The sequence below is a fragment of the Rhizobium leguminosarum genome (genome assembly GCF_004123835.1).
In the GTDB taxonomy this organism is placed as follows: domain Bacteria; phylum Pseudomonadota; class Alphaproteobacteria; order Rhizobiales; family Rhizobiaceae; genus Rhizobium; species Rhizobium leguminosarum_M.
Genome location: NZ_MZMU01000001.1, coordinates 114,128 through 170,640 on the forward strand (window position 1 = coordinate 114,128; position 56,513 = coordinate 170,640).

53 protein-coding genes and 1 riboswitch (2 of these 54 running past the window's edge) are annotated in these 56,513 nt (G+C 62.1%); of the genes, 18 read left to right on the forward strand and 35 right to left on the reverse strand.

Translation table 11 applies throughout. The annotated features are described in order from the left end of the window. From B5P46_RS00550 to hutC, 3 genes are all read right to left on the reverse strand, one after another. On the reverse strand, positions 1-114 hold the 5' portion of the coding sequence (locus B5P46_RS00550) for an LLM class flavin-dependent oxidoreductase (RefSeq protein ID WP_129416977.1). Its footprint begins 1,242 nt before the window's first position; only the first 114 of its 1,356 coding nucleotides appear in the window; the start codon lies at positions 112-114; its stop codon lies off the left edge, out of view. Between the two features lie 114 nt (positions 115-228). Further along, a complete protein-coding gene (locus B5P46_RS00555) occupies positions 229-1,167 on the reverse strand; it encodes a LysR family transcriptional regulator (protein ID WP_129416978.1) in 939 nt (312 codons plus the stop codon). A gap of 29 nt (positions 1,168-1,196) precedes the next feature. Next, positions 1,197-1,904 (reverse strand): histidine utilization repressor, encoded by a 708-nt coding sequence (hutC, locus tag B5P46_RS00560; protein ID WP_129416979.1) that lies wholly within the window; start codon positions 1,902-1,904, stop codon positions 1,197-1,199. A gap of 225 nt (positions 1,905-2,129) precedes the next feature. Here hutC and B5P46_RS00565 point away from each other — a divergent pair, with 225 nt between their 5' ends. The 4 genes from B5P46_RS00565 to B5P46_RS00580 all read left to right on the forward strand — a co-directional run bounded on the left by B5P46_RS00565 (position 2,130) and on the right by B5P46_RS00580 (position 5,150). Then, entirely contained in the window at positions 2,130-2,957 is an 828-nt protein-coding gene (locus B5P46_RS00565) for a transporter substrate-binding domain-containing protein (RefSeq protein WP_129416980.1), read from the forward strand. A 98-nt stretch (positions 2,958-3,055) separates the two neighbouring features. Beyond that, a complete protein-coding gene (locus tag B5P46_RS00570) occupies positions 3,056-3,697 on the forward strand; it encodes an amino acid ABC transporter permease (RefSeq protein ID WP_129416981.1) in 642 nt (213 codons plus the stop codon). Further along, positions 3,694-4,362 carry an amino acid ABC transporter permease gene (locus B5P46_RS00575; protein WP_018496279.1) on the forward strand — a complete coding sequence of 223 codons (669 nt, stop codon included), beginning with the start codon at positions 3,694-3,696 and terminating at the stop codon, positions 4,360-4,362. The genes B5P46_RS00570 and B5P46_RS00575 overlap by 4 nt, the downstream gene beginning before the upstream one ends. Continuing rightward, a complete protein-coding gene (locus tag B5P46_RS00580; RefSeq protein ID WP_018486125.1) occupies positions 4,359-5,150 on the forward strand; it encodes an amino acid ABC transporter ATP-binding protein in 792 nt (263 codons plus the stop codon). The genes B5P46_RS00575 and B5P46_RS00580 overlap by 4 nt, the downstream gene beginning before the upstream one ends. Before the next feature lie 51 nt (positions 5,151-5,201). On the opposite strand, the gene B5P46_RS00585 is transcribed toward B5P46_RS00580, so the two are convergent. From B5P46_RS00585 to B5P46_RS00620, 8 genes are read right to left on the reverse strand one after another with little or no spacing between them, the layout of a single operon-like run. Further along, positions 5,202-5,555 carry a cupin domain-containing protein gene (locus tag B5P46_RS00585; RefSeq protein WP_129416982.1) on the reverse strand — a complete coding sequence of 118 codons (354 nt, stop codon included), beginning with the start codon at positions 5,553-5,555 and terminating at the stop codon, positions 5,202-5,204. Beyond that, entirely contained in the window at positions 5,548-6,216 is a 669-nt protein-coding gene (locus tag B5P46_RS00590; RefSeq protein WP_129416983.1) for a cysteine hydrolase family protein, read from the reverse strand. The genes B5P46_RS00585 and B5P46_RS00590 overlap by 8 nt, the downstream gene beginning before the upstream one ends. Further along, on the reverse strand, positions 6,216-7,766 hold the full coding sequence (locus tag B5P46_RS00595) for an ABC transporter ATP-binding protein (protein ID WP_129416984.1): 1,551 nt from the start codon (positions 7,764-7,766) through the stop codon (positions 6,216-6,218). The genes B5P46_RS00590 and B5P46_RS00595 overlap by 1 nt, the downstream gene beginning before the upstream one ends. Then, a complete protein-coding gene (biuH, locus tag B5P46_RS00600; protein ID WP_129417127.1) occupies positions 7,763-8,464 on the reverse strand; it encodes a biuret amidohydrolase in 702 nt (233 codons plus the stop codon). The genes B5P46_RS00595 and biuH overlap by 4 nt, the downstream gene beginning before the upstream one ends. A gap of 11 nt (positions 8,465-8,475) precedes the next feature. After that, a complete protein-coding gene (locus B5P46_RS00605; protein ID WP_129416985.1) occupies positions 8,476-9,492 on the reverse strand; it encodes a formamidase in 1,017 nt (338 codons plus the stop codon). 12 nt (positions 9,493-9,504) lie between these two features. Then, positions 9,505-10,431: an ABC transporter permease gene (locus B5P46_RS00610; protein ID WP_129416986.1), complete on the reverse strand. Its 927-nt coding sequence runs from the start codon at positions 10,429-10,431 to the stop codon at positions 9,505-9,507. Further along, positions 10,431-11,558: an ABC transporter permease gene (locus B5P46_RS00615; protein WP_129416987.1), complete on the reverse strand. Its 1,128-nt coding sequence runs from the start codon at positions 11,556-11,558 to the stop codon at positions 10,431-10,433. Before B5P46_RS00615 ends, B5P46_RS00610 begins: the two co-directional genes overlap by 1 nt. Before the next feature lie 20 nt (positions 11,559-11,578). Continuing rightward, a complete protein-coding gene (locus tag B5P46_RS00620) occupies positions 11,579-12,706 on the reverse strand; it encodes a BMP family ABC transporter substrate-binding protein (RefSeq protein WP_128460210.1) in 1,128 nt (375 codons plus the stop codon). A 339-nt stretch (positions 12,707-13,045) separates the two neighbouring features. Between B5P46_RS00620 and B5P46_RS00630 the strand changes: the two genes are divergently transcribed. Further along, positions 13,046-13,720, forward strand: a complete 675-nt coding sequence (locus B5P46_RS00630; protein ID WP_129416988.1) for a GntR family transcriptional regulator — start codon at positions 13,046-13,048, stop codon at positions 13,718-13,720. Between the two features lie 221 nt (positions 13,721-13,941). On the opposite strand, the gene atzF is transcribed toward B5P46_RS00630, so the two are convergent. The 8 genes from atzF to B5P46_RS00670 form a co-directional block, all read right to left on the reverse strand. Then, a complete protein-coding gene (gene atzF / locus B5P46_RS00635; protein ID WP_129416989.1) occupies positions 13,942-15,750 on the reverse strand; it encodes an allophanate hydrolase in 1,809 nt (602 codons plus the stop codon). Between the two features lies 1 nt (position 15,751). Further along, on the reverse strand, positions 15,752-19,291 hold the full coding sequence (gene uca / locus B5P46_RS00640) for an urea carboxylase (protein ID WP_129416990.1): 3,540 nt from the start codon (positions 19,289-19,291) through the stop codon (positions 15,752-15,754). A gap of 3 nt (positions 19,292-19,294) precedes the next feature. After that, positions 19,295-19,945 (reverse strand): urea amidolyase associated protein UAAP2, encoded by a 651-nt coding sequence (locus tag B5P46_RS00645; RefSeq protein ID WP_129416991.1) that lies wholly within the window; start codon positions 19,943-19,945, stop codon positions 19,295-19,297. Between the two features lie 12 nt (positions 19,946-19,957). Continuing rightward, entirely contained in the window at positions 19,958-20,779 is an 822-nt protein-coding gene (locus tag B5P46_RS00650) for an urea amidolyase associated protein UAAP1 (RefSeq protein ID WP_129416992.1), read from the reverse strand. Continuing rightward, entirely contained in the window at positions 20,776-21,606 is an 831-nt protein-coding gene (locus B5P46_RS00655; protein ID WP_129416993.1) for an ABC transporter ATP-binding protein, read from the reverse strand. The genes B5P46_RS00650 and B5P46_RS00655 overlap by 4 nt, the downstream gene beginning before the upstream one ends. Next, positions 21,603-22,421, reverse strand: coding sequence for an ABC transporter permease (locus tag B5P46_RS00660; protein WP_129416994.1), 819 nt, complete (start codon positions 22,419-22,421; stop codon positions 21,603-21,605). Before B5P46_RS00660 ends, B5P46_RS00655 begins: the two co-directional genes overlap by 4 nt. Before the next feature lie 65 nt (positions 22,422-22,486). Further along, positions 22,487-23,560: a putative urea ABC transporter substrate-binding protein gene (locus B5P46_RS00665; protein ID WP_129416995.1), complete on the reverse strand. Its 1,074-nt coding sequence runs from the start codon at positions 23,558-23,560 to the stop codon at positions 22,487-22,489. Positions 23,561-23,634: 74 nt separating this feature from the next. Next, positions 23,635-23,743: riboswitch (guanidine-I (ykkC/yxkD leader) on the reverse strand. 204 nt (positions 23,744-23,947) lie between these two features. Further along, positions 23,948-24,865 (reverse strand): helix-turn-helix domain-containing protein, encoded by a 918-nt coding sequence (locus tag B5P46_RS00670; RefSeq protein WP_129416996.1) that lies wholly within the window; start codon positions 24,863-24,865, stop codon positions 23,948-23,950. Between the two features lie 86 nt (positions 24,866-24,951). On the opposite strand from B5P46_RS00670, the gene B5P46_RS00675 reads away from it, so the two are divergent. The 5 genes from B5P46_RS00675 to B5P46_RS00695 all read left to right on the forward strand — a co-directional run bounded on the left by B5P46_RS00675 (position 24,952) and on the right by B5P46_RS00695 (position 31,147). Further along, positions 24,952-26,226, forward strand: a complete 1,275-nt coding sequence (locus B5P46_RS00675) for an extracellular solute-binding protein (protein WP_129416997.1) — start codon at positions 24,952-24,954, stop codon at positions 26,224-26,226. Positions 26,227-26,315: 89 nt separating this feature from the next. Further along, positions 26,316-27,176 carry a carbohydrate ABC transporter permease gene (locus tag B5P46_RS00680; RefSeq protein WP_129416998.1) on the forward strand — a complete coding sequence of 287 codons (861 nt, stop codon included), beginning with the start codon at positions 26,316-26,318 and terminating at the stop codon, positions 27,174-27,176. Continuing rightward, on the forward strand, positions 27,173-28,009 hold the full coding sequence (locus B5P46_RS00685) for a carbohydrate ABC transporter permease (RefSeq protein ID WP_129416999.1): 837 nt from the start codon (positions 27,173-27,175) through the stop codon (positions 28,007-28,009). The genes B5P46_RS00680 and B5P46_RS00685 overlap by 4 nt, the downstream gene beginning before the upstream one ends. Before the next feature lie 12 nt (positions 28,010-28,021). Beyond that, positions 28,022-29,104, forward strand: a complete 1,083-nt coding sequence (locus tag B5P46_RS00690) for an ABC transporter ATP-binding protein (protein ID WP_129417000.1) — start codon at positions 28,022-28,024, stop codon at positions 29,102-29,104. 39 nt (positions 29,105-29,143) lie between these two features. Continuing rightward, positions 29,144-31,147 (forward strand): aldo/keto reductase, encoded by a 2,004-nt coding sequence (locus B5P46_RS00695; protein WP_129417001.1) that lies wholly within the window; start codon positions 29,144-29,146, stop codon positions 31,145-31,147. A gap of 44 nt (positions 31,148-31,191) precedes the next feature. On the opposite strand, the gene cydX is transcribed toward B5P46_RS00695, so the two are convergent. The 7 genes from cydX to B5P46_RS00730 form a co-directional block, all read right to left on the reverse strand. Beyond that, positions 31,192-31,314, reverse strand: a complete 123-nt coding sequence (gene cydX, locus B5P46_RS00700) for a cytochrome bd-I oxidase subunit CydX (protein ID WP_129417002.1) — start codon at positions 31,312-31,314, stop codon at positions 31,192-31,194. A 13-nt stretch (positions 31,315-31,327) separates the two neighbouring features. Then, entirely contained in the window at positions 31,328-32,482 is a 1,155-nt protein-coding gene (cydB, locus tag B5P46_RS00705; protein ID WP_129417003.1) for a cytochrome d ubiquinol oxidase subunit II, read from the reverse strand. 6 nt (positions 32,483-32,488) lie between these two features. Beyond that, positions 32,489-34,069 (reverse strand): cytochrome ubiquinol oxidase subunit I, encoded by a 1,581-nt coding sequence (locus B5P46_RS00710; RefSeq protein ID WP_129417004.1) that lies wholly within the window; start codon positions 34,067-34,069, stop codon positions 32,489-32,491. Between the two features lie 186 nt (positions 34,070-34,255). Continuing rightward, positions 34,256-35,947 carry an amino acid ABC transporter ATP-binding/permease protein gene (locus B5P46_RS00715; RefSeq protein ID WP_129417005.1) on the reverse strand — a complete coding sequence of 564 codons (1,692 nt, stop codon included), beginning with the start codon at positions 35,945-35,947 and terminating at the stop codon, positions 34,256-34,258. Then, positions 35,944-37,689, reverse strand: a complete 1,746-nt coding sequence (gene cydD / locus B5P46_RS00720) for a thiol reductant ABC exporter subunit CydD (RefSeq protein ID WP_129417006.1) — start codon at positions 37,687-37,689, stop codon at positions 35,944-35,946. Before cydD ends, B5P46_RS00715 begins: the two co-directional genes overlap by 4 nt. Before the next feature lie 4 nt (positions 37,690-37,693). Beyond that, positions 37,694-38,272 (reverse strand): GbsR/MarR family transcriptional regulator, encoded by a 579-nt coding sequence (locus B5P46_RS00725; RefSeq protein WP_129417007.1) that lies wholly within the window; start codon positions 38,270-38,272, stop codon positions 37,694-37,696. A gap of 296 nt (positions 38,273-38,568) precedes the next feature. Then, positions 38,569-39,168 carry a HupE/UreJ family protein gene (locus tag B5P46_RS00730; RefSeq protein WP_129417008.1) on the reverse strand — a complete coding sequence of 200 codons (600 nt, stop codon included), beginning with the start codon at positions 39,166-39,168 and terminating at the stop codon, positions 38,569-38,571. A gap of 276 nt (positions 39,169-39,444) precedes the next feature. On the opposite strand from B5P46_RS00730, the gene B5P46_RS00735 reads away from it, so the two are divergent. Then, positions 39,445-40,476, forward strand: coding sequence for a hydroxyacid dehydrogenase (locus B5P46_RS00735; protein WP_129417009.1), 1,032 nt, complete (start codon positions 39,445-39,447; stop codon positions 40,474-40,476). A 121-nt stretch (positions 40,477-40,597) separates the two neighbouring features. Here B5P46_RS00735 and B5P46_RS00740 read toward each other — a convergent pair whose 3' ends face one another. After that, positions 40,598-41,620, reverse strand: coding sequence for a Tim44 domain-containing protein (locus tag B5P46_RS00740; protein WP_129417010.1), 1,023 nt, complete (start codon positions 41,618-41,620; stop codon positions 40,598-40,600). An 84-nt stretch (positions 41,621-41,704) separates the two neighbouring features. Then, positions 41,705-42,163 (reverse strand): YbaK/EbsC family protein, encoded by a 459-nt coding sequence (locus B5P46_RS00745; protein WP_129417011.1) that lies wholly within the window; start codon positions 42,161-42,163, stop codon positions 41,705-41,707. Between the two features lie 247 nt (positions 42,164-42,410). On the opposite strand from B5P46_RS00745, the gene B5P46_RS00750 reads away from it, so the two are divergent. The 7 genes from B5P46_RS00750 to B5P46_RS00780 all read left to right on the forward strand — a co-directional run bounded on the left by B5P46_RS00750 (position 42,411) and on the right by B5P46_RS00780 (position 49,599). Then, a complete protein-coding gene (locus tag B5P46_RS00750; protein ID WP_129417012.1) occupies positions 42,411-43,757 on the forward strand; it encodes an extracellular solute-binding protein in 1,347 nt (448 codons plus the stop codon). A 64-nt stretch (positions 43,758-43,821) separates the two neighbouring features. After that, the gene (locus B5P46_RS00755; protein WP_129417013.1) at positions 43,822-45,123 is read left to right on the forward strand and encodes a carbohydrate ABC transporter permease; all 1,302 of its coding nucleotides are present in this window, start codon (positions 43,822-43,824) and stop codon (positions 45,121-45,123) included. A 2-nt stretch (positions 45,124-45,125) separates the two neighbouring features. Beyond that, a complete protein-coding gene (locus B5P46_RS00760) occupies positions 45,126-45,968 on the forward strand; it encodes a carbohydrate ABC transporter permease (RefSeq protein ID WP_129417014.1) in 843 nt (280 codons plus the stop codon). Then, entirely contained in the window at positions 45,968-47,026 is a 1,059-nt protein-coding gene (locus tag B5P46_RS00765; protein ID WP_129417015.1) for an ABC transporter ATP-binding protein, read from the forward strand. Before B5P46_RS00760 ends, B5P46_RS00765 begins: the two co-directional genes overlap by 1 nt. Next, complete coding sequence (locus tag B5P46_RS00770) at positions 47,023-47,802, forward strand: glycerophosphodiester phosphodiesterase (protein WP_129417016.1); 780 nt, start codon at positions 47,023-47,025, stop codon at positions 47,800-47,802. Before B5P46_RS00765 ends, B5P46_RS00770 begins: the two co-directional genes overlap by 4 nt. Next, complete coding sequence (locus B5P46_RS00775) at positions 47,786-48,790, forward strand: LacI family DNA-binding transcriptional regulator (protein WP_129417017.1); 1,005 nt, start codon at positions 47,786-47,788, stop codon at positions 48,788-48,790. Before B5P46_RS00770 ends, B5P46_RS00775 begins: the two co-directional genes overlap by 17 nt. Continuing rightward, positions 48,790-49,599 carry an inositol monophosphatase family protein gene (locus B5P46_RS00780; RefSeq protein WP_129417018.1) on the forward strand — a complete coding sequence of 270 codons (810 nt, stop codon included), beginning with the start codon at positions 48,790-48,792 and terminating at the stop codon, positions 49,597-49,599. The genes B5P46_RS00775 and B5P46_RS00780 overlap by 1 nt, the downstream gene beginning before the upstream one ends. A gap of 48 nt (positions 49,600-49,647) precedes the next feature. Here B5P46_RS00780 and B5P46_RS00785 read toward each other — a convergent pair whose 3' ends face one another. The 7 genes from B5P46_RS00785 to B5P46_RS00815 all read right to left on the reverse strand — a co-directional run. After that, a complete protein-coding gene (locus tag B5P46_RS00785; RefSeq protein ID WP_129417128.1) occupies positions 49,648-51,306 on the reverse strand; it encodes a GGDEF domain-containing protein in 1,659 nt (552 codons plus the stop codon). 157 nt (positions 51,307-51,463) lie between these two features. Continuing rightward, positions 51,464-52,327, reverse strand: a complete 864-nt coding sequence (locus B5P46_RS00790) for a glycerophosphodiester phosphodiesterase (protein ID WP_206735294.1) — start codon at positions 52,325-52,327, stop codon at positions 51,464-51,466. A 202-nt stretch (positions 52,328-52,529) separates the two neighbouring features. After that, on the reverse strand, positions 52,530-53,252 hold the full coding sequence (locus B5P46_RS00795; RefSeq protein WP_129417020.1) for an ABC transporter ATP-binding protein: 723 nt from the start codon (positions 53,250-53,252) through the stop codon (positions 52,530-52,532). Beyond that, positions 53,249-53,998 carry an ABC transporter ATP-binding protein gene (locus tag B5P46_RS00800; RefSeq protein ID WP_129417021.1) on the reverse strand — a complete coding sequence of 250 codons (750 nt, stop codon included), beginning with the start codon at positions 53,996-53,998 and terminating at the stop codon, positions 53,249-53,251. The genes B5P46_RS00795 and B5P46_RS00800 overlap by 4 nt, the downstream gene beginning before the upstream one ends. Then, a complete protein-coding gene (locus tag B5P46_RS00805) occupies positions 53,995-55,041 on the reverse strand; it encodes a branched-chain amino acid ABC transporter permease (protein ID WP_129417022.1) in 1,047 nt (348 codons plus the stop codon). Before B5P46_RS00805 ends, B5P46_RS00800 begins: the two co-directional genes overlap by 4 nt. After that, positions 55,038-55,898, reverse strand: a complete 861-nt coding sequence (locus B5P46_RS00810) for a branched-chain amino acid ABC transporter permease (RefSeq protein ID WP_129417023.1) — start codon at positions 55,896-55,898, stop codon at positions 55,038-55,040. Before B5P46_RS00810 ends, B5P46_RS00805 begins: the two co-directional genes overlap by 4 nt. Positions 55,899-55,961: 63 nt before the next feature. Continuing rightward, positions 55,962-56,513: the end of an ABC transporter substrate-binding protein gene (locus B5P46_RS00815; protein ID WP_129417024.1), read on the reverse strand. Its footprint extends 627 nt past the window's final position; only the last 552 of its 1,179 coding nucleotides appear in the window; its start codon lies off the right edge, out of view; the stop codon is at positions 55,962-55,964.

The following is a 56,513-nucleotide window of genomic DNA, read 5'->3' on the forward strand; positions in this document are numbered from 1 at the left end:
ATGAGCGAAGTCGTTGGCGCCGCTGACGTCGCTTGCCGGATGCAGCCAGGAGGCAGGATGAAAGCCGAACGTATAGACGAAAGTCCCGAGTTTCATCTTGTCGGTTCGCGCCATCGAGCTCTCCTGCCATGTCGGCCACGCCGCCAACGGTGGGAGGGCGACTGCGCAAATTATCGCCAGGCGCAAATTTTCATCAATATCGCTCAGCTGGGTTCCGTTTTAGTTTTTCTAAAGTATCGGCTTAGGCGCGGACGCCAGAGCCTGCTGACGGGAAACAGCAATGAGCCAATCGCGGAATTCGCGCCCGTGGGGCTTCTGTAAGGCCGCCCGATCCCAGGCGAGAAAATAGCTTTCGCGCAGTGCAATGCGCAGGTCGACGGGAATGACGAGCGTTTGCGCCTCGAGCTCATCTGATATCATCGACATCTGCGCGAGAACGACGCCGCGTTTGTTAACGGCCGCGTCAATAGCGCTGCTCGACAGGGTGAAGGAAAGGCCTGGCGTTGACGCGTCGAAGGAGGCACCGGCCTTGGCGGCAAACTCCGCCCAGCTGGGGTAGGGGGTGAAGTGCCGTTCCCACTCGACATGGAGGAGGGGCTGTTTGAAGAGATCGCGAGCCGCATGCGCGCGATCCTGCATCAGCGCCGGCGAACAGGCCGGCACCACCCAATCGCGAAACAGTTCGGTATAATGTTCGTGCTGCAGCACGTCCGACCCGTAGCTCACGCGGAAATCGATATCGTCGAAGCCGATGCGGGGCTCTCTGTCGCGTCCGATGATCCTCACCTGCACGTCGGGATGAAGCGCTTGCCAGTCGAAGATGCGCCTGCCGATCCATTTGTTGACGACAGAGGAAAGCGCACTGAGAACCAATGCTGTCTCATTGCGCGCCTTTTCCAGCAGTTGCCCGGCGAGCGCGAATTGCTCAAATCCCTTCGATATCTCCTGGTGGTAGAGCCGGCCCCAGGCAGTCAGCTCGACGGTTCGTCCGCTGCGTTCCAGAAGCGAAACGCCAAGGAAGCTTTCGATTTTGTGAATCTGCTGGCTGATGGCTCCCGGCGAGACGTTGAGCTCCAGTGCCGCGGCCGTCACGCCGCCGCAGCGCCCCACCGCCTCGAAGGCCTGCAAGCCCTTCAGCGGGATCGTCTTGAAGCGCTCATCGGTCACTTACGGAGCCTCTCGTGATTTTCGCCAGCTCAAATTGCCGTCGGGTGAAACGTCCCTGCAAACTGGAACCGGTCGCCTGGATGGGTAATTTCGACATATGTCACCGTGCGCCCGTTCTGCCAGGTCTGGCGGATCAGGCTCAGGCAGGCCTCGCCCCTCTCAATCTGCAGGATTCGGGCCGTCACGGTATCGGCCGAGACTGCACGAATGACATGTTTGGCCTTGGACCAGGGCACCTGCTCGAGCAGCCATTTGCCGGGCGGGATCGAGGCGAAGCTCTCTTCTCTCGCCCGTGGCACGGCATCGAGCATGATGATCCGCCGCTCGATGGCATTCGGTCTGCCATCGACGATATGCAGGCATTGAAGCCTAAGGACTTCTGCATCGGCAGGCTCCGACAGCTGCTGCGCCTCCGTCTCACCAAGGCGCTCGACCTTGCGGGCGAGAATCTCGAAGCGGTGCTCATGGCCGGCCAGTTCCGCTTCGGTGCTGATATCCTGAATATCCATCACCGTTCGGTCGATCTGGGGCGATGCGACGAACGAACCGGTCTTGCGCCGCCTGACGATCATGCCGCGCTCGGCCAGCGCCGACAGCGCCTTGCTGACGGTCATCCGCGAGCACCGATATTCCGCCGCGAGTTCGTGTTCGACGGGAATGCGGTCGCCGGGCCGCCAATCGCCGCTGAGGATCTTCGTCTCGACATCCGTGAAAATACGCTGATAAATCGACACCAAGCCCGCACCTCATCCGGCGTCAACGAAGATAAATCCGGAACGGTCCGCCAGCAGCATCCTGCCGCCCGGCACAAATTTTGCGTTCCTTGTCTTTTACATTGACACTCTAGGCCCGCCTATATCTATTTGTATAGTCAAAAGCGGAGCATAGAAATCCGCGCAGAGGAAATCGAAGTCGGGAACCAAAACTCCTCCGCCGGGGGAATAAAAACTGGAGAGATGATCATGAAGGCAAATTCACTGCTGAAGGGTCTGGTCGGCGCTGCGTTCCTGTTCGGAGCAGCCGTTTCCGCCCATGCCGCCGACACGCTGGCAGCCGTCAAGGCAGCCGGCACCCTCAAGGTTGGCACCGAGACGGCTTTCGCACCGTTTGACTATATCGATGCCGGCGAGCACACGGGCTTGAACGTCGACCTCTTTGCCGAGATCGGCAAGGAACTCGGCGTCAAGATCGAGTGGGTAGCCCTTCCCTGGGATGGCGTCTTCCCGGCGCTTGAGGCCGGCAAGTTCGACGTCGTCGCAGGGCCTGCAACGATCACCAAGAAGCGCTTGGAGCGCTATCGCTTCACGCCGCCGATTGCAGAAGCGACGATTGCGATCCTGAAAAAGGCCGGCGACACGACGATCAGCAAGCCGGAGGATATTGCGGGCAAGACGATCGGCGTCGGCAAGGCAACCGCCCAGCTCGACCAGCTGAAGGAATTCTCCGGCACGCTGCCGACCAAAGTCGACGTGCGCGAATATCCGGCCTTTACCGAATCCTACGCCGATCTCGCAGCCGGCCGTATTGCCGGCGTTGCCAACTCGCTGCCCAATATCGCCTTCGTCGCCAGCCAGCGAAAAGGCACGTTCGAAGTCGTCCTGCCGCCATTCGGGAAGAAGTCCTATTTCGGCTTCATCGGCCTCAAGGATGCCGATCACGCCCCGCTGATGGATGCGATCGATGCCGCGATGCTCAAGATCAAGGCAGATGGACGCATGGCTGAGCTGCAGAAGAAGTGGTTCGGGGCATCTTTTGATACGCCTGATGCTGTCAAGGACCCGGCATTCTGATTAGCTGCCGGTGAAACGAACGCGCCCCGCCATCGGTCGGGGCGCAATCTGCCGTGGCATCCGAGTTCACGGCCGCAGCGCCCAGGCAAACACCGCCCATGTCCATCAAGCTTTTCGAACTGCTTCTGCAAGCCTCGATCTACACGGTGACGATCAGCGTGGTTTCCATCCTGATCGGCTTTGCGATCGCGATCGTCATTTCAGCCATGCTGCTCTCACGGCAACGGCTTTTCATGCTGCCGGCGCAGATTTTCATCAGTTTCTTTCGTGGTGCACCGCTGCTGGTCCAGCTGTTGCTGATCTATAATCTGCTGCCGGTGATCGGCATCAACGTGCCGAGCATCGTTGCGGCCGTCGTTGGCCTGTCCTTGTGTACTGCAGCCTATCAGGCTGAAAATCTGCGCGGTGGTTTTGCCAGCGTTCCCGTGGGCCTGGTCGAATCTGCCGAAATGGTCGGCATGACTCCCATTCAGATCTTCCGCCGTATCAGGGCACCGATCGCTCTCCGCCTGACTTTCCCGGCGCTCGTCAATGAAGCGATCCTTATTCTGAAGGCGTCTTCGCTCGTCTCCGTCGTCGGAATCGTCGAGCTGACACGCATGGCTCAGGACCTTGCCGGCAGCACCTTCCTGCCGCTCGAGATTTTTGCTTCCGCGGGTCTGATCTATCTCATCATCAATTGGATCGTTGCCCTTGCGGGAGGCCTGATCGAACGCTCCCTGCCAGGAGTGCCGCGATGACCTTTGATACCAATGTGATTTTCAGCAACTTGCCGGAGATCCTCAACGGTGCATGGGTCACCATCCTCATCTGGATCGTCACCACTCTTGCCGCTGCCGTACTGGGTTTCCTTGTCGCTGTCGCGCGACGTTTTGGCGGCGTGCTGCTGGACAGGGCGTTCGGCATTGTCATCGCCGTGCTGCGCGGCACGCCCTTCCTGATTCAGATATTCCTAGTCTACTATGGTGGCCCCTTCGTCGGATTGTCGCTCGATCCGATCCCGGCCGGCATCGTCGGCCTTTCCATCTACGGCGCAGCTTATTTCAGTGAGATCTTCCGCTCGGGCTTTGCCGCAGTCCCGAAGGGACATATCGAGGCCGGCCTGTGCGTTGGCCTGACACAAGGGCAGATCATCCGGCGCATATTGCTGCCGGAGATGACCATGCTGGTGTTGCCACCTTCGGTCAACATGACGATCATCCTCATGAAGGAGACGGCCGTTCTGTCCATCATCACCGTGCCGGAGTTGACGGCGACACTCAGCGCCATCGGCTCGCAGCAATATGCTTTCGTCGAGGCGCTCTTCGTTCTTGCTTTATTTTATTGGGTGCTGGTCGAAATCACCGGCTGGCTTGGCCATCTCGCCGAAACGAAACTCACCAGATTCAGGTTTTTCAACATATGAGCGTTCCTGCGATCGCAGTCAAAAATCTCGTCAAGACCTTCGGCGGCTCCACCGTGCTGCACGGCATCGACCTCGAAATCGAGCAGGGACAGGTTTCCTGCGTCATCGGCCCGTCAGGATCCGGCAAGAGTACGCTGCTGCGCTGTATGGCCTTCCTGGAAGAATCGACCAAGGGGACGATTACCGTCAATGGCGAGGTGCTTGGCTTTGCGGAAAACGCAAAGGGCGTCCGGGAGCGGGTACCAGCTGCAGTGAACCGGCAAATTCGATCGCAGATCGGCATGGTTTTTCAGCAGTTCAATCTCTGGCCGCATATGACGGCGCTCGGCAATGTCAGCGAGGCGCTGAAGACGGTTCACAAGATGAGCCGCAAGGATGCCGAGGAGCGGGCAATGGCCCAGCTCGTCAAGGTCGGCCTGGAGGGCAGGGCAGGGCACTATCCGTCGCAGCTCTCGGGAGGGCAGCAACAGCGCGTCGCTATCGCTCGCGCGCTCGCCCTCAACCCGAAGATCATGCTGTTTGACGAGCCAACCTCGTCACTCGATCCTGAGTTGACCGGCGAAGTGCTGAACGTCATGCGCGATCTCGCCGCCGAGGGCATGACGATGGTCGTCGTCTCCCACGAGATCGGATTTGCCGCAACGGTCGGCCAGCAGATCGTCTTTCTCGATCACGGCAAGGTGCTGTTCACCGGCCCGCCGCAAGACGTCTTCAAACGACCGAGAAACCCCCGCCTCGAACAATTCCTGGATACCTATATCGATCGCGGAGCCTCGATGCTGCTGTGACGTTCATGTCCTTCCCGATCGTCGGACAGAGCTCCACGGCCGGTGTCGGGTTCAGGCAATTTCCTCTTCGAGTATTTTCACGGGCCGGTCCCACTGGATGAGCACGACACAGCCGGTATCGCTCCAGACCGAGTGTTCGCTGCCCGGCGCGTTGACGATATAACTGCCGCTGATGTAATCGCCCGTCTCGTCGGATTGAACGCCATCGAGCACCAGGATGGTTTCGAGCCCCTCATGGCGATGGCGGGGGACGGAGGCGCCGGGCTCATATTTCAACAGCGCCACGCCCGGCTGATCGCCCTCGAAGGGGCGGATCCAGTGAATGGTGAGAGCATCACGGAAAGGGCCGAATTCCAGCTCCTTCCAGCCGCCTGACGTCAGGCGTTCGCGGGTCGTTTCAGGCATGGGCGATGCTTTCCAGAATGTCGTCGACATGGGCGGTCCAGCCGACGATCGCGCCCTGGGCACGGATCATGGCGATGGCTGCGGCTTTGAATTCGGGGAAGTAGCTTTCCGTCGCCTCCTCGGCGAGAAGGCATTCATAGCCGCGGTCGTTTGCTTCGCGCATCGTCGTCTGCACGCAGACTTCGGTGGTGACACCGGCAAAGACGAGCTGCTTGATGCCCCTCTGCTGTAGCACGGTGCCGAGTTCGGTGGCGTAGAAGGCGCCCTTGCCGGGTTTTTCGATAACGACTTCGCCCTTCACAGGAGCGAGTTCCGGAAGAATTGCCGTGCCGGGTTCGCCCGAGATCAGGATGCGGCCCATCGGGCCTTCGTCGCCGATCCTGAGCGACGGATTGCCGCGGTCGCGTTTGGCCGGCGGCAGGTCGGAGAGATCAGGCCGGTGGCACTCCATCGTATGGATCACAGGCAGGCCGGCATTGCGGAAGCCCTGGATCAGGCGTTTGACATCGGGCACGATCCTGGTGATGCGGCTGACATCATTGCCGAGGCTGGCGCCGAAGCCGCCGGGCTCGGCGAAATCGCGCTGCATGTCGATGACGATGAGGGCGAGCTCAGCGTGCTTCACCGGAAAGGCGAAAGGCTCTGCCTTGATCTCCATCATCAGTGATGTCCCGCCATGTGGGCGCCGATCACGCCGATATCGGCCGAACGCGCCGGTGTCTCGTAAACCAGCTTGCCTTCCGAAATGACCATGATGCGGTCGGACATCTCGAGCAGTTCGTCGAGGTCTTCGGAAAGCAGCAGCACGGCGGCTCCCGAATTGCGTGCCTTCATGATCCGGGCACGGATTTCGGCAACGGCCGAAAAATCCAGTCCGAAACAAGGGTTAGAGACGATCAGCAGATCGACCTCACCCGTCAGTTCGCGGGCGAGCACCGCCCGCTGCACGTTGCCGCCCGAAAGTGCTGCGATCGGCGAGGAGGAAGAGGCCGTCTTGACCTTGAAGTCGGAGATCAGCGCCGAGGCACGCTTCTTCATGCTGCCCTTGTTCAGCCAGATCGCGTCCTTGCCGTCCAGCTTCAAGTCGAAGGTGCGGAACGCAAGGTTCTCGCTCACGGTCATCTTGGGCGCACAGGCATTCTGCAACGGCTCTTCGGGGATGAAACGCACCCTGTTCTTGCGGGTCTCCTCACGGGTGGCGCCGTAAGTCTCGCCGTTGACCATGACCTGGCCGCTATCGGTCGGGCGCTGGCCGGCCAGAATTTCCGTCAGCTCCTTCTGGCCGTTGCCGGATATGCCGGCAATGCCGACAATCTCCCCGGAGCGGACCGTCAGCGCGTCGATCTCGATCGTCTTCAGTCCGGAGCGATCCGGAGCTTTCACCTGGGTGACAGTGAGCACGGATTTGGCCGCTTCCGCCACCGGCAGACGGCTGTCGAGCTCGGCGAGCTTGACGTCGCCGATCATCATCCCCGCCATCTCGGCAGTGGAAAGCTCGCCGACCTTGCCGGTGCCGACCAGCTTGCCGCGCCGCAGGATCGAGACGGCATCGGCGAACTTCGTCACCTCGTGGAACTTGTGGGAAATCATCAGCACGGTGAGCTCGCCGCGCTCGGTCATCCCGCGGACGATGCCGAGCATCTCATCGGCTTCGGCCGGCGTCAGCACCGAGGTCGGCTCGTCGAGCACGAGGAAGGAGCGGCCGAGATAGAGCTGCTTGACGATTTCGAGCTTCTGTTTTTCGCCGGCCGCAAGCTCGCTCACCGGTCTGTCGAGCGGGATCTTGAACGGCATGCGTTCCATGAAACCCGCCAGATCCTTGCGTTCCCTGGCCCAATTGATCACCGCGGGTACTTCGGTACGGCTGATGACCAGGTTTTCCGCACCGGTCAGGGACGGAACCAGTGTGAAATGCTGGTAGACCATGCCGAGCCCATAGGCCGCGGCATCCTTGGGTGAGGCCACCGCCACCTCGCGGCCGTCGACCGACAACGAGCCTGAGGTGGCGTGATAGAAGCCCATGATGCATTTGACGAGCGTCGACTTGCCGGCGCCGTTTTCACCGAGAACCGCGTGAAAAGAGCCAGCTGGAACGGCGATCGAAACGTTGTCGAGCGCGGTGAACGAGCCGAAACGCATGGTCATGCCGAGCGTATCGATGCCGACCGCCTTGCCGGCCTGGGGGAGGGGCGTGTCGCGAACGGTGCTCATGGCAGCTGGCTCACAAAGGTTTCGGAATTGGAGACGGAGCCAAAGACGCCGCCCTGCATCTTCACCATCTTGATGGCGGCGAGGTGGTTTCCGTAGTCGGTCGCACCACAGCAGTCTTCCAGAAGCAGGCATTCGTAGCCGCGGTCGTTCGCCTCGCGCATCGTCGTCGAGACGCAGACATCGGTGGTGATTCCTGTGAGGATAATGTTCTCGATGCGCTTCTGGTTGAGGATAAGTTCGAGGTCGGTGGCGCAGAACGAACCCTTGCCGGGCTTGTCGATGATCGTCTCGCCTTCGATCGGGTAAAGTTCGGGAATGATGTCCCAGCCGGGTTCGCCACGCGTCAGGATGCGGCCGCAGGGGCCGGCATCGCCGATGCCGGCGCCGATCCGCTGCGAGCGCCAGCGTTTGTTGGCCGGCAGATCGGCGAGGTCGGGGCGATGGCCCTCGCGGGTGTGAATGATGTGGTAACCCTTGGCCCGCATGGCGGCCAGCACATGCTTGATGGGTTCGATCGGCGCCTGCACCAGCGAAAGGTCGTAGCCCATATGGTCGACATAGCCGCCCTTGCCGCAGAAATCCGTCTGCATGTCGATGATGATGAGGGCGGTATTGTCGGGCCTCAGAGCGCCGTTATAGGGCCACGGATACGGATCGGCGTCGATAAAATGCCCTTCGGTGTCGACCATCGCGTCCATCATTCTCTCTCCTATTCCGCGGCAGGTTTGAGGGGTTCGCCGTAACGGCGCATCGGCTTGTCAAATCCGCAGGACGTGCCGTCCCTGACCTTTATCTCGTCTTCCCATGGCAGGCGGTATTTGCCGGCAACAAGGTCGTGCATGTAGGTGTAGGGCGCATCCTGGGCGCCGCCGGCGACGGCGACATAGCCGCGATGGCCGAACTGGTAGATATTGTTCTCCACCCCCCAGCCGAGCCGGGCCTCGCGCACCAGATCAGGACGCACCTCTGCGGTGATGATCTCGTTAACGCGGCCGGATGTGCCGTGGGCGATGATCGTGCCGTCGAAATTGCAGATCATGCCTTCACCAATGGAGTCGAACGTTCCGTCCGAGCCGCACATGCAGACATTCGCGGTGACCATCAGATTGCAGAAGGCATTGGCCTGGTTGGTAAAACGCCAGGCATCGCGGATCGGCGCCGTGTAGCCGGCTGTGCGGATCATGACTTCGGCGCCCTTATAGGCGCATTCGCGCGCCATCTCCGGGAACATGCCGTCATGGCAGATGATCAGCGCGAGCTTGGCGCCCCGCGGGCCCTCGATGACGGGGATGCCAAGGTCGCCGGGCTCCCAGGGCTCGACGGGGATCCAGGGATGCATCTTGCGATAATAGAGCTTCAACTCGCCCTGATCGTCGATGACGATGCCGGAATTGTAGGGCATGCCGCCAGGGTTCAGCTCCATGATCGAGAAGCAGCCCCAGATCCGGTTGTCCTTGCAGGCCTGCCTGAAGGCCGCGACCTCCGGCCCGTCGAGCGTGCACATGATCTCCGGATTGATGTCCATGGAAAGGCCATGCAGCGCGTATTCGGGAAAGACGACGAGGTCCATGCCCGGCTGATTGCGCCGCGCCTTACCCACCAGATCGACGATCACCTGCGTCTGCTTTGCCAAGTCCGCTTTGGTGACGGTCACCGGCAGCTGGAGCTGAACGAGGCCGATGCCGACGCCGTGTTCGGATTTGTTGAGCCCACCAAGTCCGTTCATCGGAAAGCTCCGTTATTTCGTGAGCGACAGCGCCCCCGGCGCACCGGCGAGCGAGCGGGTGGGCGAGGACGTGGCGATCAGGATGACGAGGGTGAGCACGTAAGGCGCGGCGTAAAAGAGGTAGTAGCCCTGTGTGACGCCGACCGATTGCAGCGCCGGGCCGAGCGCGCCGGCACCGCCGAAAAGCAGGGCAGCGAGAAAGCAGCCAATCGGGTTCCAGCGGGCGAAGATGACGAGAGCCACCGCCATCAGGCCCTGACCCGACGAGATGCCTTCGTTCCATGAGCCCGGATAATAGAGCGAGAGATAGGCGCCGCCGATCGCCGCCAGCGAGCCGCCGGCGGCCGTCGCGAGCAGGCGAACCCGGTCCGGGTGGATGCCCATGGCCCGGGCCGCGTCGGTGCTGTCGCCGACAACGCGCAGGATCAGGCCGATGCGGGTGTTTTTGAAGGCCCAGAACAGAAAGAGGGCAAGTGCCGCGCCGATGAAGAACAGCACGTTGATGTTGAGCGCCGCCTGGATCTGCGGAGTGCTCGACCAGCCGCCGAGCGGGATCGAGGGCAGTTTCGGCGCCACCGGCTGGATGAAGGATTTGCCGAGGAAAAACGCCATGCCGAGACCGAACTGCATCATGGCAATGCCGATGGCGATGTCGTTGACCTTGGGGAATTTGCAGATCCAGCCGTGGATGAGGCCGAAGATAGCGCCCGCCATCATGGCAGCCAGCACACCGAGGGTCGGCGAGCCGGTCATGACGGCCACCGCATAGGCCGTCATGGCGCCGAAGACCAGCGTGCCTTCGAGGCCGAGATTGATGCGGCCGGAGCGTTCGGTGATCGTCTCGCCGAGGCTGACGAAGATGAATGGGGTGGAAACGCGAATGGCGCCCGCGAAGATCGCCAGCGGCACGCCCCACATGCCGATGCCTGTCTCCTCCATCAGAGGCTCCTTTTCCAGAGGTCGGGATTGAAGATCTTGAAGCGGCCGTAGAAGGTTTCGCAGAAGAGAATGACGATGAAGAGCGTCCCCTGCAGCACCAGAACCGTCGCATCCGGCAGACCCATGCGCCGCTGGATGAGACCGCCCGAGGCGTCGATGCCACCGAGCAGGATCGCCACCGGAATGATCGCCAGCGGATTGTGCCTGGCGAGGAAGGCGACGAGGATACCGGTATAACCGTAGCCGGCGGCAAGCGAGGCATTGGCGCTTCCCTGCACCGCCGCCACTTCGATCATGCCCGCCAGGCCGGCAAAGCTGCCGGCAAGCGCGGTAAATCCGGCGATCAGCTTGCCGACCGGCAGTCCCTGGATCTGGGCGGCGCGCACGTTGCCGCCGGCGATGCGGGCGGCAAAACCGTAGCTCGTCGCCTCGATGACGATCCAGGATACCATGCAGGCGAGGATGCCGATGACCAGGCCCCAATGCACGTCCATGCCGGGAATATTGCCGAGCATATATTCCGCCGGCAGCGGCTTGGTCGACGGCTTGTTGAGGCTTGCCGGATCGCGCAGCAGCCCTTCGACGAACTGGTTCATCAGGGCAATGGCGATATAGGAGAGCAGCAGCGACGAGATGGTTTCGTTGACGCCGCGATAGTGGCGCAGAAAACCGGCAAGGCCGATCCAGATGCCGCCGACCACCATGGCGGCGATCGCCATCAGAATGAGGGTGAGGAAGACAGGCGCGGTGCCGGCGAGCGGCAGAGCCATGGCTGCGGCGGCAACGCCGCCCAGCACGACCGCTCCTTCCCCGCCGATGATGACGAGGCCGAGACGGGCGGGCAGGGCGACGCAGAGTGCCGTCAGGAGAAGGGGTGCGGCACGACTTAAGCTGTTCTGCACCGAAAACCAGCTGCCGAAGCCGCCGGTGTACATCAGTTGGAAGAGGGTGGCCGGCGACTTGCCGACCGCCAGGATGAAGAGGGAGAAGAGCGCAAGACCGATCAGGATGGCCGCGAGGCCGATGACAACAGGCTCGGCTCGCCGCGCGATCCATTCGAGGACGGGGCGCAGCGAAGCCGGTTTTTCCACGATGGCTATTGCGGGATCATTGGCCTCGATGGTCATGGCGCTTCTCCCTTCGTGGTTTACGCTGTGGACCCGACCACGCCCTCGACCAGATAATTCATGCTTTCAAGCTCGATCGCGTCTTCGGCGTAGCTCTTGTCGGCAGCCACGACAGTGTCGCCCTTATTGTCCTTCAACGGACCCTTGAAGACCGAGAAGCCGCCCTTCATCATCTCCGCCTGCGTGGTTTCGAAGGCCTTGCGGCCCTCGGCGGACACGGCGGGGCCGAGCGCGCTCATCTTCACAAAGCCGTCCTTCAGGCCGCCGCGCACGAAGTTGCCGAGCTTTTCGCCGGCCTGCGCCTTCTTGACAAAGTCGCTGTAGACGTTGCCCCAGGCCCATTCGGCGCCGGTGAGGTACTTTTCGGGAGCAAGCGGGCTCTGGTTGGCGTGATAGCCGCAGACGAAGGCGCCGCGGCCGGCGGCCGTCTCGACGACCACTTTGGGGCTGTCGACGTGGCAGGTGATGACGTCGGCGCCCTGGTCGACCAGCGCATTGGTGGCTTCGGCCTCCTTGACGGCGAGCGACCATTCGCCGGTGAAGATCACCTGGCAGGTGATACCAGGATCGACCGTGCGCGCGCCAAGCAGGAAGGCATTGATATTCTGCAGAACCTGCGGGATCGGCTTGGCGGCGACGAAGCCGATCTTCTTGCTCTTCGTCGCATGGCCGGCGGCAATGCCGTTCAGATACTGGCCCTGGAAGATATAGCCGAAATAGGAGCCTGTGTTGGCCGGGTTCTTGCCTTCCTGCCAGAGGCCGCCGCAGTGGCGGAACTGGATGTCGGGATGTTTGGCGGCCACGGCCAGCATGTGTGGGTCGAAGTAGCCGAAGGAGGTCGGAAAGAGCAGGGTCGCGCCGTCCAGGTTGATCATGGATTCCATCGTCTTCTGGACGTCGACGGTTTCCGGCACATTCTCTTCTTCGACCAGCGTCACGCCCGGTAGCGCCTTGATAACGGCCGCACCTTCCGCATGCGCCTGATTATAGCCGTAGTCGTCCTTGGGGCCGACATAGATGAAGCCGACGGTCAGTGCGGTTTGGGCTGCGGCGGAGGAGCCGATCAGGCCGGGCATGGCGCCGGCGAGCGCACCGGCAGCGGAAGCCTGGAGGAAATTGCGGCGGTTCATGGAAAGGAGTTTGGTCATCGGAATGCTCCTTGCGGCGTTGGGCCGGTTGCGAACGGGTACAGCAAAGTGCATGCAATGTGCGTGCCAGAAATCAATCTTTTGTTTTTTATGATTTATTTGTGTCGTAAAGGCTTGCGCGCTGCAAAGTGCATGCAGATTGTTCGAATTATTGCGCAAAAAGTAATCAACAGGTATTTCTTGTTCATTGTGACTGCGTAGGCACTACTACGCGGCGCTGCTCAAACTCTCTTATTCACCCGAAAGCGAAAGTTTAACAATACCTTCACTGCTCGATTTGACTTATCGAGTTTCGAACGTCATCTGTATGCAGAGTGTTGATGTGAGCAGATTCCTATTGTGAAGCAGACTAGGCGCAGAGAAGTGATCCGTACCGGAACCACCGTCGAACAGATGGTGCGAGCGATTGCCGACATGATCGTCACGGGTGAAATCCTGCCCGGCGCGAAGTTGGACGAGGTGTCGCTCGCGGTTCGTTTCGACGTTTCGCGCACGCCGGTACGAGAGGCCTTGCGTGAACTGGGCGCCATGGGATTGGTCGTGCGTGAGCCAAACCGCAGTGCCCTCGTTACCAATGTCAGTGAGGCCTATCTGCATTCGATGTTCGAGGCGATGGCGGAGCTTGAAGCAATCTGCGCCAGGCTCTCGGCCGAGCGCATGGCGGTCGATGAGCGGCGCGCGCTGGAGTTGGAGCACCTGGCATCGGTAAGGCTCGTGCATGCCGGCGCCGAAGAGGAATACTCGGCTCATAACACCGAATTCCATACCCGGCTTTATCGCGGCGCGCATAACGATCATGTCTTCGAGATGGTGACGCAGACGCGGGCGCGGCTCGCGCCTTTTCGGCGGGCGCAGTTCCGTCTGCCCGGGCGTCTGGCAAAATCCTATGAGGAGCACGGCCGGATCGTGACCGCGATCATGCGCGCGGATGCCGCGGCTGCGGGGCAGGCGGCATATTCTCATGTGGAAATTGTCAGCGATGCCAGCGCGGTATTTGCAACGGCCGGGGAGTAACGAGGACACGGCGCCAAAAATCAGGCGCCGCTGGGCCCGGCTACAAGGACAAAAAAGTGCGCACCGCCCCGGTACGGCCTCGTCACGTGATCCTGCAGCGAAGGGCTGGACCGATGATCAATCACCTTCTTGCGCGACCGAACCGTCGCGCGTCGCTTCGTGCTTCAAGGCCCGCAAGTATCGCCAGGAGGATCTTTTTGAGATGATACTTCATGCTCATTTCATTTCGGGATCCTTTGATCCGTGACGTAGGCGCGCCAGCCTCCCAATTCAGTGATTTCACGTGCGCCTTCGATTGCATGAGCCTCGCAGAGAAAACCTGCAATCTGGGAACCGTCATCGAGCGTTACCTTGCCTATGCCGAGCGGCGCCGGGATGTTCTGGACAAAGCGCCCGAAAGCTTCCGCGGTGACTTTCCAAACCTCAACTTCGAGGCCTTTGCCGTCAAAGCCGGGTTCGCGGATTAGGCCTGGCTTCGGCGGGACGGTATCGGGTAGGACGAAAAGGCGGTAATCCGGTGCAGTACGGCAGGATTTGATGCGCCTGCCGCCCGGTCGGGTCAGTTCGTGGTTGAGAGGCATGCCGGTCAGATGCGCTCCAACGACGACGATCGGCACCAAGCCGTCATCGCCAGGCACAACAGGGCTTGCTTCGGGGATCGCAGCCTGCCGGTCGATGCCCATGCCGGAGCTTGCTGCGCGGTGCAGCGCATCGGCAAGCGGCGCCAGCGCATCGTCGGTGAAGGCAGGTGCAATGACGGTCACGCCGCCCGGCAGCCCACCTTTTCCGAAGCCGGCCGGAACGGCGATCGCCGCGCAATCGAGAAGGTTGACGAAATTGGTGTAACGGCCGAGGCGGCCGTTGAGCACGACGGGATTGGCCAGCATATCGGCGACCGTGTAGGTAGTCGGCGCCGTTGGCAGCAGAAGCACGTCGGCCGTTGCCCATTCGGCCTCGGTCTTGCGGCGCAATTCTTCCAGCCGATATCGGCCGTTGAAGGCCTCGACTGCGGTCTTGCCCTTGGCGCCCTCGATAATTCCGCGCACCGTCGGGTCGAAATCGGCTGCGTTCGTGGCAAGGAAGGTCTCGACCGCCGCCAGGCGTTCGGCGACCCACGGCCCGTCATAGAGGAGGGTGGCGGCCTGGCGGAATGGCGCGTAGTCGAACGGCACGATGGTCGCGCCGAGCCCTCTGGCCCGCTCGATCGCCTGGTCGTACAGCGCCTCCACCTCCTTGTCGCCGAAGAATTCCCGCTCGGCGTCGGTGAGGACGCCGATGCGCAAGCTCGACACAGGCAGGTTCGCCGGCGTGGCGCGACGGGAGAAGGGATCGGCGGCATCGAAGCCTTCGGCGCTCTTGCGGATCGCAATACCGTCAGAGACGGTCGCGGCAAAAATCGTGATGCAATCGACGCTCTTGCAGGCCGGAACCACGCCGGTATTCGGCAAGAGACCCGGCGTCGGCTTGATGCCGACCAGATTGTTGAAGGCGGCCGGCACCCGGCCGGAGCCCGCCGTATCGGTGCCGAGTGCGAAGGCCGCGAGACCTGAAGCCACCGTGACCGCCGATCCGGAGCTCGATCCGCCGGAGATATAGGCTGCATCGAAGACCGAACGCGGCGCGCCATAGGGCGAGCGCGTGCCGTTGAGGCCGGTCGCGAACTGGTCGAGATTGGTCTTGCCGATGATGATGGCGCCGGCTGCCTTCAGCCGGGCAACGACGGTGGAGTCGGCTTCCGGCCGATACTCATAAGCCGGGCAGGCAGCGGTCGTCGGCAGGCCGGCGGCATCGATATTGTCTTTCACGGCGAAGGGAACGCCCCAGAGCGGCAGGCTGTTTGCCTCAGGCGCGCGTGCCATCAGCGCTTTGGCGGCAGCGCGCAGCTCCTCATCCGGCACCGGGGTGATGAAGATTGCCGGATCTTTCGAGGCGGCGCGGCGGGCGATCACCTCTTCGATAGCATCTAGCGGCGTCAGGCCGGATTGATAGGCGGCGCGAAGGCTTGAGAGATCGAGGATAGTCGGCAGCATGTCAGCATTCCTCCAGAACGACGATGATATCGCCGGCTTTGACGTTTCTTCCCGGCCCGGCGCGCAGGTCGCGGACGCGGCCTGCCGCATGGGCGGTGACGTTGATTTCCATTTTCATCGATTCGATGATGGCGAGTGTATCGCCGGCCGCAACCGGGGCGCCCGGCTCGACCAGCAATTTCCAGATATTGCCGGGTACGGCGCTGGCAACACCGAAGCACCCGTCGGGAATATCCCCATCAAGACTTTCGCCCGTGCCTTCGTCGGTGACAAAACTGTCGAGCCCGGCGTCCTTCCAGCGCTGGCGCTCAGTATCGAAGGCCGCCTGCTGCGTTGCCTTGAAGCGGCCGATCGACGCCGCATTCGCCTGCAACTCCTTCTCGTAGGCGGCATAGGAGAATTCCGTCTCCTCTATCCGGATGGGATAGCCGCCATGCGGGAAGGCGGCGCGCGCCTCCGTCAGCTCCTGATTGCTGACCGGAAAGAAACGGATCTGGTCGAAGAAGTTGAGCAACCAGGGTTTTCCCTTGGCAAAGGCCGGGGTCTCCCGCCATGTGTTCCACACCTGGATGGTGCGGCCGAAGAGCTGGTAGCCGCCCGGTCCTTCCATGCCGTAGATGCACATATAGGCGCCACCGATGCCGACGGCGTTCTCCGGCGTCCAGGTGCGGGCGGGATTATATTTCGTCGTCACCAGGCGATGTCGCGGATCGGTCGGGGTCGCAACCGGCGCGCCAAGATAGACGTCACCGAGACCGAGCACCAGGTAGCTCGCATCAAAGACGATATCGCGGACGGCCTGTTCGTCGGGAAGGCCGTTGATGCGGCGGATGAACTCGATATTCGACGGGCACCAAGGCGCGTTCGGGCGCACGAGTTCCTGATATTTGCGCATCGCAAGCTCCGCATCCGGATCGTTCCAGGAGAGCGGCAGATGCACGATGCGGCTCGGCACCGTAACCTCCTGGGCTGCCGGAAGCGTCGCCTCGATCTCGGAGAGCAGCCCCAGCAGGCGCCGGCGCGTCAGCTGCGTGCCGTCGTAATGGATCTGCAGCGAGCGGATACCGGGGGTGAGGTCGACGAGGCCGGGGAGGCGGGCCTCGACGACCGCCTGCATCAGCAGGTGCACCCGCAGCCGAAGGGCGATATCGAGCGTCATCGGCCCATATTCGACGAGCAGATTGTCGTCGCCCTGGCGGCGATAAATGACAGAAACCGGGCCATCCTCGCTGATGCCAAGGATCGGCGAACCTGTTTCTTCCGTGACCCGCCGCACGGCTGGGCCGGCGATCGGATCTCCCGGCCGCACGACTGCATGAAAACGGATGCGGTCACCGGGCTTGAACTGGCCCATCTTCCACTGCTCGTCGCGGGCGATCACCGCCGGGCAGACGAAGCCGCCGAGGCTCGGGCCGTCGGGGCCGAGAATGATCGGCATGTCGCCGGTGAAATCGATCGCGCCGATGGCATAGGCATTGTCATGCAGGTTGGAGGGGTGCAGCCCCGCCTCGCCGCCATCGCGGCGCGCCCAAGCCGGGGCAGGGCCGATGAGGCGAACGCCGGTGCGGGCGCTGTTGAAATGCACCTCGTAGGCCGTCGAAAACAGTGTCTCGATATCGCTGTCCTGAAAGAAATCGGGCGCCCCGTGCGGGCCATAGACGACGCCGACATCCCATTCGCGCGTCAAGGCGGCCGCCTCCGTCGCGGGTCTCACCGGCTCGGCCGGTACTTGGCGGGCAAAATGCAGCACATGCCCAGTCTTCAGGGTGCCGGTGGCGTTGCCGCCGAATTGGCCAAGGCCGAAGGTCGCGCGCGAGCCGAGCACAACGGGTGCGGCAAAACCGCCGGCGGCGGCGAGATAGGCGCGTTGTCCCGGTCCTTCGATCGAACCGATCGACAGAACCTGACCCGCCCGGATTGTCACCGGGGCGTCATGCGGCAATTTTACGCCGTCGCATGTCATTGGCATCCGCGCGCCGGCAAGCGCGATCGTCTGGTCGGCATAAAACCGCAATGTCGGACCGGAAACGGTCAACTCCAGCGCAGCCGTCACATCGTCATTGCCGACCAGCCGGTTGGCATGGCGGAAGGAGCGCTCGTCCATCGGCCCGCTCGGCGGCACGCCGACATGCCACAGGCCGAGCCGCCCCGGCAGTTCCTGAATGCTCGATTGCGCCCCGGGCGCAAGCACCTCGACGACGTCGGGAACGAAGGCGAAGTCGCGCAACGCCGTCGTCGCCACCTTGGCGCTTGCAAGCAATTCGGAGGCGGCGATCACCCTGAGATAATCGAGATTGGTTTCGATGCCCGATATCGATGTTTCGGCGAGTGCTGCCTTCAGCTTCTCAATCGCCGCCGGCCGATCTTCCGCCGCCACGATCAGCTTGGCGAGCATCGGGTCGTAGAAGGGCGTGACCTCGGTTCCCGTCTCGATCCAGCCGTCGACGCGGGCATTATCAGGGAAGACGACCTCGGTCAGCAGGCCGGCACTCGGGCGGAAATCGGCATGCGGCATCTCGGCATAAACACGCATCTCGATCGCCGCACCCTTCGGCGTCAGGCCCCTGGCGCCCGAGAGCACGTCCTCGCCGGCCGCCTGCCGGATCATCCACTCGACGAGGTCGATGCCGAAAACGGCTTCCGTGACTGGATGCTCGACCTGCAGGCGGGTATTGACCTCGAGGAAATAAAATTCCTCGCGCTGGGGATCATAGATGAATTCGACGGTGCCGGCCGATTCATAGGAGACCGAGCGTCCCAAATCAACTGCCGCCTTGTGCAGTCGCGCCCGCGTTTCCGCGGAAAGGCCAGGGGCAGGGGTCTCTTCGACGACCTTCTGGTTTCGCCGCTGCAGCGAGCAGTCGCGTTCGCCGAGCGCAATCACGCCGCCCTTGCCGTCGCCGAAGATCTGTACCTCGACATGGCGCGCTTCGGCAACGAAACGCTCGATGTAGACGCGCGCATCGCCGAAGCTGGCGCGCGCGGTCCGCTGCACGCTTTCGAAGGAAGCCTTGAGGCCGGCGGCATCGGCGCAGAGTTGCATGCCGATACCGCCGCCGCCGGCCGTGCTCTTCAGCATGACGGGATAACCGACGGTCTCGGCGGCCGAAAGCGCCTCGTCGACGCTTTGCAGGAGATCGGTGCCGGGCAGCAGCGGCACGCCGCTCGCTCTCGCCAATTCGCGCGCCGTGTGCTTCAGGCCGAAGGCCGAGAGATGCTCCGGCCGTGGGCCGATGAAGGCGATGCCTTCGGCGGCGAGCCGCTCGGCAAAGCCGATATTCTCCGAGAGGAAGCCATAGCCCGGGTGAACGGCCTGTGCTCCCGTCGCCTTGCAGGCGGCGATGACGGCATCGACGTTGAGATAGCTTTCAGCGGCGGGCGCCGGGCCGAGGTGCACGGCCTCGTCGGCCGTCAGCGCCGGCTTCGAGAACCGATCGGCATCGGAATAGACGGCAACCGAGGCGATGCCCATTCTTTTCAATGTCCGAATGACTCGGACGGCGATTTCGCCGCGATTGGCGATAAGGACCTTGGTGAACATCGATCAGTCCTCGCCGTCCCAGATCAGCACCCGGATCGGTGTCGGATCGAAACCGTTGCAGGGATTGTTGATCTGCGGGCAATTGGAGATGACGCAAAGCACGTCCATCTCCGCCACCAGCTCGACATAGTCACCAGGCGCGGAAATGCCGTCGACGATCGTCATCTCGCCATTCGGCTTGATCGGCACGTTCATGAAGAAATTGATGTTCGGCACGATGTCGCGCTTGCTCATGCCGTGTTTTGTCACCTCGATCACGAAATTGTCGCGGCAGGCATGCAGGTATTTCGTGCCGTGACCGAAACGCACCGTGTTGCTTTCGCAGGAGCAGGCGCCGGCGGATGTATCGTGCCGGCCGCAGCTGTCGGCCGTCATGACCAGCATGACGTTGCCTTCGTTCGAGATGATCTTCGTGCCAGTGCCGATATAGGCGCCACCCTGCGCCCGCATCGTATCCTGGTTGGAATACCGCTCGTTAAAATCATCGGCGCGATAAAACAGCGTATCGATCGCCTGCTGGCCATAGCTGTCTTCGATGCGGATGGTCTGGCCCTTGCGCACGATGCCGGACCACGGCGCTTCGGCCGGGATGAAATGATCCTGCGCGGCGTTTTCGACGCTGCGCGAAGCTGAAGTCTTGATGAAATCGGTCATTGTCATCCTCCCTCAGGCCAGCATCGAGGCGTTGTTCTCAAAGCCGCGAAGGGCTTCGGCGGTTGCCGTGCGCGAGAGGTCGTCGGCGGCAGCCGCGGCTGCCCGAAAGCGCGTGACGATCACCGGCTTCGGCGCATAGACAGGGTCGGGGTCGAGTGGATGCGGGCAATTGGAGAAGCCGACGATCATGTCCATCTCGGCGCGCAGCTCGGCATAATCGCCGCTATTGGAAAGCTTGCCGCGCCAGTGAAAGCCGCCGTCATCATCGACGCGGACGGGGGAAAAGAGATTGAGAATCCCAGGAATATCGCGTCGTTCGAAACCAAGCTTACCGGCGACGAGCACGAGATTGTCGCGGGTGTTGCGGGTCTTGACGCCAGGATATTTTGCGGCGTTGGAGGCTGCCGTCGAGCCGCCCATCAGGCAGTCATGGGCGCCGGAACTGTCCTCGATCAACGAAAACATCACCCGACCCATATCCGAGAAGATGACGCGGCCCCTGCCGAGGGCCGTCGTCCACTGCACCTTGACCGTATCGACGAGATTGAGCCGTTCGCTGGTGTCAGTGGCGTTCCAGGCGACGAGCGCCACGGTCGATCCGCCTTCGCCCTGGTCGATGCGGAGCACCTCGCCGCGCTTCAGCGCGGTCGACCAGTACCAGCTGCCGGGAATGGTCTCCTGATGGATGATCGCAGCCGCATCGATTGCGGGAGCGGGCAGGGGGCTTGGCGCCGGCAAGGCCTTCGGCGCAAATTCAAGCCCCTTCTTCTGATGTTCCTCATAACGCTGCCGGTTGGCTGATATCTCTTCGGGTGAACGTCTGACATGCATCATGGCTTTTCTCCTGACGGACTGGAAGCCGGGTCGTCCCGGCGAAGGCCCAGAGAAATGACCGGGCCGTCCCGGTCGGGGCTGAAGATGGTGGGCGCGCCGGCAAGCCTAGGGGGCCAGATCGAAATATCCTTGGTGATCGTCGCGCCGTAGCGCTCCTTCTCCTCCGGGCGGTCGCGCCGGCGCTCGAAGGCGACGACGCGCGTCGCCAGCGTGAAGGCCTCGCGCATGTCGTGCGTCACCATGACGACGGTCATCTGCGTTTCGTGCCAGAGCCGCTTCATCAAAGTATGGATCTCGGCGCGGATGCCAGGATCGAGCGCCCCGAAGGGCTCGTCGAGCAGCAGCACCTTCGGCTTCATGATCAGCGCCTGCGCCAGCGCCAGGCGCTGCTGCATACCGCCGGAAAGCTGCGCCGGATATTTGTCCTCAGCCCCGGAAAGGCCGACTTCGGCAATCAGCCGCCGCGCCTCGTCGACCGCGTTGCGCCGGGCGGCGCCGAAGAGCTTGGCCTTATAGCGGGAAGCGGATAATTCCCGCCCGAGCAGCACATTGCCGAGCACGGTCAGGTGCGGGAAGACGGAATAGCGCTGGAAGACGACGCCGCGATCCGGCCCCGGCTCCTGCGGCAGCGCTTGCCCGTCGAGCAGGATCGTGCCTCGCGTCGGCCGCTCCTGGCCAAGCAGCATGCGCAGGAACGTCGACTTGCCGCAGCCGGACGGACCGACAAGGGCGACAAAGGCGCGTGAGGCGACGGTCAGCGACACGTCCTCAAGCACGATCTGGTCGCCATACTCTTTCCAGACCTTTTCGATCACCAGTTCGCTCATGCCTGCTTCTCCAGCTCCGACCAGGGGAAGACGGCGATGCGGATGCGATCGAGGATATAATTCATGATCACGGCGAGCAGCGTGATCCAGACGACATAGGGAAAGATGACGTCCATCGAGAGATAGCGGCGGACGAGGAAAATGCGGTAGCCGAGGCCGGAATCCGACGAGATCGCTTCGGCGGCGATCAGGAACAGCCAGGCCGGACCGAGCTGAAGCCGGAGGCAGGTGATCAGTCGCGGCAGGATCTGCGGCAGCACGACGCGAAGGCCGATCTGCCAGGAGGAGCCGCCGAGCGTTTCAGCCTTGACGATCTGCTCGCGCGGTAGTTCCAGCGCCTTCAGCGCAAGGTCGCGGATCATCGTCGGCGCAACGCCGATGACGATGAGCGCGATCTTCGAGGCTTCGCCAAGCCCCATGACGATGAAGAGGATCGGCAGCAGCGCCAGCGGCGGCACCATTGAGATAACGGCGACGAAAGGGGAGAGCAGGGCTCTCAGATAAGGCAACATGCCGATCAGCATGCCGATGACGAGCGCGGTGATCGTGGAGATGCCGAGGCCGGCAAACAGGCGGACCAGGCTCGCTCCGGTATCGGACCAGAGCAGGTATTGCCCGGTGCGCGGATCGGCGATGAAGGCCAAGCGATCGATCGCATCGGCAAAGCCGGCAAGACCGGGCAGCAGCTTGTCGTTGGCGTTTTCCGCCAGCCGTGCTGCCGAGCCGAATGTGTAGGCAACGATCAGCAGCACGAAGGGCAGCAGCGTCAAGGCAAGCTGCGCCCCCCGGCTCGGCCTCGTGTTGATCCAGCGCATGAGGAAAGCTCCGCTGATGGAGATTGGGCGGCGCGGTCAAAACCGCACCGCTGCTTGGACATCGCTTAGAGCGAACCGTCGGCGGCCGCCTTCATGTAGGTCTCGGTGAAGCGCAGCTTGACGTTGCCACTATCGCCGAGGATCTTGCCATCCGGCATTTCGATGCCGATAACGTCGGCCGACGGCGCGCCATTGCCGAGCAGACCCTTTTCGAACAGGAAGTTGCGGACGAGATCCATTGTCTTTGGCAGGCTGCCCGACGCGGTAAAATCAACGGCATCGGCCGGCTTGGCAAACAGCTTGGTTGCGGCAAGCTGGGATTCGAAACCCTTGAGATCGGTGCCCGATGCCTGGCCCATCGCCTCGCGCGCGGCCTTGCCTTCGGCGCTGTCGGCAATCAGGAGTGCCGCGGTCTCATACCAGATGCCGGCGAGTGCCTTGCCGAAATTCGGATTGTCCTTCAGCACGCCAGTGTTGGCGACCATCAGGTCGATGATCTCGCCCGGCACTTGCGAGCTGTCGAAGACCTTCTTGGCCGTGGGGTCCTCGAGGATGGTCGAGACCAGCGGGTTCCAGGTGACGACTGCGGTCACGTCAGCCGTCTTGTAGGCTGCGACCATGTCCGCATCGGAGGTGTTGACCACCTTCACGTCGCGCTCGGTCATCTTGATGCTTTCGAGCGCGCGGGCCAGCAGATAGTGCGAGACGGAAAATTCGACGAGATTGACGTTCTGTCCCTTGATGTCGGCAAGGCTCGCCTTGTCCTTGAGAATGACGGCATCATTGCCGTTCGAGAAGTCGCCGACGATGACGGCTGTCGTATCGACGCCGCCGGCAGCCGGGATCGACAGGCCGTCCATATTGGTCAGCGTCACGGCATCGAAGGCGCCGGCGGTATACTGGTTCATCGATTCGACATAGTCGTTGAACTGGGTCACCTCGATCTTGATGCCGTATTTGTCGGCCCATTTCTTGACGATGCCGTGATCGGCAGCGTAACCCCAGGGCATCCAGCCGACATAGATCGACCAGGCGACCTTGAAATCGGTCTTCTGTTCGGCCTTGGCGATGGAGCCGAGCCCGAGCGCCAGGGACGCCGTCAGGGCGGTCATCGATAGAATCTTCGAAAAAGTCTGCATTGAAATTCCCCTTTTGCTTTTCTTCAAAAGGGATCGGCAATGACCATCGTGCCGCCAATCCCTTGGCTTACGAGGTCTCCCGGGCTTTTGTCCCGCCGTGCACCCGGCGGGATGTCTCCCCTACCGGTGGCAGCTCTCGGACCAGCCACGCCTTGCGACGCCGGAACCCTAGCCACCAACTCTGCAATTATCGAAGCAAAGTGTGTGCCAAATTATAAATCATTGATTTCGTTGAGAGGGCGATGGCATCAATTCTCTTGAGGATGTATAGTGCATGCACTTGCCCAGAAAATGTGCGCATTCTGCCGCCACCTTAGGCGCTGGTTCTTTTTTTTTGCCCCGTTTAAAAACAAGCAGCAGGCAGAGGACGCAGACGCCGAATTGCGGCTAGTTCCGGAAGGTGCCGGAAGGGATCGTCGTTACCAGCCTGATATCGCGGCGGAAATTCGACGGCGACATGCCAGCGATGTGGCGGAAGGATTTGTTGAAGGCGCTGATCGAGCCGAAGCCGCTGTCCATCGCCACCTGCAGCACGTTGGCGCCTTCGCTCATCAGCATCGCCTGGGCGCGCGACAGCCGTAGCAGCGTCACATATTTGCTGAGCGTCATGCCAGTCGATCGCTTGAACAGGTTCATCGCATATTTCGGGTGCAGGTCGGCTGCGCGGGCGATATCGACCGAATCGATGTCGTGCAGGAAATTGGCGGCGATGAAATCGCACATGCGCGCGACGCTGCGCGAGGAATGCGGATGCGGGTGATCCCCTTCGAGATTGACGATCGCCTGCGACGTCATCGAATAGGGTTCGAGCGCGATCCGCTCGATGCGCAGCAGCAGCTCGTCGACGGCGTGCTGGGCCTTGGCGGGATCGCCGGAATTGGCATAGCGGAACCAGCGGGTAAAGTTCTCGTTGTCGGCGGCATCCGTTGCCGAGGTCACCAGCGTCTCACCCTTCATCAGCCGGCTGGAAACACCGATCGGCAGGCGCAACCGGAAGAAATAGACGAGTGGCAGATGGGCGCCGGCATAGAGCGAATCGTCTGAGGATTCGTCCATCTGGTGCGGCTGACCACCCCAGAAGAGGCACATTTCGCCGGCGTTCAGCCGGAATTCGTGATCGCTCATCCGGTAATGCACAGTGCCGCGCATCACATAGTTGACCTCGACCTGCGCGTGCCAGTGCGGCATGGCCATGACGGGCGGATGGGCATGAAACATCTGCAGCGCCGTTGGCAATCCCTCGATGCTGCTCGCGCCGGGCTGATAGATTGCACGTGTGCCGACCTTACTTTCCGCCAAATTCATATTCCCTTTTTAGGAGACACCCGCTCCCTTGCAGATAGTCTAACCGCGTTCGTGAAAGATCGGCAATTGAAAAGGGAGGATTTTCAATGCGCTTCAAACTTCTCGCTGCGACCGCAGCTGTCGCAGTGCTTGCTTCCGGCTCCGCATTCGCGCAGTCGGCCAATCTCACCATCTGGAGCTGGAATGTCGCCGCGTCGGCATTGAAATCCACGCTTCCAGGCTTCAACAAACAGTTTCCCGATATCAAGATCACCGTCGAGGACCTCGGCAACGCCCAGGTCTTCGATAAGACGCTCGCGGCCTGCGCCGCCGGCGGCGACGGCTTGCCCGACATCGTCAGCATCGAGAATTTCGAAGCTGAAATCTTCTGGAGCCGTTTTCCCGATTGCTTCGCCAATCTGAAGGAGCTCGGTTATACGCCTGAGATCCAGGCGAAATTCCCCGAATTCAAGCGCACCGAGCTTGAAGTCGGCGACGTCGCCTATGCCATGCCATGGGATTCCGGTCCTGTCGCCGTCTTCTACCGCCGCGATCTCTACGAAAAGGCCGGCGTCGATCCGAGCACCATCAGCACCTGGGATGATTTTATTGCCGCCGGCAAGAAGATTTCCGCCGCCAACCCCGGCGTCGTCATGGCGCAGGCGGACTTCAATGGCGATAGCGAATGGTTTCGCATGATCGCCAACGAACAGGGCTGCGGCTATTACTCGAGCGACGGCCAGTCCATCACCATCAACCAGCCGGCCTGCGTCTCCTCGCTGCAAAAGGTGAAGGAAATGAAGGATGCCGGCACGCTGACGGCAGCCAATTGGGACGAAAAGATCCAGGCCAATACCGCCGGAAAGGCCGCGAGCCAACTGTATGGCGGCTGGTACGAGGGCACCGTTCGCTCGACCTCGCCCGATCTTAAGGGCAAGTGGGGCGTCTACAAGATGCCGAGCCTGACGGCCGATGGCCCGCATGCCGCCAATCTCGGCGGTTCGTCGCTCGCTATTTCGGCGACCTCCGCGAATAAGGAAGCAGCCTGGAAATTCGTCAACTACGCCCTCGGCACGAACGAGGGCCAGGTTACGATGCTGAAGGAATTCGGTCTGGTGCCATCGTTGCTCTCGGCCGTACAAGATCCCTTTGTCAACGAAGCGCAGCCCTATTGGGGCGGTCAGAAGGTCTGGGCCGATATCCTCGCGACGCTGCCGAAGATCGTGCCGAGCCGCGGCACCGCCTTCCAGAGCGATGCCGAAGCCATCTTCAAGGCGACGCAGACGAAGTTCTTCTCCGGCGGCTATCCCGATGCGAAGGCGGCTCTCGACGATGCCGCCAACCAGATCGCTTCGGCGACCGGCCTTCCGATCGCGCAGTGAATGACGATGCCGGGCGCGCTTGACGCGCCCGGCTCTCCGTCCGCCGCAAGGCGGTTGGTCATTCGTTGGTTTTGTGAGGAGGAGGCTCGATGCCATTCAGAACCCGGAGCGCCTATGCGTTCCTCGCCCCATATCTGCTGGTCTTTGCCACCTTCTGGGTCTGGCCGATCATCAATTCGTTCCTGATTTCCTTTCAGAACACCCGCATCAACCCGTGGAAATATAGTTTCCAGGCCAATTGGGGCCGGCTCTTCTACGACCCGGCCTTTTACAATGCCCTCTACAACACGCTGATCATCCTGGTGATCCAGGTGCCCGTCATGATCGCGCTTGCGACCGTTATGGCCGTAATGCTCAATTCGCCGCTGCTGAAAGCGCGCCCGCTCTTCCGCTTCGCCTTCTTTGCCCCTGTCGTCGTCGGTGAAGTCGCCTATGCCGCGGTGTTTCGGCTGATGTTCAGCCTCGATTTCGGCATCATCAACAAGCTGATCTCGGCCGTCGGTCTCAGCCCGGTCTCCTGGTTCGACAATGCGAATGCCGCTATGGCGCTGATCATCCTCGCCGTCACATGGCGCTGGGCCGGCTACAACGCCATCATCATCCTCGCCGGCCTGCAGTCGATTCCCGATGATGTCTACGAGGCAGCGACCCTCGACCGGGTGAGCAAGGTCCAGCAATTCTTTCATATCACCCTGCCGCTCCTGAAACCGATCATCCTCTTCTGCGTGGTTCTTTCGGTGATCGGCACCATGCAGCTCTTCACCGAGCCTTTCCTGATCACCAATCGCGGCGGTCCCGGCGGCGGCACCGAGACGCTCGGCCTGCTGCTTTATCGCCAGGGCTTCACCTCGCTGAATTTCGGCTATGCCTCGGCGATCGCCTATACGATGGCTGCCCTTGCCGTGGCGATCTCGCTTCTCAATCTCTGGGTCGGGAGGGATCCGAAATGAAATCCAAATCGCAATCCCTTCTGCTGCGCCAGATCGCGTTGCATGCCGCACTGGCGCCGCTTGCGATAATCTGGCTGTTTCCGCTCTGGATGATGTTCGTCTTCTCGACCATGCCCGATAACGGCATCTTCAGCCCTGACATCGTGCTCTGGCCATCGACCAATTTCGTCGAGAATTTCAAGAACCTGCAGGCCGATACCGATTTCATCAGTGCCATGGTGATCTCCATCGGCGTGGCGCTCATCTATACAGTGCTCTCGGTGCTGCTGACTTCGATGGCCGGCTGGGCACTGGCACGTTACCGTTTCGTCGGCCGCTCCGTCGTCATCGCCATCATCCTCGGCACGATCACGCTTCCCTTCTCCGTGGTCGTCATCCCGCAATTCATCATGGTGGCCCGCGAGTTCAAGCTGGCAAACACCTGGGTAGCCCTGATCGTGCCGCCGCTGTTCAATTCGCTCGGCGTGCTGTTCATGCGGCAATCCTTCTCGATGATGCCGGGCGAGCTCTTCGATGCGGCCCGGGTCGAGGGCGTCAAGGAATGGCAGATCTTCCTGCGCATCGCCTTGCCACTGGCGCGCCCGACCATGGCGGCATTGGCGATCATTCTCTTCCTGCACTCGTGGAACAATTACCTCTGGCCGCTGCTGATCAATTCCAGACCGGGGATGATGACGGCGCCTGTGGCATTGGGAACACTGATCGGCCTCACCAAGGTCTCCTGGGGCGGCATCATGGCCGGCGCGGTGCTGTTGACGGCGCCGATCCTCGTCATCTTCGTGGCTCTTCAGCGCCATTTCATCGCCGGTATCGCCGCCGGCGCAATTAAATAATCGGGAGGCTGCATGGCAGAGCTTTCACTCAGCAACATCGTCAAGCGCTTCGGCGGCTTTGAGATCATCCACGGCGCCAATCTGGAGGTGAAGGACGGCGAATTCGTTGTCTTCGTCGGCCCCTCCGGCTGCGGCAAGTCCACGCTGCTCAGGATGATCGCCGGCCTCGAGGACATCACCTCAGGCGAGCTTCAGATCGGCGGCAGGGTCGTCAACGACGTCGAGCCGGCCGATCGCGGCATCGCCATGGTCTTCCAGTCCTATGCGCTCTATCCGCACCTGACCGTCGAGGAAAATTTGAGCTTCGGCCTGCGCATGAACGGCAATCCGAAGGCCGACACCGAGCGGCGCGTGCGCCATGTCGCCGAGATCCTGCAGATCACCGAGTTGATGAAGCGTCGGCCGAAGCAGCTTTCCGGCGGTCAGCGCCAGCGCGTCGCGATCGGCCGCGCCATCGTCCGCGAACCACAGGTCTTCCTGTTCGACGAACCTTTGTCGAACCTCGACGCTGAACTGCGTGTGCAGATGCGCGTCGAAATCTCCAGGCTGCACAAAAAGCTCGGCACGACGATGATCTATGTCACCCACGACCAGACGGAGGCGATGACGCTCGCCGACAGGATCGTCGTGCTGCGCGCCGGCAATATCGAGCAGATCGGCGCACCGCTCGACCTTTACGACGACCCCGCCAACCAGTTCGTCGCCGGCTTCGTCGGCTCGCCGAAGATGAATTTCCTCAAGGCCGTAGTGGTTGAGACGCAGCCGGGCATGGCGGTGATCGCGCTGGAAAACGACGCCAACACCCGCCTGACGCTGCCGGTCGCCGATCCCATCGAAGCCGGCGCAAAGGTGACGCTCGGCATCCGTCCCGAACATTTCGTCGATGCGGGCACGGGCGATGCCGACCTCACCGTCACCATCGACGTCGCCGAACACCTCGGCAATACCAGTTACATCTACGCCACCATAGGCCCCGAGCAACTGATCATCGAGCGGCCGGAATCGCGCGTCGCCGGCAATCGCGACACGCTGACGGTCGGTCTTCCCGCCAACCGCTCATTCCTTTTCGACGGCGCCGGCAAGCGGCTTCGCTGAACTAAAATCCCAGGACAGAAAGACGAAAGAGGACTTTCCATGACTTCAGATCAACCGATCCGCTGGGGCATCATCGGCCCCGGCACCATCGCCCGCACCTTTGCCGACGGCGTCGCTCATTCGCGCACGGGAAAGCTGGTGGCGATCGCCACCCGCAATCCTGCAAAGCCGGGTCTTGCCGAAAACTTCCCCGGCGCCCGCATCGTCGATGGTTACGAGACGTTGCTCTCCGATAAGGAGATCGATGCGATCTATATCGCCGTCCCGCACACCGGCCATGCCGAATGGGCGATCAAGGCGGCACGCGCCGGCAAGCACATCCTGGTGGAAAAGCCGATCGCGCTGTCGGCCTACGATGCCGAAGCCGTTTACTACGAGGCTAAAAAAGCCGGCGTCTTTGCCGGGGAAGCTTTCATGTACCGCGTGCATCCGCAGACGGAGAAGCTGGTCGAACTCGTCAAAAGCGGCGCCATCGGCACCGTTCGCATCATCCGCTCGAGCTTCGGCTTCAACATGGGCAGCTATAAGCCGGAACATCGGCTTTTCGCCAACGACACCGCCGGCGGCGGCATTCTCGATGTCGGCGGTTATCCGGTCTCGATGGCCAGACTGATTGCCGGCGCCGCGGAGGGCAAGGCCTTCCTCGAACCGGAGAAGGTCTCGGGCGTCGCCCATCTCGGCCAAAGCGGCGTCGATGAATGGGCATCTGCCGTGCTCAAGTTCCCGAACGAGATCATCGCCGAAGTCTCCTGCTCGATCATGGCGCAGCAGGACAATGTGCTGCGCATCATCGGCTCGGAAGGCCGGATCGAGGTCCAGGACTTCTGGTTTGCCTCCGGCCACAAGGGCGGCGTCGGCAAGATCGAGATTTTCAAGGGCGGCAGCCGAGAAACCGTCGAACTCAGGGAGGATCGCTGGCTCTATTCCTTCGAGGCGGATGCGGCAGGCGATGCCATCCGCGCCGGCAAGACCGAATTCAGCTCTCCCGGCATGAGCTGGGCAGATTCGATCGGAAACCTGCGTGTGCTCGACCAGTGGCGTGCTTCGGTCGGCCTCGAATATGGCGTGGAAAAAGCCAGCAAACGCACGGCAAACATTGCCGGCGGCGCGATTGCGCGCGGCAACAGCATTCCGCAGCGTCAGATTCCCGGCATTTCCAAGCCGGCTTCGGTCGTGACACTCGGTTTCGAATTCTTCCCGAACTTCGCCTCTGCCTCGCTGACGCTCGACGCCTTTTACGAAGCCGGCGGCAATGCCTTCGACACCGCCTATGTCTATGGCGGCGGCAAGACGGAGGCGATCTTCGGCGACTGGCACACAAGCCGCAACGTGCCGCGCGAGGAGATCGTGCTGATCGGCAAGGGCGCTCATTCGCCGCTCTGCTATCCCGATATGATCGCAAAGCAGCTCGACCAGTCGCTTGCCCGGCTGAAGACCGATTATGTCGACATCTATTTCATGCATCGCGACAATACCGACGTGCCCGTCGGGGAGTTCGTCGATGCCATGGATGCCGAGGTCAAGCGTGGACGCATCCGCGGCATATTCGGCGGCTCGAACTGGACGCGGGCCCGCTTCGACGAAGCGATCGCTTATGCCGAAAAGACCGGCAAGGCGGCGCCAGCGGCACTCTCCAACAACTTCTCGCTCGCCGAAATGCTCGATCCGATCTGGGCCGGCTGCGTTGCCGCTTCCGATGACGACTGGAAGAAATGGCTGAACGAGAAGCAGATCCCGAACTTTGCCTGGTCGAGCCAGGGCCGCGGCTTCTTTACCGACCGCGCCGGCCGGGACAAGCGGGACGATGAGGAGATCGTGCGGGTCTGGTATTCCGAGCGCAACTTCGGACGCCGCGACCGTGCCATCGAGCTTGCCAACAAACTCGGCCGCAATCCGATCCACATCGCGCTCGCCTATGTGATCGCCCAGCCTTTCCCGGTCATTCCGCTGATCGGGCCGCGCACCGTCGCCGAATTGGAAGACAGCCTCTCGGCGCTCGACATCAAGCTCACACCCGATCAGGTGAAGTGGCTGGAAGGCTGACGCAACAGGAAAGGGCGCGGTTTGAACCCGCGCCCTCCCGATATTTACTTGCGCCCTTCGGACGCCTTCTTTTTGGCGGCGTCGTCCATCAGCTCATACCACATGGCGTTGAGGACGGCGAAGGCGGCGGCCAACGGCAGGCCGAGCATCCATGCAAAATACCACATCGTTTCGTCTCCCTCAGTAGGCGTGGCTGTTCTTGTCGGTGATGGACTTCTCATCGACCTTGCCCCATAGAACCTTGTAGACCCAGGCTGTGTAGGCGAAGATGATCGGCAGGAAGATCACCGTCACCACCAGCATGATGAACAGTGTCATGTGGCTGGAGGATGCATCCCAGACCGTCAGGCTCGATCGCGGATCGAGCGAAGAGGGCAGGATGAACGGGAACATCGACAGGCCGACCGTCGAGATGATGCCAAAGATCGCCAGCTTGCTGAAGAGCAGCGTCATGACCTCGCGCCTTGCCCGCATGGCAATGAAGGCCAGTGCCGCGCCGGCGAAACCGAGGACGGGCGCGATGATCGTCCACGAGTGGGTGGTGTAGTTGGTAAGCCACGCGCCTTTCTCCAGCGCCACGGTTTTCAGCAGCGGATTGGAGGGGCCGATCGGGCTGATATCGCTGGTGATGCGATAGCCACCGACGCCGATCCACAGGAAGAGACCGCCGAGTGCGAAAAGCAGAACAACGGCAAGGGCGGCGATGCTGCCATAGCGTCTGGCGCGCTCCGCGACCGGACCACTCGACTTCAACACCAGCCAGGCCGCACCATGCATCGTCAGCATGGCTAGGGAAAGCAGGCCGCAGAGCAGAGCATAGGGGTTGAGCAGCGCGAAGAAGGAGCCTTCGTAGAAGATCCGCATATCGTCCGCAAAGCGGAAGGGCACGCCCTGCAGCACATTGCCGACGGCGACGCCGAAGATCAGCGACGGCACGAAGCCGCCGATAAAGAGCGCCCAGTCCCAGCCGCTCCGCCAGCGGGCGCTTTCCCGTTTCGACCGGTATTTGAAACCGACCGGGCGCAGGATGAGCGCGAAGAGGATCGCGAACATCGCCAAATAGAAGCCCGAGAAGGAGACCGCATAAAGCGGCGGCCAGGCGGCAAAGATGGCGCCGCCGCCGAGGATCAGCCAGACCTGGTTGCCCTCCCAGGTGGCGCCGACGGTGTTGATCGCCACGCGCCGTTCCGTATCGGTCCGGGCGACGAAAGGCAGAAGCGTGCCGACGCCGAGATCGAAGCCGCCCGTCGTCGCAAAGGCGATCAGCAGGACGCCGAGCAGTAGCCACCAGATGAGACGCAGGGTTTCATAGTCGATGAGTTGGTGAAGGATCATGGCAAGTCACTCCGCGGCCGGGACGAGGGTTTCGGAAATCAGATGGGCTTCCGGCTCGTCGTCCGGCTCCGGTCCTTGCTTGATCGCCTTGATCATCAGGCCCATCTCGATGACGATCAGAACGGTATAAAGTGCGCCAAAACCGATAATGGTCAGAAGCACAGTGCCGGCGCCGAGGCTGGAGACGGCGGCTGCCGTCGGCAATACGCCTTCGATCACCCAGGGCTGGCGGCCGAACTCGGCGACGACCCAGCCAAGTTCGATGGCAACCCAGGGCAGGGGAATGGCAATCACGGCAATCCTTAAAAGCAGCGGGTACTTGTCGAGATGGCGCCGCGCCGACAGCCAGAAGAAGGTGGCGGTCAGCAGGATGAAGAAGATGCCGAGGCCGACCATGATGCGGAAGGACCAGAAGAGTGTCGGCACGTGCGGGATCGTATCGCGCGCGGCCTGGACGATCTGCTCTTCGGTCGCCTGGCGCGGATCGTCGACGTAGCGCTTCAGAAGAAGAGCGTAGCCCAGATCATGGCCGAGATCCTCGAAGGAAGTGCGCACTTCCTGCGCAACCTGACCCTGTGCCGGTACTGCGCGGATCTGCATCAGCGCGTCGTAAGCCTTGATGCCGTCGCGGATCCGGCTTTCGGCCTGCTGTTCGAGCTTGTCGATGCCGGGGATTTCGGTGGTCAGCGACCGCGTGCCGATCAGGCCCATGACCCAGGGGATATGCACGGCAAAATGCGTTTCGCGCGCCTCCTGGTCGGGGAAGCCGAAGGCGGTGAAGGCCGCCGGCGCCGGTTCCGTCTTCCACATGCCCTCGATCGCAGCAAGCTTCATCTTCTGGTTTTCGGTGGCGAGATAACCGCTCTCGTCGCCAAGCACGACGACTGATAGAGCCGAGGCGAGGCCGAAGGAGGCGGCGACCGTCATCGATCGCTTGGCAAGCTCGATATGCCGACCCTTGAGGACGTACCAAGCCGAAACGCCGAGCACGAAGATCGAGGCGCAGACATAGCCTGCCGATACCGTGTGGACGAATTTCGCCTGGGCGACGGGATTGAAGACCACGTCGAAGAAGCTTGTGATCTCCATGCGCATCGTCTGCGGATTGAGCGCCGATCCCACCGGGTTCTGCATCCAGCCATTGGCGATCAGGATCCAGAGCGCGGAAAAGTTCGATCCCAGCGCCACCGCCCAGGTGGCGACGAGATGCCCGACCTTCGACAGCTTGTCCCAGCCGAAGAAGAACAGCCCGACGAAGGTCGCCTCGAGGAAGAAGGCCATCAGGCCTTCGATCGCCAGCGGTGCGCCGAAGATGTCGCCGACATAATAGCTGTAATAGCTCCAGTTCATGCCGAACTGGAATTCCATGACGATGCCGGTGGCGACTCCGAGCACGAAATTGATGCCGAACAGCGTGCCCCAGAATTTCGTCATCTGGCGCCAGATCTGGCGGCCGGTCATGACATAGACGGTTTCCATGATCGCCAAGAGCACGGACAGGCCAAGCGTCAAGGGCACGAACAGGAAGTGGTAAAGCGCCGTCAGCGCGAATTGGAAGCGCGAAAGTGCTACGATATCTAGTTCCATTGTCTTCTCCCACGGTCCCACGGGGTACGGGCGTTCCTCAGCGCCGACGGCGCGTGAGGGCATGCAGTCTTGCCTAGATCCGGATGATTTTAGGCCGATCCGGCCTAAAATCTGAATCCGTATCTAAATCAAAGAAGTAGAGCATGATGTCGTCCGAAAACCGCTCACACTTTTCGGCATCATGCTCTAGTCCGGCCGAAGCCGGTCGAGCGCCTTTTCGAACGCTGCCTCTCCGCGGCGCGAAATTTCTGTGATGCGACCGCCGTTGATGACGGCGATGCGGTCTGCGATCGCCGCCTCCCGGCGGATATGCGTGGCAATCACCAGCGAACGGCCCGCCGCCATTACCGACAGCCGGCAGAGCACGTCGCGGGCGGTGACGCCGTCGAGGCCCTCGGTCGGCTCATCGAGCAGCCAGAGCGGTGTGTCGCGCAGGAAGAGCCGGGCAAGCGTCAGCCGGCGCGACTGGCCGCCGGAAAGTCCGAGCCCGCCTTCGCCAAGCGGCGTATCGATCCCCCGCGGCATGGCCTCGACATCGGCAAGCAGGCCGGCAGCGGCGAGTGCTTCGCGAAGGCGGCCCTCGCTCGTATCGGGGTTCGCGAGACAGAGGTTGCCGCGCAGGCTGTCCTCGAAGAGCTCCGTCCGCTGCGTCAGCAGGGTCGCCGTCATCGCGGCAGCACTTCCTGTCCTTGCCGGCAATTCGCCGGAAAGGAGAGCAAGCAGGCTCGACTTGCCGGCGCCGCTGCTGCCGATGATGGCTAGGTGTTCGCCTTGTGCAAGCGCGAGCTCAATGCCCTGGAGCGCCGGCACGGCGGAGTTTTCATGGAAGGCCGACACCTTCGCCAGCGAAAAGGCGTATCCCGGCAACGGCGCCGCCAATGGTTCGGGTGCCGCCGCGACGGCAAGCCGCGGCGCGATGCGCCTTGCAGCAAGCAGCGTCCTGCCGAGTTCCAGGGCGCCACGGCGCAGCGCTGCGAAGGGTTCGACTGCCGCAAAGGCGACGAGCAGGCCGAGTGCGGCGACAGGAGCGGTAATCACCTTCGCTTCCGCAAGTGCCGCGACGGCAAGCAGTGATGCCGTCAGCAGCAGGGTGGATACGAGGCTGAAGCCGAATGTCAGGCCGGTCTCGACGCGGTTCAGCCGGTCGTCGGCGCGGGCGCAGTATTGGTCTGCCGCGGCAATCGTCTCCCTCTGTGCGGCAAGCCGGCCGGCCATCAGCAGATCGGTCTGACCGGCGACGAGATCGATCGTCCGCGACCGCAGCGCCTCGATGCCATGGGCGCGTTGGCGGGCATGTTTGCGCGCCGCCCGGCCAGCGATCGACGGCAGAGCAAGGCCGGCACCGGCGAGAAAAAGGCCGAAGCACATGCCGAACACGGGATGCATCAGCCCCAGCACGAGGCTTGCCGCCAGTGCTGCACCGATCGCGACAGCAGCCGGCACGAGGATGCGCAGGTAGAGGGAATCGAGCGCATCGATATCGGCCGTCAGCCGGAAGAGCAGCCGTGCGGGACGATGCAACAGCGCGCGAGCCGCGGCCGGTTCGGCGAAACCGCGAAACAGCTTTTCGCGCAGGGCGGCGAGCACGCCGAGCGTTGCGTCATGGGTCGCAAGCCTTTCGCCGTAGCGCGCGGCCGTACGGACGATGGCGAGCAGGCGGATGCCGGCGGACGGCGCAAAAACGTCGAAGGTGATGGCGGCAGCGGCCGAAAGGCCGGCGAGCGAAGTGGCGGTGATGAACCAGCCGGACAGGCCGAGGAGGGCAATACCGGCAGTTACCGTCGCTGCCGAAAGTGCTGCGCCAAGCAGCAGCGCACGCCGGCGCTCGGCAAGGAACAGGCGCAGGATCGGCTTGAGGTCGGCAGCAAATCCGCTCATTCGGCGGCCTCCCTCATAACGATGTCGGCATCGACGCGAATGATGCGATGCATGCGGGCGGCAAGCAGCGGATCGTGGGTCGCAACGATCAAAGTGCGGCCCCTGGCGAGCGAAAGCAGACTCTCGATCACCTCGGCGGCGGTGGCGGCGTCGAGATGTGCGGTCGGCTCGTCGGCGAGGATGATCCGCAGATGCGGATTGCAGGCCGCCCGCGCAATCGCAAGCCGCAGCGCCTCGCCGCCGGAAAGTCCGATCCCGCCTTCGCCGAGCGGCCGGTTGCCATAGGCGGCTGCGACTTTTCCGAGCCTGGCGGCGTCGAGCGCATCCGTCACGTTGCCGCGCAGGATACCAGGCCTGCCAAGCGCGATATTGCCGGCGATGGTGCCGGCAAAAATATGCGGCCTCTGGCCGATCCATGCCATGCTGGCGCGCAAGGCGTGGGCGCTGTCATCCGCAAGCTCTATGCCGCCGATGACGATACGGCCGCCGGTGCAGGGCGCCAGCCCTGATATGAGCGAAAGAAGCGTCGACTTGCCGGAACCGCTGGCGCCAAGAAGCGCCAGATGTTCGCCGGCGGCGATATCGAGGTTGAAACCGTCAAGGATCAACGGCTCGGCGGCGTTGTAGCGGAAATCGACATTCTCAAGACGGATGGCCGGCGCTTCGGTGATGGCAGATGCTGCTGGTGCGACTTCGGCTGCTCCTCGGATCGACAGGCCGCCGGCAGCGAGGGCGTCCAGGGATTTCAGCGCCGCTTCGCCGGCCGCCCGATCGTGCCAGACAGCCGAGAGTTCGCGCAGCGGTTCGAAGAAGGCCGGTGCAAGCAGCAGGATGAACAGTCCCTCGGTCAGGTCGAGCCGGCCTACCCAGGTGCCGAAGCGGATTTCGCCAAGCAGGCTGAAGCCGACATAGACGGCAATCATCGCCACGCCGAGGGCGGCGAAAAGCTCGAGCACCGCCGAGGACAGAAAGGCGATCTTCAACACCGCCATGGTGCGCGTACGCAGCGACTCCGCCTCGCGACGCAGCCGTAGCGCCGTTGCATCGACTGCGTCGAGCGCACGGATGGTCGCCAGTCCGCGCAGCCGATCGAGCAGGAAGCCGTTGAGGCCGCCGGTCGCGACGAGTTGCCTTTCGCTGGCCGCCTGAGCACGCCAGCCGATCAACGCCATGAAGATGGGAATCAGCGGCGCGGCGAACAGCAAAACCAGAGCGGCGATCCAGGAGACCGGCAGGATGAAGGCAAGGATGACGAACGGCACGAGGCTCGCCTTCATCCGCGCCGGCTGAAAACGGGCGAGGTAGGGCACGATCAGTTCGGCCTGTTCGCCAATGACGCTTGCGGCTTTGCCGGAGGCAGGCCGGCCGCGATCGACCGGCGACGACATGGACACTGCCGCGACGGCGATCTGCCGCCTGCGGCTGAGTTCGGCGCGGGCGGCTTGAAAAGCCAGGCGACCGCCGGCCGCGTCGAGACAGCTTCTTGCAAATCCGAGGGCGAGGATGCCGAGGGCTGGCCAGAGAACGTCATGCGATCCGCCGCCATCAGCGATGCGGCCGACCGAGATGGCCAGCAACCCGGCCTGCGGGATCCAGACGGCAGCGGCCAGCGCTTGCAGCATCGCCGCTCTGCGCAGCCCGCCTTTCGCATCATCTGGGCCGGTGACAGGCGAGACCGTATCGCCGTCCGGCAACGGCTCGGCCTCTTGTCTATCCTTCGCGTCGAAGAAAGCAGTGCCCATGGCGCTAACTCTTGTTCGCAGGATTTGGCCGGCGGCTGCGGCCGAGCGAAACGACCCGGTCCTTGGCCTCCAGAAGCTTGGTCACTTTCGCGCCCAGCGAGAGTAACGTTGCGAGCCTTTCTGTTTCAAGTTGTTTTACGTCTTCATACCAATGTGTCAGCTGCTCGATCAGCGTGTGCATCTCGCTCATGCGTTGCTGCGCATGGCGCTCGGCGTCGCTGGCCGGCCGCTGCATCAGGATTTCGCGCAGGACCGACAGCGTCGGATCGACTTCGCGCTTCTTTCGCTGCTCGGCAAGCGTCCTCAATATGTGCCAGACATCATCCGGCGTGGTGAAGAAATCGCGGCGGTCGTCCGGCTTGTGTTTCAGGATGACAAGGTTCCAGGCCTGCAGTTCGCGCAGGCTCATCGAAACATTGGAGCGCGAGATGCCGAGCGACTCGGCGATCTCCTCGGCACAGACCGGCGCGGGCGAGACGAAGAGCAGGGCATAGATCTGGCCGACCGTGCGGTTGATTCCCCAGCGCGACCCCATTTCGCCGAAGTGGAGAACGAAGGACTGGACGAGAGGCGGAAGGTTCATGGTCGTTTCCGTTGCGTCTGTGATTTCAGAAATTTCTGAAATCACTATACTGACTTTCGCGTCTCGCCGGCAATCGGCAAGGCATGCCTGCGTCAATTTGGATGTCCGTTCGTTGACCGTTGGCTAGATATAGCCTGGTGCGACGTGGCTGGATTTGACTTGGGTCAAGTCCACAGCACTTTGCAACGATGACACAGAAACGCCCGGCGATGCGCTTGCCTGCCGGGCGTTCTGGTCGGATTGAGATGTCTAGGCCGCCGCTGCTGCCCAGTTTTCGTTCAGGAATGCCGTCCGGCTCAGATCAAGCCGGCCAGGATGCCGACGCCAGCAATGGCGGCAATGCCACCTGCCGTGCGCGTCACGAAGACGCCCTGCCGTTCACCGGCGCGGCCGATGACGTAACCAAGAGCGAGACCGGAGACATGCAGCAGCGCCGTCGCGGCCATGAAGCCGGCGGCATAGGCGGCACCGCCGGCATTTTCCGGCATTTCGGCGCCATGTACATAACCGTGGAAGACGGCGAAGAGACCGATCATGCCGAGCGCTGCGGCCAGCGGCGCCTTGACGTTGAGCGCAACGACGGCGCCGAGGACGACGACGGAAAGCGCGATGCCGGTTTCAACGAAGGGAACATTGATCCCAGCAACGCCGAGCGCACCACCGAGTGCCATCACCAGAACGAAGGTCGTCGGCACGAGCCAGGTGGCGCGGCCACCGAGCTGAAATGCGAAAACACCGACCATCACCATGGCGAGGACATGATCGAGGCCAGAGATCGGATGGGCAAAGCCATGGCTGAAGCCGGCAGCTTCGCCGATGGCGGGATGGGCATAGGCGACGGCTGGAATCGCTGCGGCAGACAAGGCAAGCAGACCGCTCTTGAGTGCTGATTTCATTGCTCATTCCTCGTGAGTTTTCGAATATCCTGCGGCCGCCGAACACAGGTACGGTTCCAAGTCGCGTGCATCACGCTAGTTCAAAGAATTCGCCCCGTCAACGAAAATGCCATGAAATACCGAGCCAATTCAATTGCTTATCTGATAGGCAGATGCCGCTTTCGATAGCGCCTCCCAGCGCCCCAGCGACTCAAGATCGAACTGGAAACGGTCCCCCGCAGAGGCTATCAATCGTCCGGCAGAGACGGCGCAGACCGCCGTGATGGAGGAGACGCCATGACGAATATCGAACGGCCGCTGGCGATCAGCGCCCCCGAGCCGCGCACGCTCGATCTGATTTTCAGCGACAAGGCGCGCGCCCAATTGCAGGCGAAATATGAGATCGTCGAGGCCGATCCAGAGAATATCGCCGGGCTCGGCGACGATATCCTTAACAGAGCACGCTACATCATCGGCCAGCCGCCGCTTTCGGCGCACACGCTGGGACGTATGCCGGCCTTGCGCTCGATCCTCAATGTCGAAAGCAATCTTCTCAACAACATGCCCTATGAGGTGCTCTTTGAGCGCGGCATCCATGTGGTGACCACAGGCCAGGTCTTTGCGGAGCCGGTCGCCGAAATCGGTCTCGGTTTCGCGCTGGCCTTGGCGCGCGGCATCGTCGATGCGGATGTCGCTTTTCGCCAAGGCAACGAACTCTGGGGAGGGGAGGGGAATGCAAGTGCGCGGCTGATCGCCGGCTCCGAGATCGGCATCGTCGGCTTCGGCGATCTCGGCAAGGCGCTGCGGAGGGTGCTGTCCGGCTTCAGGGCGCGCATCCGGGTATTCGACCCCTGGCTGCCGCAATCGATCCTCGAGGAAAACGGCGTCGAGCCGGCGAGCCTCGAAGATGTCCTGACGAAGAGCGATTTCGTCTTCGTCGCCGCCGCCGTCACCAGCGAGAACAGGGGATTTCTCGGCGCCGAGGCTTTCGCCAGCATGCGCAGGGGCGCGGCCTTCATCCTTCTCAGCCGCGCCGATGTCGTCGATTTCGATGCACTGATGGCGGCCGTCTCGTCAGGCCACATCGTCGCGGCGAGCGACGTCTACCCTGAGGAACCGCTGCCGCCCGATCATCCGGTGCGGAGCCTGAAAGGTTTCATCCGCTCGGCGCATAGGGCTGGCGCCCTCGACAGCGCCTTCAAGAAGATGGGCGACATGGTGCTCGAAGACATGGATCTGATGGATCGCGGCCTGCCGCCGATGCGCTGCAAGCGGGCGGAACGCGAGACGGTTTCGCGCATGCGTTCCAAACCGGTCGCGGTGAATTAGAGCAATTCCAGGAAAAGTGCGAAGCGGTTTTCAGTCCGGAATTGCGTAAAAACAAAAGGATAGAGCGGTTCTGCGCTTCCGTTAAAAGCTGAACCGCTCTAGGCCAGAAGAGGCGCGCCACTCAGGCGGCGCGCTGCTCGGCGCCTTGGATCGCGGCGAGCTTCCAGTCGGCGCTCGGCTTGCGCACGAAGGTCCATACCTCGGTGCTTTCGCTCGGGTGGTGATCGTCGCCGGAAACGATCCGGCCGCTGTCGCGTTCGACCATGGCATCGATCGAGGAATAGCGCATGGCGAGCGTCGCATATTCCTGACCATCCTCGCGCCAGGCCTCGGCAATATCGCCCTGCAGCAGCTTGACGTCGGAGACGCGGTTGCGCACGCCGTTGGTGGCGTTTTCGCCGAGTTCCTCGGCAAGATAGGACATGGCCTCAGGCGTCGTCAGGCGACGCAACGTGCCGTAATCTTCGGCACCGTAGGCGGTCTGCACTTGGGTCAGCAGTTCCTCGAACTGATCGAGATCGGCCTGCGCCAGCCCGATCTCGTCGCTCGGGCGGTTGCCGCGCGAGGACGAAGCTGAACCGGCGCCCGAACCGATCGCCGGGATCTGGAAGGACGAGTTGCCGGCAGGCGACATGCTATAGGATGGCTGGCTATAGGATTGTGGAGGGGATCGGCTCGGGCCTCCGACGCCGTAGGAAGGCTGGCGGCGGTTGGCGAAATAACGCATGGCGAGCATGACGGCGCCGCCGATCAAGGCGATCTGCAGCAACATGCCAAGGAAGCCGAAGCCGCCGCCGAAACCGTGGCCGAGCAGCATACCGAGAAGACCGCCGGCAATCAGGCCGCCGATCATCGAACGGCCGAATCCGCCGAATAAACCGGGGCGCTGAGCGCCGAGGGGCTGTTGCGCGGTAGCAGGCGCGGTGGTCTGCGGACGTGGCGTCATCGACCTTTCGATCGGTGCTGCGGTTCCAGGCGCGGTGCTGGTGACAGGCGGTGCCTGGAAGGTGCGCGTGCCGCGGCTTCCGAAACCGCCGCTTCCGGCGCGGCGCGCCTCGGCATCGTCAAGGGAAGCAAAAACGGTAGCGCTCGTCAGAGCGGCAATGGCCGCGATCTTGGCAAAACGCGAAACGGCACTCGGCATTCCTGATCTCCTGTCATGCGCAATCACGGTATGTCGAGATGTAATATAGGGACTCTTTCCGCCGTGTGAAGCTCTTCGGCGCCATTACTGGCAGACGTCGACCCAACTGGCGCCGGTTAGCTCTGCCAGCCGTCCGGTGGCGATGCGCACGGCCGAGTTCGTCGAGCCGGCCGCCGGCACGACTTCATCGAAGCGTTTCAGTGAGATGTCACAATAGATAGGGAGCGGCGAAGGCAGGCCGAAGGGGCAGACGCCGCCGACCGGATGGCTGGTGACTGCCACAACCTCTTCGGCATCGAGCATGCGCCCCTTGGCTCCGAAGGTGTCCTTGAACTTGCGATTGTCGAGCCGCGCCGTGCCGCCGGCAACGACCAGCATCATCCGCTCGCCAACACGCAGGCAGATCGTCTTGGCGATCTGGGCCGGCTCGACGCCATGGGCTTCAGCGGCAAGCGCCACCGTCGAGGAGCTCTCGGCGGTTTCGATGATTTCGATATCGGGTGCGTGGGCGCGCAGGAAGGCGCGGACAGATTCAAGGCTCATGACGCGATGCTAGCCCAGGAAATACGCAATTTGAAGCGTAAAAGGCGCCTGTCAAAAACCGCCGCTTGCAAGTCCTGCGGACATCGTCATAATAATTTTGCACACGTGCTCATTTTTGTCATTCGGCCGTTACGTTCAACCCCTAGAGCGGGATACGCCACGTTTTCGTGGGGTTTCGGAGCGGTCATCATCAGCAGTGCTGACCCGTCAAGAGGCCTCACACTGCTCTTCCAGGGAGACGAAGAAGATGACCATTTTGCCGACACTGAAATCGCTTGCCGTCGCGGCCGCCATCCTGGCCTCGACCTCTGCAATTGCACTTGCCAAGGATGTTCACATCAGCGTCTGGGCCGGCGGCACCGGCCCGAACGACGTCTATCGCCTCGACGCCATCGAGATCGCAGCCCAGCAGCTGCAGCGCGAAGCCGCCCTCAAGGGCGAAGAGCTGAAGATCACCGTCGAAAAGAAGCCTTATTCGGGCTGGGAGGACTTCAAGCAGGCGCTGACCCTTGCCGCCGAAGCCAAGACTGCCCCGAACATCGTCGTCAGCGGCCATGAAGACATCGCACCCTGGTCGCAGGCAGGCCTTATCGTTCCGATCGAAGATTATGTCGATCTCGACTCCTGGCCGCTCAGCGACATCTATGAAAACCTGTTGCAGATCGCCTCTTACAACGGCACCGTCTACGGCATCCCGCAGGACGCCGAATCCCGCCCGATGTTCTTCTGGAAGCCTTACATGAAGGCGATCGGTTACAGCGATGCCGATCTGGACGCCCTGCCGCAGAGCGTCCAGGACGGCAAGTACACCATGAAGAACCTGCTCGAAGACGCCAAGAAGATGCAGGACAAGGGCCTTGTTCAGGCCGGCTACGGTTTTTATCCGCGCACCAGCAACGGCCCTGATTACTGGCAGTTCTACACCAGCTTCGGCGGCACGATGGAAGAAGGCGGCAAGCTCGTTTTCGACAAAGCCGCGATGACCCGCACCTATCAGTTCTTCGCCGATGCCGTAAAGGCAGGCGTCACCAAGAAGAACCATATCGGCATGCCGGGCGATCAGTGGTGGAAGGAAGTCGCCACCGGCAAGGCTGGTATCTGGGACGGCGGCACCTGGCACTATGCCCGCCTCGTCAACCAGGAAGGCCTGAAGGACTTCTTCGGCAACGTGATCTTCACGCTGATCCCCGCCGGCGAAGGCGGCAAGGCCAACACGCTCACCCATCCGCTCGTTTACCTGCTGACCGCAGGTCACGACCAGGAAGACACCGAGATCGCCGCCCAACTGGTCAAGATCGCCTCCGAGCCGCGCACCAACGCGCTGCATGCGGTCAAATCAGCCCATCTCGGCATCTCCAAGTCGGAATCCACCGTCGACTTCTACTCGGCCGACCGCTGGACCCGCGAAGCCACCGAGCGCCTGCTGCCGCATGCCAATGCGATGCCGAACAATTCCGATTTCGGCAAATATTGGAACATCATGTGGAAGAACCTCGAGGCATCCTGGACCGGCGCCAAGACCGTAGACGCCGCCATTGGCGATGCCGAGAGCGAGCTGAAAAGCACGCTCGGCGACAAGATCGTCATCCGCTAAGATCGAAGCACTCTCCGGGCGGCGGCAGCACCGCCGCCCGGTCGGTTCGCGATGAGGGGCTTCCATGAAATCGTCCAGAACGCTCGGACTGGTGATGATCGCGCCTGCGGCGATCATGATCGTCCTGTTCTTCCTGATGCCGGTGGTACTGACCGCGGTCTTCTCGATGACCAACATGACGACGGCGACCGGCATATCAGGCGGTGTCTACCAGATCGCGCCCAATTCCCTGATCGCGCTGAAATCGGCGATGCCAGACATCGCAGCCGAGATGGCCGAACCGCGCTACACGATCGACGATGCAGGCCTCACGGCCGTCGAGGGCCTCGGGCTTGCGCCGGGGATTGCCGCGGAATTGCGCGCCAAACATATAGGCGAGGTCTTCCCGACACGCCGCGACGTCGAGCGCATGATCAAGGATCTTGCCGAGCGACCTTCGACACGCGAGGTCAAGCAGATCTCCGAACAGTTTAACCGCTCCGTCCTCAACACCCGTTTCGACAGCAAGGAGCAGCTCTTTTCGGCACTGGATAGTCTGGGTTTCGAGCTGATGCCGGAACAGAAGGAAACCGTCGCCAAGGTCACCTATACCGGCTGGACCTGGACGACTGACAATTTCTCACGCATGGCCACCTCGCCCGACATGGCGCGTGTGCTTTTCAATACCGTGCTCTACGTCGCGCTGGTGCTGATGCTCTTCAATGTCGGTTATGCGCTGTTGCTCGCCATCTTGACGCATTACATGCCGCCAACGCCTGCCTCGATCTTCCGAGGCATCTGGCTCCTGCCGCGCATCACGCCCGTCGTCATCTACGTCATGCTGTGGAAGTGGCTCGCCTGGGACAGCGGATTCATCTCTATCCTGATGGGCAAGTTCGGCTATCCGCCGAAGAACTACCTGCTCGACAACGCCTATAACGCCTGGCTCTTCGTCGTGCTGATCAACGGCTTCATCGGCGCCTCGATGGGCATGCTGGTCTTCTCCTCGGCGATGAAGGCCATTCCGAAAAGCCAGTTCTATGCGAGCGAGGTCGACGGCGCCTCCCGCTGGCAGCAGATCCGCTACATCATCCTGCCGCAGATGCGCTGGCCAATCCTTTTCGTCACCTGCTATCAGACGCTGTCGCTGCTTGCCTCCTTCAATGAAATCCTGCTCGCGACCAATGGCGGACCGGGCAATGCGACCGAGGTCTGGGCGCTGTCCGCCTATCACACTGCGCTGAGGAACTATGCCGGCAACCTGGAATACGGGTTGGGTGCCGCCATGGCATTGGTGCTCGTCGTCATCGGCGTGATGCTGTCGCTCCTCTATCTGCGCGTCTTCAGCTACGGCACGCTTGTCGCCAAGCCCTTGATCGAGGATTGACCATGGCCGAACGATCGCAGCCCTCGGCAAATTACCGCAGCTGGCCTGTCATAACGGCGCTGACTATCGTCAGCCTGCCGCTGCTCCTGATGTATCTCTATCTCTTCCTCGACACTGTGACGGTGAAGCAGGCGGACGCGCTGCTGCCTTCGGGCTTGACGCTCAATCACTGGCGCTTCCTCTGGCAGACGACAGGGGGCAAGGCGAACATCTGGCAGGTGACTGTGAATACGCTGCTCTTTGCGGCCTGCACCACCAGCCTCGTGCTTATCGTCTCGTCGATGGCGGGCTATGTTCTGTCACGACTGAACGTGCCGGCACGCGGCTTCTTCCTTGCCGGCGTCATGGTGCTGCATGCCTTCCCGTCGGTGACGCTGATCATCGCCATCTTCATCGTGCTGCAGATGATCGGCCTCTACAATTCATTGATCGGCGTGATCCTGGTGAAGGCGGCGATCGACCTGCCGCTCGGCATCTGGCTGATGAAGGGCTTCTACGACACCGTGCCCTGGGAAATCGAAATGGCCGGCGTCGTCGACGGCGCCTCGCGTTTCCGCGTCTGGCGCAGCCTCGTGCTGCCGCAGGTCAAGCCCGGCATTATGGCGCTTGGCCTCTTCTCTTTCCTCTCCGGCTGGGGCGAATTCATCCTGCCGCAAGTGCTGGCGCCGGGCAACCAAGTGCAGGTGCTTTCGGTCTATCTCGCGGCCTTCCTCGCCGACGACAACAACTATGACTTCAACATGTTCAAAGCGGTCGGCGTCTTCTACCTCGTTCCGGTGCTGATCGCTTACGCGCTCTTCAACAAATACCTCATGAACATCTATGGCGGCGGGAGCAAAGGCTGATGCGCATCCTCCTCGACAATTTTTCGAAGAGCTTCGGCTCCACCAAAGTCATCGAAAACATGCAGCTCGAAGTCGGCGATGGCGAGATGCTGGCGCTGCTCGGCCCTTCCGGCTGCGGCAAATCGACGACGCTTTTCGCGGTCTGTGGCATTCATCGGCCGACCAGCGGACGCATCCTCTTCGGCGACCGCGACGTCACGGATCTGCCGAGCCAAGCCCGCAATGTCGGCGTCGTCTTCCAGTCCTATGCGCTCTATCCGCACATGACGGTTGCCGAAAACATCGGCTTTCCGCTGAAGGTAAAGGGCATGCCGGCCGCCGAAATCCGCAAGGAAGTCGACCGTATCGCCGCCCTCGTTCACATCGGCAACCTGATGGGCCGCAGGCCGGCCGAGCTTTCCGGCGGCCAGCAGCAGCGTGTGGCGCTCGCGCGCGCGCTGATCCGCAAGCCCGATGTACTGCTGCTCGACGAGCCGCTCGCCAATCTCGACGCCAAGCTGCGCCTCGAAATGCGCTCGGAAATCCGCCGCCTGCAACGCGAAACCGGCATCACCGCCATTCTCGTGACCCACGACCAGGTCGAGGCGATGAGCATGTGCGACCGCATCGCCATCATGAAGGAAGGCGAGATCGTCCAGATCGCCACGCCGGCCGAAATGTACAATGATCCGAAGACCGCTTTCGTCGCCGGCTTTCTCGGCAATCCGCCAATCACCTTCCTGCGCGGCGTCGTGGACAAGGGCGCCTTCATCATCCCGGAAAGCGAGATCCGCGTGCCGCTGCCGGATTCTGTCGGTGCCGCCGAGGGCACGAAGCTGATGCTCGGCGTCCGGCCGGAGCATTTTACGCCGACAGGCGACATCGCCGTGCCGGGCAAGGTCACCTTTGCCGAAACACAGGGCCGCGAGAACCTCTACGACGTGGCTCTTGCCGGCGGACCGCTGCTGCGCTCCATCCAGCCGGTACGCAGCGATATTCACGTCGGTGACGAGGTCCGCTGGGCGATCGACAGCAGCGGCATATTCGTCTTCGACGAAAATGGCAGGAGGCTCGGATGACCCGCGATTTCTCAGCGTTTTTCGAGCGTTACGGCTGGCCATCGGGCAAGGGCCGGCTTCCCTTTTGCATCGGCCATCGCGGCGCCAGCGGCCATGAACGTGAGAATACGATTGCAGCCTTCCGCCGCGCCGCCGAACTCGGCGCTGAGATGTGGGAGCTCGACACGCAGTTGACCCGCGACGGCGTGGTCGTCGTCTCGCATGACGACCATCTCGAGCGCGTCTTCGGCATCGACCGCCGCATTTCCGAGATGACCGCGGCAGAGCTCGCAGCCCTCGACGGCGTCGACGTGCCGAGTTTTTCGGAGGTGGCCGCGCTCGGCCGCGAGACCGGGACCGGCCTCTATGTCGAACTCAAGGCGCCTGGGACCGGCATGCGCTGCTGGCGGCATCTTGCCGAGATGAAGCAGCGTTTCGCCTGTCTCGGCTCCTTCGACACGGCACAGGTGCGCGAACTTAGCGACGCGGCCTGCGATTTTCCACTTTCGGTGCTGATCCGGGTCGGCCACGATCCGCACGCGCTCGGCGACGGGGCCGGCGCCGATATCCTACATCTGTGTTGGGAGAGGGCAGGCGAACGTCCGCAGGATCTGGTGACCGACGCGCTGATGCGCCGCGCTTTCGATGCTGGCCGCGAGATCGTGCTCTGGCACGAGGAGCGGCCGGCCGTTCTCGATGACATCATGAAGCTTCCGGTTCTCGGCATCTGCACGGATCTGCCCGATCTGATGCGGCCGTCGGCAGTCAAGGAAAATGCGATTGGCAGACAGGGATAAGGGACCGCGCAAGGCAACCTCCTTCGACGTAGCGCGCGTGGCCGGCGTCTCGCGCGCTGCCGTGTCGCGCGCCTTCACGCCGGATGCCAGCGTCTCGCCGAAGACGCGCGAGAAGGTCTATCAGGCCGCCAAGGAACTCGGCTACCGGGTGAACTATCTTGCCCGAAGCTTGACCAACAAACGCTCCGATCTCGTCGGCGTCGTCGCCGCCGGCCTCGACAATCCGTTCCGCACGTTGCAGATCGAGAATCTGGCGAGAGTGCTGATCGCCCGCAATTTCCGCCCCATCCTGCTGCCGACCTCGCCGGAGGCCGATACCTCGACGGTTATCGGCCAGCTGCTGCACTACGCCGTCTCGGGCGTCATCGTCACCTCGGACGCACCGCCGACCGAGATCTGCGAGCAATGTGCGGCCGAAGGCGTGCCGATCGTGCTGATCAACAAGGGCAACGATATCCCCTTCGTCGACCGCATCATCTCCGATGACCGCATGGCCGGCCATCTCGCCGCCACCCACCTGATCGACAGCGGCGTGCGAAAGCCCGCCGTCATGGCGGCTCCCACCATATCCTATACGGCACGGCGGCGCAGCGAGGCCTTCATCGCGCGCTGCAAGCAGCTCGGCGTCGAGGCGCAGTTCCTGCAGGTCAGGATCAACGACTACCGGAGCGGCTATGATGCGGCAGCCGAACTTGCCGCGTCCGGGATAGACGGGCTGTTTTGCGCCAACGACTACATGGCCTGCGGCGTCATCGACCGCGTCATGCAGGGTCGAGGCCGCGATGATGCGCCGCCGCTCTCCATCATCGGCCATGACGACATTCCTCAGGCGAGCTGGACCGCCTACGATCTCACCACCATCCGCCAACCCTGCGACCTCCAGGCCGAAAAGACGGTCGACCTGCTGATGAGCCGCATAGTCGAGCCGGACCTGACAGCGCGTGTCGAATTCACGCCGGTGACACTGATCAGAAGAAGGACTGCCTGATGAACTCCGCATTCGACGCCGCTGCCATCCGCGCACGGGCGGAGGTCGCCATCATCGTTGCCCTCGAGGTCGGGCGGGAAACGGCCCGGTTTCGGCACGCCTCTGACCTCGGCTCGCTTGCCGTCGAGAACAAGGGATTGCAGGATTTCGTCACCATCGCCGACAGGAGGGCCGAGCAGGCGATCCGCGAGGGGCTGCTCTCGCGCTTTCCGGATGACACCTTCATGGGCGAAGAGAGCGGCGGACGATCGGGCGGGGGCGGCACCTGGGTCGTTGATCCGATCGACGGCACGACCAACTATATCAGAGGCTTCCGGCACTGGGGCGTCTCGATCGCCTTCGTCGTCGGTGGCAAGGTCGAGATCGGCGTGGTCTACGACGCGGCCGGAGACAAAGTCTTTCACGCCGTCCGCGGCGGCGGCGCCTTCAAGGATGGTCTTCCGGTGCATGCGGCTGCGACTGTCGATCCGGCCAATGCGCTTGTCATTCTCGGCCATTCCCGCAAGACGAGCTTCGACGATCATCTCGCGCTCTCGCGGCGGCTCCACGAACGCGGCATGGATTATCGCCGCATGGGCGCGGCCGCCATCGACCTCGTTCGCGTCGCCGAGGGTGCTGCCGATCTCTATTACGAACGCCACCTCAATGCCTGGGACATGCTCGCCGGCGCGCTGATCGCCGAAGAGGCCGGCGCGATGGTGGCGATGCCGCCGGTCGACAAGCTGCTTGCGCAGGGCGGACCCGTCATCGCCCACGCGCCGGGGCTTGCCGGCGAATTCGCCTTCATCCTCGACATCGAGGGGCTATAGATACACCGTCCCAGAGACGCGATCCGCCCGATTGGGGAACTGCGAGCGCTACGAAACAACGCGATTGCGGCCGCTCTTTTTAGCCGTGTAGAGATTCTGATCGGCGATCGCCAAAATCTCGTTCGGAGACTTGGCAGACAGGGTACTGGCGACACCGATGCTGATGGTGACGTGCAGCCCGTTGCAGATCTCGGACCAGTCCCACTGTTCAATGGCCGAACGCAGCTTTTCGCAGACATCGGCGGCGCCTCGGGGAGCGCCGGCGAGCAGGACGACGAATTCCTCGCCGCCAAAGCGAACTGCCTGATCGGTAATGCGCAACTGGCTGCGCAATATGGCTCCAATGGTACTCAGGACCCGGTCGCCGATCATGTGAGAGAAGTTGTCGTTGATCGACTTGAAGTGGTCGACATCCAACATCGCGATGGAATATGGACGCTTCTCAGACGTCAGTTCCTTAAAGCGGCTGTCGAGATATTTGCGGTTATAGAGCCCGGTCAGCGTGTCCAGATAGACGGCACTGGCAAGGATATCGGTTTGCTCCTGCAATTTCTGATAGGACGCCTCCAGCGTTTCCGCGCGCTTCGTCTCCGTTTCGGCAACTTCCTTGAACCGCTTGGTTTCATAGTAGATTTCGGCGAGACGTGCGCGCTGCTGGGTTCTCTCGGCGCTATTGCGCAAATAGGCCTGGTGGTATTTCTTATGGGCCGCCAGCGCCGGATCGAACTGTCCCAGCCCTTCATAGGCCTGCGACAGATAAAGATAGATCTGGATACAGGAATCGAAACTACCGCCGTCGTCGATCAGCTCCGTCGCCTCGAGCAGCGGCGACAGGGCTTCCGCGAATTTTCCGGAATTGTTGTAGATCTGGCCCAGGGTGTAGAGATATTGCTGCCTGTCCCTAATATAGCTGTTCTCTTGGAATAGCCGGTAGCGGACCATGCACTGGAGCGCCTCGTCATGTTCGCCCAGGTGACTGTGGAACTCGGCTTTATTGCCGAGACAGATGCGAGCAGCCCAGCTGTCGCCGGTCTCGGTTGCGATGTCGAGCGCCTGTTCGGTCAGTTCCAGCGCTCTGACCAGCATCCGGCGTCCTTCCTCCGGCCGGCCGAGCGCCTCCGCGATATATGCGCCTTCCGAATGAGCGCCGCCGAGATTGATGAGCCACCAGCCTTCATAAGTCTTGTTGCCGATCGATCTGGCGAGTGCGACGGACCTCTCGCTCATCAAGATGGCCCGGTCGGGCTGCTTGTTGTACCAGAAGATAATTCCAATGACGTTGGTCGCCAGGCTTTGCGCTTTCAAGTCTGCAGTCTTGTCGGCCAGATCCAACGCGCGGGTCGCTTCTTCGATCGCTTCCTCCGGCAATCCCAGTTCCAAGAGCAACCATCCAAAATACGCCCGGGCGCAGGCTTCCTGTTTGTGCTCCCCGTTCAATTTCCAGAAGTCTACCGCCCGCCGGATATGCGTCAGTCCAAGTTCGGCCTTGCCGATTTGAAAACAATACCAGGCAATGTCGGTGTCGCATTGAGCGGCGAGGCGATCGTCGCCCCGCGCCTCGGCATCAACAAGGATTTCGCCGGCCAGTGTGAGTGCGTCAAGCGAACGGCCTGTACACCCAAGATGCCACGCTTCTTGTAAGTTGGGATTTGTTTGCTGAGTAATTGCTTCGGTATCAACGCCTTGCATATTATCGAACACCAACATTTCTCTGCTGGGTATGGATAGCATCAGAAGTTTAAAATGATGCAAACTGCAAAAAGCACGCGACAAGCCCGGAAATACGCTATCGAAATCTCCCACACCTTCGGCATGATGCAGCAATTCAAAATGCTGCGGCGTCCTTTGCCGTAAAACCCGCCGGTTAAGCCGTCATCCGCCGGCGCCAGGCGCGTTCTGTCGCCGGCGCCTCGTCGGTGGTGATCTGATCCGGCTTCAGGGCCATCAGCGCCGAAAAGCCTCGCCATTCCTCTTCGTTGAAACCGGCCTCCGGATCCGTCAGGGTGAAGGTCCAGGCATCGACGCGTTTGCCTTCGTCCTCGCAGAGCGCGATCAAGTCGAGACCTTGATTGGCGGCATCCAGGATCAGCGGCCAGTGGAGATAGATCGTGTCCGGTTCGGTCGGGCCGCGCAGGTCGGCGCGCAATTCCGTCTCGACCGCCTTCCAGCCGCTGGCCTTCCTGATATCGTAGAGCTTGTTGGTCGGATCGATGCCGCGCAGGAGATGGGGAAGCTTCTCCTTGACCGCGACGATGAGGTCGAGACTGTCGCCGCTGACGATCACCGAGGCGGCGATATCGCGGAAATGCGTGGCCAGATGCGCGACGCCCCTGGCGCCGATCGCTTCGTAGTCGTCCTTCATGTCGAATTGCAGCAAGGCGGCTGGATGAGTCGATTGCATCATGGCAGCCAGATCCTCGCTGAGGATCAGCGGCCGGTCGCCCTCTTGCATCCTGATATCGCTGAGGTCACTGACGCTCTTTTCGGCGACCGGTCCATGTCCTGTCGTCTCGCCTTCGAGTTCCTTGTCGTGCAGCACGACGAAACCACCGTCGGCGCGGACGCGCAGATCGAGCTCCATCGAGGCGCCCGCCGCAAAGCCCTCAGCCATCACTTCGGCGGAAAACAGCGGGTCGGAAAACCGCTTGCGCAACCGGTGCCATTTCAGGCGGGTGCGATGCCCCTCATGCGAAATCTCCAGCCCCTGCGCATCCAGCAATCTCGTCATTTGCACCAAGTCTCCGCGATGCCACTTTCCTGCCTTGACGAGCCGTGATTATCAAGGGCCGAATACGGCTTTCATCGGGGTGCCGGAAAGTTTTCGTCAGGTCGGGCTACAGCGCCGCGCGTCTTTTCAGACGCACAAAGGATGCTGTAACACTTTGAATTCCTGCATAATTTTATCCTCAAATCGATTCCGATTTAAGATATTATGCAGGAGCGGCCTTATGGTCGCCGAGCGCCAGATACCTGTCGAACATTTCGCTGTCGGCCAGCAAGATCGCGCTCTCGCCGGCGTAGCTGACAAGGCCACGCTCCAGAACCACGGTGTGATCGGTCAGCGGCAGGATCTTGCGCGCCTTCTGCTCGATGATGATCGCCGACATGCCTTCGCCGTCGATGATCTTCCGGAGCGCCGCCAGCAGTTCGTCGACGATGATCGGCGCCAGTCCTTCGAGCGGCTCGTCGAGCAGCAGCAGCCTCGGATTGAGCATCAACGCCCGTCCGAGCGCCAGCATCTGCTGCTCGCCGCCGGAAAGCTGGTTGCCGCGATTGAAGCGCCGCTCCTTCAACCGCGGGAACATCGAATAGACGCGCTCGACCGACCATGAGCCGGGGCGGGCAATCGCCGTCAGGTTCTCCTCGACGGTGAGCGACCTGAAGATGTTGCGCTCCTGCGGCACCCAGCCGATGCCGGCGGCGGCCCGTCGTTCCGGCCGCATGCGCGTCAGATCGGCGCCGGCAAAGCTGATCGTTCCGGAATGATGGGTGGTGACGCCGACGATCGTATCGACCAGCGTCGTCTTGCCCGCACCATTGCGGCCGAGCAGCGACAGGGACCGACCTTCATCGAGCTCGAAACTCACACCGCCGAGAACCCGGGCCTCGCCGTAGCCGGAAACGAGCCTGTCGATCCGCAAAAGCGCCGTCATGCCCCATCCTCCCCGAGATAGACCGCCTTGACGCGCGGATCGGCGGCGATCTGGCCGACCGTTCCCTCGACCATCACCGCGCCTGCGACCAGAACCGAAATGCGGTCGGCAAAGGAGAAGACGAGATCCATGTCATGTTCGATCAGCACCACCGTCACCTCGGCGGGCAGGCTGCGGACGATGGCGAGTACCTCGCTGCGCTCTTCTTCGGCGACGCCGGCCGCCGGCTCGTCGAGCAGCAGCACCCGCGGCTGGCTCGCAAAGGCAAGCGCGATTTCAAGAAGCCGCTGCTTGCCATAGGCAATCCGGCCGGTCTTCTCGCCCATGACCCCGGAAAGGCCGAAACGCTCCAGCAGGTCCACGGCCTCTCCGGTCGCATCCAGATGGGCCGCGAGCGGGCGCCAGGCGGAGCGGCCAAAACCGTCCCGTTCATTGATCGCCAGCAAAACCGATTCCAGCGGTGTAAAGCCCGAAAAGAGCTGGTTGATCTGGAACGTGCGGGCGATACCGCGCCGCACGCGCCTGTGCGAGGAAAGGCCGGTGATATCCTCGCCGTCGACGATCACCTGTCCGGAGGTCGGCTTCAATACCCCGGTCAGCAGATTGATCAGTGTGGTCTTGCCGGCACCGTTCGGGCCGATCAGCGCATGACGAGCGCCGCTTTCGATCGTCAGCGAGACATCGTTGGTGGCGGTGAAGCCGCCGAAACGCTTGACGAGGTTGCGGGTTTCAAGGGCGACGGTCATCGGCTTTCTTTCAGCTTCACGCCAGGCCGCCATGTCGCGAGCCGCTTGATGCCGGCCTGCAACGAGGCCGGCAGAAATGTGTGCCAGCGGGCGATGCGCTCGCGGCCGACGAGCACGATGGCGATCAGGATCAGGCCGATCCAGAACATCCAGTATTGCGGCGTGGAGACCGAGAGCCAGTCGCGCAGCACGGTGAAGATGACCGCGCCGATGATGCCGCCATAGAGATAACCGACGCCGCCGATGACCAGGACCAGAAGCACATCCGCCGAGCGATGGAAGGCGAGGACATCGGGCGAAACGAAACTCGTCGTATGCGTCAGCAGTGCGCCGGCAATGCCTGCAAAAGCGGCGGCGATCGTATAGATGACGATGATCCGGTTCCTCGCCGGAATGGCCACCATCGCGGCGCGCATCGGATTGGCCTTGATCGCCTTCAGCGACAGGCCGAAGGAGGAATTCACCAGATGCCGTGCGACAAATGTCAGGACGAAGAGTGCAGCGAGGCTGTAGACATAGCCGGTGCGGCCCCAGAGATCGAACTCGAAAAGGCCGAGGATCGGCCCGATGGTGACGCCGCTGAGGCCATCCGCGCCGCCTGTCACCCATGCCATCTGGTTGGCGAGTTCGGCGAGCATCAAGGCGATGCCGAGCGTCGTCATCAGCCGCGTGAGATCGGAGCCGCGAAGGACGAGGAAGCTCGCTCCGAAGCCGGCAAGGCCGGAGACCGCGGCTGCGGCAAAGAGGCCGGTGACGGGTTCAGTGATGGCATATTTGGCAAAGAGACCTGCAGCATAGGCGCCGAGGCCGAAGAAGGCGGCATGGCCAAGCGAAACGATGCCGGCATAACCGAGCACCAGATCAAGGGATAAGGCAAATAGCGCGGTGATGGCGATTTCGGTGAGCAGCAGCATCTTCGAAGGCAGCACGAAGATGGCAGCGACCGCCGCGATCCAGAGGACGATCTCGTAGAGCCGCCAGGCGTTGCCGCGGCGAAGCTGTTCGATAGCGCGTTTTCTCGCTTCGCTGCGCGCGTCGCTCATCGGCCACCCTCCCGCGAGAACAGCCCATGCGGACGCAGGAGAAGCACGGCGACCATGACGCCGTAGATGACGAAGGCGCCGATCTGCGGCACGTAATATTTGCCGGCGACATCGGCGACGCCGAGCAGGAGGGCGGCAAGAAACGGCCCTGTTATCGAGGAGGTACCGCCGACGGTCACCACGATCAGGAAGTAGATCATGAATTTCAGCGGAAAGTTCGGATCGAGCCCGAGAATCTCGGTGCCCATCGCGCCGCCGAGGCCGGCAAGGCCTGAGCCGACGGCGAAGGTCAGCGCGAAGACCGCCGAGACATTGATGCCGAGCCCGCGGGCAACCCGTCCGTCATCGACAGCGGCACGCAGCTGGCTGCCGAAACGGGTTTTCGTCAGCAGGAGCTGCAGCGTGATCGTCAGAAGGACGCAGACAAGGATGATGAAGAGCCGGTAGCGGCCGATGCCGACGCCGTAGAGATCCCAGCGGCCGGAGAGCTCCTGTGGCAGCTGGATCATCTGCTGCTGGCCGCCCATGAAATAATAGGCGCCGGCGATCGACATGAAGACCAGGCCGACGGAAAACAGCACTTGGTCGAGATGCGGCTTGGAATAGAGATGCCGGTAGAGCAGGCGCTCCAGAACCAGGCCGGCAAGCGCGACTGCGAGGAAGGCGATCGGCAAACACCAATAGAAGGAAACGCCATAGCTGTTCATCAGAACGACGGTGATGTAGCCGCCCGCCATAGCGAAAGCGCCATGGGCGAGGTTGATGAAATTCATCAATCCAAGCGTGATGGTCAATCCGCAGGCGAGAATGAACAGCAGCATTCCATAGGCGATGCCGTCGAACAGAATAGTCAGCATGACAAACCCGACTTTCCAGGAGCAAAGCGGCGGAGCTGCCTCCGCCGCATCTTATCGTAAAGCTTACTGGCCGGCCTTGACCGGGTCCTTCACATCCTTGTAGGTCGCAAATTCGACGTTCTGCAGTTCGCCGTTCACGTCCTTGACTTCACGCATATAGATATTCTGGATGATATCGCGGGTCTGCGGATCGATGGAGATCGGCCCGCGCGGGCTCGTCCAGGCAAGGCCCTTCATCGCCTTGATCAGCGCCGCGCCGTCCGCATCGCCCTTGGTGGCTTCGAGCGCGGCATAGATGGCATGCATGCCGTCATAACCGCCCATCGCCATGAAGTTCGGGCGCATATTGTTGTTGGCGGCCTTGAAGGCCTTGACGAATTCGGCGTTCTCCGGGCTGTCGTGCGCAGCCGCGTAGAAATGCGCGGTGATGGTGCCGAGCGCAGGCTTGCCCATGCCGTTCAGGATGTCGTCATCGGTAATGTCGCCAGTCCCGATCAGCTTGATGCCCGCTTCGGCAAGGCCGCGGTCGACGAACTGCTTCATGAACAGCGAGCCGACGCCGGATGGCAGGAACACGAAGACCGCATCCGGCTTGGCGTCGCGCACACGCTGCAG

What these genes read in the sequence shown, in the direction of transcription:
- B5P46_RS00565 (WP_129416980.1), top strand. Translation starts at nt 2,130, where the DNA reads ATGAAGGCAAATTCACTGCTGAAGGGTCTGGTCGGCGCTGCGTTCCTG.
- B5P46_RS00570 (WP_129416981.1), top strand. Translation starts at nt 3,056, where the DNA reads ATGTCCATCAAGCTTTTCGAACTGCTTCTGCAAGCCTCGATCTACACG.
- B5P46_RS00575 (WP_018496279.1), top strand. Translation starts at nt 3,694, where the DNA reads ATGACCTTTGATACCAATGTGATTTTCAGCAACTTGCCGGAGATCCTC.
- B5P46_RS00580 (WP_018486125.1), top strand. Translation starts at nt 4,359, where the DNA reads ATGAGCGTTCCTGCGATCGCAGTCAAAAATCTCGTCAAGACCTTCGGC.
- B5P46_RS00585 (WP_129416982.1), bottom strand. Translation starts at nt 5,555, where the DNA reads ATGCCTGAAACGACCCGCGAACGCCTGACGTCAGGCGGCTGGAAGGAG.
- B5P46_RS00590 (WP_129416983.1), bottom strand. Translation starts at nt 6,216, where the DNA reads ATGATGGAGATCAAGGCAGAGCCTTTCGCCTTTCCGGTGAAGCACGCT.
- B5P46_RS00595 (WP_129416984.1), bottom strand. Translation starts at nt 7,766, where the DNA reads ATGAGCACCGTTCGCGACACGCCCCTCCCCCAGGCCGGCAAGGCGGTC.
- biuH (WP_129417127.1), bottom strand. Translation starts at nt 8,464, where the DNA reads ATGGACGCGATGGTCGACACCGAAGGGCATTTTATCGACGCCGATCCG.
- B5P46_RS00605 (WP_129416985.1), bottom strand. Translation starts at nt 9,492, where the DNA reads ATGAACGGACTTGGTGGGCTCAACAAATCCGAACACGGCGTCGGCATC.
- B5P46_RS00610 (WP_129416986.1), bottom strand. Translation starts at nt 10,431, where the DNA reads ATGGAGGAGACAGGCATCGGCATGTGGGGCGTGCCGCTGGCGATCTTC.
- B5P46_RS00615 (WP_129416987.1), bottom strand. Translation starts at nt 11,558, where the DNA reads ATGACCATCGAGGCCAATGATCCCGCAATAGCCATCGTGGAAAAACCG.
- B5P46_RS00620 (WP_128460210.1), bottom strand. Translation starts at nt 12,706, where the DNA reads ATGACCAAACTCCTTTCCATGAACCGCCGCAATTTCCTCCAGGCTTCC.
- atzF (WP_129416989.1), bottom strand. Translation starts at nt 15,750, where the DNA reads ATGCTGCCGACTATCCTCGATCTCTCAAGCCTTCGCGCCGCCTATCAA.
- uca (WP_129416990.1), bottom strand. Translation starts at nt 19,291, where the DNA reads ATGTTCACCAAGGTCCTTATCGCCAATCGCGGCGAAATCGCCGTCCGA.
- B5P46_RS00645 (WP_129416991.1), bottom strand. Translation starts at nt 19,945, where the DNA reads ATGACCGATTTCATCAAGACTTCAGCTTCGCGCAGCGTCGAAAACGCC.
- B5P46_RS00650 (WP_129416992.1), bottom strand. Translation starts at nt 20,779, where the DNA reads ATGATGCATGTCAGACGTTCACCCGAAGAGATATCAGCCAACCGGCAG.
- B5P46_RS00655 (WP_129416993.1), bottom strand. Translation starts at nt 21,606, where the DNA reads ATGAGCGAACTGGTGATCGAAAAGGTCTGGAAAGAGTATGGCGACCAG.
- B5P46_RS00660 (WP_129416994.1), bottom strand. Translation starts at nt 22,421, where the DNA reads ATGCGCTGGATCAACACGAGGCCGAGCCGGGGGGCGCAGCTTGCCTTG.
- B5P46_RS00665 (WP_129416995.1), bottom strand. Translation starts at nt 23,560, where the DNA reads ATGCAGACTTTTTCGAAGATTCTATCGATGACCGCCCTGACGGCGTCC.
- B5P46_RS00670 (WP_129416996.1), bottom strand. Translation starts at nt 24,865, where the DNA reads ATGAATTTGGCGGAAAGTAAGGTCGGCACACGTGCAATCTATCAGCCC.
- B5P46_RS00675 (WP_129416997.1), top strand. Translation starts at nt 24,952, where the DNA reads ATGCGCTTCAAACTTCTCGCTGCGACCGCAGCTGTCGCAGTGCTTGCT.
- B5P46_RS00680 (WP_129416998.1), top strand. Translation starts at nt 26,316, where the DNA reads ATGCCATTCAGAACCCGGAGCGCCTATGCGTTCCTCGCCCCATATCTG.
- B5P46_RS00685 (WP_129416999.1), top strand. Translation starts at nt 27,173, where the DNA reads ATGAAATCCAAATCGCAATCCCTTCTGCTGCGCCAGATCGCGTTGCAT.
- B5P46_RS00690 (WP_129417000.1), top strand. Translation starts at nt 28,022, where the DNA reads ATGGCAGAGCTTTCACTCAGCAACATCGTCAAGCGCTTCGGCGGCTTT.
- B5P46_RS00695 (WP_129417001.1), top strand. Translation starts at nt 29,144, where the DNA reads ATGACTTCAGATCAACCGATCCGCTGGGGCATCATCGGCCCCGGCACC.
- cydX (WP_129417002.1), bottom strand. Translation starts at nt 31,314, where the DNA reads ATGTGGTATTTTGCATGGATGCTCGGCCTGCCGTTGGCCGCCGCCTTC.
- cydB (WP_129417003.1), bottom strand. Translation starts at nt 32,482, where the DNA reads ATGATCCTTCACCAACTCATCGACTATGAAACCCTGCGTCTCATCTGG.
- B5P46_RS00710 (WP_129417004.1), bottom strand. Translation starts at nt 34,069, where the DNA reads ATGGAACTAGATATCGTAGCACTTTCGCGCTTCCAATTCGCGCTGACG.
- B5P46_RS00715 (WP_129417005.1), bottom strand. Translation starts at nt 35,947, where the DNA reads ATGAGCGGATTTGCTGCCGACCTCAAGCCGATCCTGCGCCTGTTCCTT.
- cydD (WP_129417006.1), bottom strand. Translation starts at nt 37,689, where the DNA reads ATGGGCACTGCTTTCTTCGACGCGAAGGATAGACAAGAGGCCGAGCCG.
- B5P46_RS00725 (WP_129417007.1), bottom strand. Translation starts at nt 38,272, where the DNA reads ATGAACCTTCCGCCTCTCGTCCAGTCCTTCGTTCTCCACTTCGGCGAA.
- B5P46_RS00730 (WP_129417008.1), bottom strand. Translation starts at nt 39,168, where the DNA reads ATGAAATCAGCACTCAAGAGCGGTCTGCTTGCCTTGTCTGCCGCAGCG.
- B5P46_RS00735 (WP_129417009.1), top strand. Translation starts at nt 39,445, where the DNA reads ATGACGAATATCGAACGGCCGCTGGCGATCAGCGCCCCCGAGCCGCGC.
- B5P46_RS00740 (WP_129417010.1), bottom strand. Translation starts at nt 41,620, where the DNA reads ATGCCGAGTGCCGTTTCGCGTTTTGCCAAGATCGCGGCCATTGCCGCT.
- B5P46_RS00745 (WP_129417011.1), bottom strand. Translation starts at nt 42,163, where the DNA reads ATGAGCCTTGAATCTGTCCGCGCCTTCCTGCGCGCCCACGCACCCGAT.
- B5P46_RS00750 (WP_129417012.1), top strand. Translation starts at nt 42,411, where the DNA reads ATGACCATTTTGCCGACACTGAAATCGCTTGCCGTCGCGGCCGCCATC.
- B5P46_RS00755 (WP_129417013.1), top strand. Translation starts at nt 43,822, where the DNA reads ATGAAATCGTCCAGAACGCTCGGACTGGTGATGATCGCGCCTGCGGCG.
- B5P46_RS00760 (WP_129417014.1), top strand. Translation starts at nt 45,126, where the DNA reads ATGGCCGAACGATCGCAGCCCTCGGCAAATTACCGCAGCTGGCCTGTC.
- B5P46_RS00765 (WP_129417015.1), top strand. Translation starts at nt 45,968, where the DNA reads ATGCGCATCCTCCTCGACAATTTTTCGAAGAGCTTCGGCTCCACCAAA.
- B5P46_RS00770 (WP_129417016.1), top strand. Translation starts at nt 47,023, where the DNA reads ATGACCCGCGATTTCTCAGCGTTTTTCGAGCGTTACGGCTGGCCATCG.
- B5P46_RS00780 (WP_129417018.1), top strand. Translation starts at nt 48,790, where the DNA reads ATGAACTCCGCATTCGACGCCGCTGCCATCCGCGCACGGGCGGAGGTC.
- B5P46_RS00785 (WP_129417128.1), bottom strand. Translation starts at nt 51,306, where the DNA reads ATGTTGGTGTTCGATAATATGCAAGGCGTTGATACCGAAGCAATTACT.
- B5P46_RS00790 (WP_206735294.1), bottom strand. Translation starts at nt 52,327, where the DNA reads ATGACGAGATTGCTGGATGCGCAGGGGCTGGAGATTTCGCATGAGGGG.
- B5P46_RS00795 (WP_129417020.1), bottom strand. Translation starts at nt 53,252, where the DNA reads ATGACGGCGCTTTTGCGGATCGACAGGCTCGTTTCCGGCTACGGCGAG.
- B5P46_RS00800 (WP_129417021.1), bottom strand. Translation starts at nt 53,998, where the DNA reads ATGACCGTCGCCCTTGAAACCCGCAACCTCGTCAAGCGTTTCGGCGGC.
- B5P46_RS00805 (WP_129417022.1), bottom strand. Translation starts at nt 55,041, where the DNA reads ATGAGCGACGCGCGCAGCGAAGCGAGAAAACGCGCTATCGAACAGCTT.
- B5P46_RS00810 (WP_129417023.1), bottom strand. Translation starts at nt 55,898, where the DNA reads ATGCTGACTATTCTGTTCGACGGCATCGCCTATGGAATGCTGCTGTTC.